This is a genomic window from Actinoplanes sp. ATCC 53533 (assembly GCF_003947245.1).
In genome coordinates this window covers 1-57,671 of record NZ_QHHV01000087.1, presented here as the reverse complement: position 1 = coordinate 57,671, position 57,671 = coordinate 1, and the positions used below count along the sequence as shown (strand labels likewise).

37 protein-coding genes (1 of these 37 running past the window's edge) are annotated in these 57,671 nt (G+C 71.7%); 13 read left to right on the top strand and 24 right to left on the bottom strand.

The annotated features are described in order from the left end of the window. A protein-coding gene (locus DMB66_RS27235; RefSeq protein WP_233624865.1) for a carbohydrate-binding protein crosses the window boundary here: on the bottom strand, positions 1–2,140 show its 5' portion. It extends 14 nt beyond the left edge of the window; 2,140 of the gene's 2,154 nt are visible here — the first part of the coding sequence; its start codon is at positions 2,138–2,140; its stop codon lies off the left edge, out of view. A gap of 239 nt (positions 2,141–2,379) precedes the next feature. Between DMB66_RS27235 and DMB66_RS27230 the strand changes: the two genes are divergently transcribed. Beyond that, positions 2,380–3,195 (top strand): SAM-dependent methyltransferase, encoded by an 816-nt coding sequence (locus tag DMB66_RS27230; RefSeq protein WP_125806957.1) that lies wholly within the window; start codon positions 2,380–2,382, stop codon positions 3,193–3,195. A 262-nt stretch (positions 3,196–3,457) separates the two neighbouring features. Then, positions 3,458–5,179, top strand: coding sequence for a bifunctional diguanylate cyclase/phosphodiesterase (locus DMB66_RS27225; protein ID WP_158647379.1), 1,722 nt, complete (start codon positions 3,458–3,460; stop codon positions 5,177–5,179). 15 nt (positions 5,180–5,194) lie between these two features. Here the strand turns inward: DMB66_RS27225 and murQ are convergent, their stop codons facing one another. Then, positions 5,195–6,112 carry an N-acetylmuramic acid 6-phosphate etherase gene (murQ, locus tag DMB66_RS27220; RefSeq protein ID WP_125806955.1) on the bottom strand — a complete coding sequence of 306 codons (918 nt, stop codon included), beginning with the start codon at positions 6,110–6,112 and terminating at the stop codon, positions 5,195–5,197. Then, a complete protein-coding gene (locus DMB66_RS27215; protein ID WP_125806954.1) occupies positions 6,109–7,065 on the bottom strand; it encodes a MurR/RpiR family transcriptional regulator in 957 nt (318 codons plus the stop codon). The genes murQ and DMB66_RS27215 overlap by 4 nt, the downstream gene beginning before the upstream one ends. A gap of 50 nt (positions 7,066–7,115) precedes the next feature. Between DMB66_RS27215 and DMB66_RS27210 the strand changes: the two genes are divergently transcribed. Beyond that, positions 7,116–8,153 carry an N-acetylglucosamine kinase gene (locus DMB66_RS27210; protein ID WP_199752645.1) on the top strand — a complete coding sequence of 346 codons (1,038 nt, stop codon included), beginning with the start codon at positions 7,116–7,118 and terminating at the stop codon, positions 8,151–8,153. Between the two features lie 35 nt (positions 8,154–8,188). Here DMB66_RS27210 and DMB66_RS27205 read toward each other — a convergent pair whose 3' ends face one another. Continuing rightward, positions 8,189–9,997, bottom strand: a complete 1,809-nt coding sequence (locus tag DMB66_RS27205; RefSeq protein WP_125806953.1) for a glycoside hydrolase family 3 protein — start codon at positions 9,995–9,997, stop codon at positions 8,189–8,191. 107 nt (positions 9,998–10,104) lie between these two features. Here DMB66_RS27205 and ngcE point away from each other — a divergent pair, with 107 nt between their 5' ends. The 8 genes from ngcE to DMB66_RS27165 all read left to right on the top strand — a co-directional run bounded on the left by ngcE (position 10,105) and on the right by DMB66_RS27165 (position 28,820). Continuing rightward, complete coding sequence (ngcE, locus tag DMB66_RS27200) at positions 10,105–11,520, top strand: N-acetylglucosamine/diacetylchitobiose ABC transporter substrate-binding protein (protein ID WP_199752644.1); 1,416 nt, start codon at positions 10,105–10,107, stop codon at positions 11,518–11,520. Between the two features lie 2 nt (positions 11,521–11,522). Continuing rightward, positions 11,523–12,428, top strand: coding sequence for a carbohydrate ABC transporter permease (locus DMB66_RS27195; RefSeq protein ID WP_125806952.1), 906 nt, complete (start codon positions 11,523–11,525; stop codon positions 12,426–12,428). Further along, positions 12,429–13,280, top strand: a complete 852-nt coding sequence (locus tag DMB66_RS27190) for a carbohydrate ABC transporter permease (RefSeq protein WP_125806951.1) — start codon at positions 12,429–12,431, stop codon at positions 13,278–13,280. A 169-nt stretch (positions 13,281–13,449) separates the two neighbouring features. Beyond that, complete coding sequence (locus DMB66_RS27185) at positions 13,450–14,370, top strand: ABC transporter ATP-binding protein (protein WP_125806950.1); 921 nt, start codon at positions 13,450–13,452, stop codon at positions 14,368–14,370. Beyond that, positions 14,367–15,944, top strand: coding sequence for an ABC transporter permease (locus DMB66_RS27180; RefSeq protein ID WP_125806949.1), 1,578 nt, complete (start codon positions 14,367–14,369; stop codon positions 15,942–15,944). The genes DMB66_RS27185 and DMB66_RS27180 overlap by 4 nt, the downstream gene beginning before the upstream one ends. Positions 15,945–15,991: 47 nt before the next feature. Further along, a complete protein-coding gene (locus tag DMB66_RS27175) occupies positions 15,992–26,962 on the top strand; it encodes a non-ribosomal peptide synthetase/type I polyketide synthase (protein ID WP_125806948.1) in 10,971 nt (3,656 codons plus the stop codon). A gap of 297 nt (positions 26,963–27,259) precedes the next feature. Next, entirely contained in the window at positions 27,260–27,763 is a 504-nt protein-coding gene (locus DMB66_RS27170; protein ID WP_125806947.1) for a hypothetical protein, read from the top strand. Positions 27,764–27,899: 136 nt separating this feature from the next. Further along, entirely contained in the window at positions 27,900–28,820 is a 921-nt protein-coding gene (locus DMB66_RS27165) for a MerR family transcriptional regulator (protein ID WP_125806946.1), read from the top strand. 175 nt (positions 28,821–28,995) lie between these two features. Here DMB66_RS27165 and DMB66_RS27160 read toward each other — a convergent pair whose 3' ends face one another. From DMB66_RS27160 to DMB66_RS27100, 13 genes are all read right to left on the bottom strand, one after another. Next, positions 28,996–30,747 (bottom strand): RICIN domain-containing protein, encoded by a 1,752-nt coding sequence (locus DMB66_RS27160; RefSeq protein WP_233624868.1) that lies wholly within the window; start codon positions 30,745–30,747, stop codon positions 28,996–28,998. Between the two features lie 251 nt (positions 30,748–30,998). After that, positions 30,999–31,481, bottom strand: coding sequence for a MarR family winged helix-turn-helix transcriptional regulator (locus tag DMB66_RS27155; RefSeq protein ID WP_125806944.1), 483 nt, complete (start codon positions 31,479–31,481; stop codon positions 30,999–31,001). Positions 31,482–31,498: 17 nt separating this feature from the next. Further along, positions 31,499–32,362: an MBL fold metallo-hydrolase gene (locus DMB66_RS27150; RefSeq protein WP_125806943.1), complete on the bottom strand. Its 864-nt coding sequence runs from the start codon at positions 32,360–32,362 to the stop codon at positions 31,499–31,501. Positions 32,363–32,422: 60 nt separating this feature from the next. Then, positions 32,423–33,223 carry an enoyl-CoA-hydratase DpgD gene (gene dpgD / locus DMB66_RS27145; RefSeq protein WP_125806942.1) on the bottom strand — a complete coding sequence of 267 codons (801 nt, stop codon included), beginning with the start codon at positions 33,221–33,223 and terminating at the stop codon, positions 32,423–32,425. After that, the gene (dpgC, locus tag DMB66_RS27140) at positions 33,220–34,521 is read right to left on the bottom strand and encodes a (3,5-dihydroxyphenyl)acetyl-CoA 1,2-dioxygenase DpgC (RefSeq protein ID WP_125806941.1); all 1,302 of its coding nucleotides are present in this window, start codon (positions 34,519–34,521) and stop codon (positions 33,220–33,222) included. The genes dpgD and dpgC overlap by 4 nt, the downstream gene beginning before the upstream one ends. After that, positions 34,518–35,186 (bottom strand): enoyl-CoA-hydratase DpgB, encoded by a 669-nt coding sequence (gene dpgB, locus DMB66_RS27135; protein ID WP_125806940.1) that lies wholly within the window; start codon positions 35,184–35,186, stop codon positions 34,518–34,520. Before dpgB ends, dpgC begins: the two co-directional genes overlap by 4 nt. Further along, positions 35,180–36,286 carry a 3,5-dihydroxyphenylacetyl-CoA synthase DpgA gene (dpgA, locus tag DMB66_RS27130; RefSeq protein ID WP_125806939.1) on the bottom strand — a complete coding sequence of 369 codons (1,107 nt, stop codon included), beginning with the start codon at positions 36,284–36,286 and terminating at the stop codon, positions 35,180–35,182. Before dpgA ends, dpgB begins: the two co-directional genes overlap by 7 nt. A gap of 174 nt (positions 36,287–36,460) precedes the next feature. Continuing rightward, the gene (locus DMB66_RS27125) at positions 36,461–37,870 is read right to left on the bottom strand and encodes a prephenate dehydrogenase (protein WP_158647377.1); all 1,410 of its coding nucleotides are present in this window, start codon (positions 37,868–37,870) and stop codon (positions 36,461–36,463) included. A 2-nt stretch (positions 37,871–37,872) separates the two neighbouring features. Continuing rightward, on the bottom strand, positions 37,873–38,934 hold the full coding sequence (gene hppD / locus DMB66_RS27120; protein ID WP_125806938.1) for a 4-hydroxyphenylpyruvate dioxygenase: 1,062 nt from the start codon (positions 38,932–38,934) through the stop codon (positions 37,873–37,875). A 39-nt stretch (positions 38,935–38,973) separates the two neighbouring features. Beyond that, on the bottom strand, positions 38,974–39,336 hold the full coding sequence (gene aroH / locus DMB66_RS27115) for a chorismate mutase (RefSeq protein WP_125806937.1): 363 nt from the start codon (positions 39,334–39,336) through the stop codon (positions 38,974–38,976). Beyond that, positions 39,336–40,655 carry a PLP-dependent aminotransferase family protein gene (locus DMB66_RS27110; protein ID WP_233624864.1) on the bottom strand — a complete coding sequence of 440 codons (1,320 nt, stop codon included), beginning with the start codon at positions 40,653–40,655 and terminating at the stop codon, positions 39,336–39,338. The genes aroH and DMB66_RS27110 overlap by 1 nt, the downstream gene beginning before the upstream one ends. A 112-nt stretch (positions 40,656–40,767) precedes the next feature. Beyond that, positions 40,768–42,129: a cation:proton antiporter gene (locus DMB66_RS27105; RefSeq protein ID WP_125806936.1), complete on the bottom strand. Its 1,362-nt coding sequence runs from the start codon at positions 42,127–42,129 to the stop codon at positions 40,768–40,770. Positions 42,130–42,384: 255 nt separating this feature from the next. Then, positions 42,385–44,781 carry a helix-turn-helix transcriptional regulator gene (locus DMB66_RS27100; RefSeq protein ID WP_158647376.1) on the bottom strand — a complete coding sequence of 799 codons (2,397 nt, stop codon included), beginning with the start codon at positions 44,779–44,781 and terminating at the stop codon, positions 42,385–42,387. Positions 44,782–45,499: 718 nt separating this feature from the next. Between DMB66_RS27100 and DMB66_RS27095 the strand changes: the two genes are divergently transcribed. Continuing rightward, on the top strand, positions 45,500–46,645 hold the full coding sequence (locus DMB66_RS27095) for an alpha-hydroxy acid oxidase (protein WP_233624863.1): 1,146 nt from the start codon (positions 45,500–45,502) through the stop codon (positions 46,643–46,645). A 20-nt stretch (positions 46,646–46,665) separates the two neighbouring features. Here the strand turns inward: DMB66_RS27095 and DMB66_RS27090 are convergent, their stop codons facing one another. Further along, positions 46,666–47,469 carry a siderophore-interacting protein gene (locus tag DMB66_RS27090; RefSeq protein ID WP_125806933.1) on the bottom strand — a complete coding sequence of 268 codons (804 nt, stop codon included), beginning with the start codon at positions 47,467–47,469 and terminating at the stop codon, positions 46,666–46,668. Between the two features lie 181 nt (positions 47,470–47,650). Between DMB66_RS27090 and DMB66_RS27085 the strand changes: the two genes are divergently transcribed. Beyond that, complete coding sequence (locus DMB66_RS27085) at positions 47,651–49,234, top strand: MBL fold metallo-hydrolase (protein WP_125806932.1); 1,584 nt, start codon at positions 47,651–47,653, stop codon at positions 49,232–49,234. A gap of 75 nt (positions 49,235–49,309) precedes the next feature. Here DMB66_RS27085 and DMB66_RS27080 read toward each other — a convergent pair whose 3' ends face one another. From DMB66_RS27080 to DMB66_RS27055, 6 genes are all read right to left on the bottom strand, one after another. Beyond that, entirely contained in the window at positions 49,310–50,254 is a 945-nt protein-coding gene (locus DMB66_RS27080; protein WP_125806931.1) for a ParB/RepB/Spo0J family partition protein, read from the bottom strand. Between the two features lie 682 nt (positions 50,255–50,936). After that, entirely contained in the window at positions 50,937–51,980 is a 1,044-nt protein-coding gene (gene aroF, locus DMB66_RS27075) for a 3-deoxy-7-phosphoheptulonate synthase (RefSeq protein ID WP_199752643.1), read from the bottom strand. Positions 51,981–52,308: 328 nt separating this feature from the next. Continuing rightward, positions 52,309–53,901, bottom strand: a complete 1,593-nt coding sequence (locus tag DMB66_RS27070) for an MBL fold metallo-hydrolase (protein WP_125806929.1) — start codon at positions 53,899–53,901, stop codon at positions 52,309–52,311. 9 nt (positions 53,902–53,910) lie between these two features. Next, positions 53,911–55,245, bottom strand: coding sequence for a tryptophan 7-halogenase (locus tag DMB66_RS27065; protein ID WP_125806928.1), 1,335 nt, complete (start codon positions 55,243–55,245; stop codon positions 53,911–53,913). Between the two features lie 67 nt (positions 55,246–55,312). Then, the gene (locus DMB66_RS27060; protein WP_125806927.1) at positions 55,313–56,545 is read right to left on the bottom strand and encodes a cytochrome P450; all 1,233 of its coding nucleotides are present in this window, start codon (positions 56,543–56,545) and stop codon (positions 55,313–55,315) included. A 93-nt stretch (positions 56,546–56,638) separates the two neighbouring features. Further along, a partial coding sequence (locus DMB66_RS27055; protein ID WP_125806926.1) for a tryptophan 7-halogenase occupies positions 56,639–57,671 on the bottom strand: 1,033 nt, incomplete at its 5' end.

The window sequence follows — 57,671 nt, the reverse complement described above, 5'->3', positions numbered from 1 at the left end:
CGGCTATCCGGATGAGGTCGATGTCCGGTGCGTAGGCGGTGGAGTTGCCGAAGGTGATGGCGTTGGCTCCCGCCACGAGGTCCACGTCGACCACAGTGGTGCGGAAGGTCGTCCAGCTCAGCGTGTTGCGGAAGTAGGTTCGCCGCGCGGTGCCGCCGTTGACGCTGATGTCGGCGCCCCGGTCGACGATGTTGTTGTTGTACTGGTGCTCGCCGACCACCTCGGCGTTGGCGTAGGCGACCACCATCCGGTAGCGGCCCGCGGTGGGCACGGTGACGTTGTTGAACCGCAGGGTGTTGCCGGCGCCGGCGCCGATGAACCCGACCTGCTGGCCGCCGGAGGCACCGGAGTTGCTGCCCCGCACGGCCGTTCCGGACAGGGTGTTCCCGCTCGCCTCGGCCTCGTACGCGGTGATCGTGCCGCTGGTGGCCGCGACGTCGACGTAGTCCAGGTTGACCGCGTCGCGATCGTCACCGGCATATGCGTTGGCCTCCAGCCGGCTGACGCCGGCCGGCAGGAACACCCTGGTGGTCGCGGTGTTCCAGGTGTTCCAGTCCGCGGTGCCGGGCAGCGCCAGGTCGGTCAGGTCGGAGCCGTTGAGCCGCAGCCTGATCGACCGGTTGGCCGGTGCGCCGGAGTACGGGCCGGCCGAGTAGCGCAGGCCGACGTTGTAGTAGCCGTCCGCCGGAACCGTCACCACGAACTTCGTGCTCGCGGTGCTGCTGGCGCCGTATCCCTCGGTGAAGTACGTGCCGGAGTAGCCGGTGTTGCTGCCATAGGTGACCCGGGCCCCGCCGTCGAGGCGCGCGTATTCGGCCTGGTAGCGGGACGCGCCGCCGGCGGCGGACAGATCCTTGTTCGGTGTGATGATCACGTGGTAGGCGGCCGAGCCGCGCAGCCCGGTGAGCGGGAGGGTGAACTGCCCGCCGCTGGCGGCGTAGTCCCCCTCGGTCACCAGGAACGGCCCGGTCGACGGGTTCTGGCCCGAGCTGTCCACACCCCACACGGTGGCGTGCACGGTGCTGCCGAGGAACGGCGCCGACCCCAGGCCGCGCACGACGACGTTGGTGTCGTACGTGCCGGTGACCGGGTTGTTGCCGCCGAAGACGACGCGCGCCTGTTGTTTGCCCGAGTCCACAGCGGCCAGGCCCTGCAGCGAGCCGCCGACCGCCGGGGGTGTGACGGCGACCGTGTTGCCGGTCAGCTCGCCGTACCACTTGTACAGCCACCAGCCGCCGGTGGCCTGGTTGTTGCGGGTCACCAGGTCGTTGAGCCCGCCCGCGGTGGTCCAGTAGGCCAGGCACGCGTCGACCTTGCTGGCCTCGAACTTGGCCACGTACTGCACCAGGTTGCCCGGCACGCCGAGATCGCCGCTCTGCCGGGCGTACTCGTCGATGGTGATCGGGCGGGCGCCGATGGCGAGATCCCGCTCGATCTGGCGGTAGTTGTTGTAGTGGCTGTCCCAGTTGGCGAAGAAGTCGTCGCCCAGCTCGTGCCAGGTGACCGTGTCGGGCAGCACGTTGTTGTTCTTCGCGAACGTCATGAACGCGCGCATCTCGGTCGGCATGTAGTGGGTGAAGCCCGGCCCGGCGATGCGCGCGCTCGGGTCGATCGACTTGATCCGCTGGACCACGGTGCGCCAGTCGTTCAGGAACCGGCCGGTGATCTGGCCGCTGTACCAGATCCAGTCCGGCTCGTTGAACGGCACGTACACGAAGAAGGCGCGGTTGGGGTCGGCGACCACCTTGCGGGCGATCGTGTCCACCTTGCCCAGATAGTCGGTGAGCCCCAGGTTGTCATACGGCCAGCTCGGATAGACGTCCTGCAGATAGATCTCGATGTGCCGGCCGCCGGCCCGCTTGAACATCGGCGCCACCCGCAGCGCGTCCCCGTTCGGGTGCTGCAGGCCGTCCGGCGCCTTCTGGGCGGCGACCTGCGGCCGGAGCGCGCTCAGCATGGTCTCGTTCGGAATTCCCTCGTCGCCGAGGCCGTACAGGAATCCGGTCGCGCCGTACCGCAGCGCGCCCGTGTTCGCCGACAGATCCACCGTGAGCTGCGACGGCGCGGCGCTGGCCGGTCCGGCCGGCAGCGCCGTCGCCAGCGCGGCGACCAGCAACGCGACGCCGCACATCGCTGTCATTCTCGATCTTGATCTCATACCGTCGCTTCCTTCTCGGGAAAGTCGCTGCTGACGCACGGAGCGGCAGGAAAGCTGCGGACCTCATGCAGAGCAGGCAAAGACGATCTTCAATGTGATCGGTCACATGGAGTGTGACCGATCACATCTCCGCAAGTGAAGGCTTCGTTACCGGTTCGTTACCAACGTGTATCGGTTGTCATTCGTTACGGTGGACAGGGCCGGTGGTAGGAGGTTGCGCGATGACGGATTCCCCTGACTGGGTGCCGGAGGGTGTCGACGTCACCGTGCCGGACGCGTCCCGGGTGTACGACTACGCGCTGGGCGGGGTGCACAACTTCGCGGTGGACCGGGCGTTCTGGGACCAGACGGCGAAGGCGATGCCGAACGCGGCGGCGATGGCCCGCGCGAACCGCGCGTTCCTCGGGCGCGCGGTCCGGGAGCTGGTCGCCGCCGGCGTCACCCAGTTCCTGGACGTCGGTTCCGGGATTCCGACGCTGGGCAATGTGCACGAGGTCGCGCAGGACGCGAATCCGCGGGCGCGGGTGGTGTATGTCGACAAGGATCCGATCGCCGTGCAGCAGAGCCGCGCCCTGCTGTCCGGCAACCGGCTCGCCCGCGCCATCGAGGCGGATCTTCGAGACCTGGACGCGATCCTCTATCACCGGCAGGTCCAGGAGTTGCTTGACTTCTCCCAGCCGATCGCCGTCCTGCTGGTGGCCGTCTTGCATTTCATCCCCGACAGCGACCAGCCGGCCACCATCATCTCGCGGATCACCGACGTGCTCGCGCCGGGCAGCTATCTGGTCGTCTCGCACGCGGTGCCGGCGAACACCGAACAAGGACGCGCGGCACAGGAGGCCGCCCGCAAACTGTACGAGCGCACCCCGACGCCGGGCACGATCCGCAGTCGTGACGAGGTGGCGGCGCTGATCGACGAACGGTTCGACCTGCTGGAGCCGGGCCTGGTCGCCGCGCCGAGTTGGCGGCCCGAACCGGACGAAACCGACGACCCGGAACAGCACGCCGGGTTGGTCGCTGTCGCCCGCAGGCGGTAGTCGCCTCGGCCGGCGAAGCGACCCGGGCGGGTGATCTGAGCCTGTCCGTTTGTGCGGTTGGGGCACCCGCCCGGGCCGCCCGGCTGCCCGGGCCAACCGCCGTCTCCTGGGCTGCGACCAGGACATCCCGGCAGGTGATCTCGGCTGCCGCGGGCTGGAAATCCCGCCTTGGTGTGAGTGGCCGACGACCGGAGATGACGGCAATAATCCTGCGGCCGACACGAGGATGCCCGGCGTTACGTCCATGAGGGGAACGACGCACATGGGGGACCCTGACGCCTGCGGCGGCCCCGACGGTGATGCGGTGGCCACGCTGGCCCGGCTCTGGCTACAGGGCGTCACGAGCGGCGCCTTCGTGCCCGGCCCGCGGGCGCGGGCGCGCCTCGCCCTGCAGGACCTGCTGTCGCAGATCATCATCGCCGTCACGGCGGAGCCGTTCGATCCGGGCATCGGTGACCGGTTCGGCGCCCAGCTGGTGCAGTGGCGGATGACGGCACCGGAGGTCCTCGGCACCACCCTCACCCTGCTGGGCGAGCATCTGCCACACGTGCTGGGCGATTCCGGCCGGGACCTCGAAGCGCGGGTCCGGGACCTGCTCGCCCACCTCGCGACCGGGTTCACCGGTGCGCAACGGCACGCCGCCGTCGCGGCCGCGGAGCAGATCAACGCCGCGTACCGCACCCATTGGCACGCCGAGCTGGCCAGCCTGCAGGAACAGCTGAGCCACTCGCTGCTGCACGACCCGCGGACCGGGCTGCGGAACCGCGCCGGGCTGCGCAAGGACCTCGCCGCCCTCGCCGTGCGACAACATTCCGACCGGATCGGGGTGTGCCTGCTCGCCATCGACCGGTTCACCGAGATCAACGACGCCCTCAGCCACGAACACGGCGACCGGCTGCTCCGAGCCGTGGCCGCCCGCCTGCACAGCCTCGCCGCCGAGAGCCGCCACGTGGTCGCGCACCCGGCCGACGACCAGTTCGCGTTCGTGCTGGCCGGCACGACCAGCGTCGACGAGGTCGTCAAGATCGCCGACCAGGCCAGGCAGCTGCTGCGGATACCGATCAAGGTCGACGACCACGACCTTCACCTCACCTGCACCGCCGGCGTCCTGGAGGGCCCGGCGGCCCGAACCCAACCCGATGGCTGGCTGCGCGACGCTCACCTGGCCCTGCACAACGCCCGCCAGGACCACCGCGACCTGGCCGTGTTCGACCCCGGCCGGGCCGCGAGCGACCTCTACCGGCACCGGCTGGCCGCGGCGATGCCCGCCGCCCTGGAACGCGGCGAGTTCGTGACGCACTTCCAGCCCCTGCACCGCCTCCACGACCGGCGCATCGTCGGCGTGGAAGCTCTCGCCCGCTGGCACCGCCCCGACGGTCTGCTCAGCCCACGGCACTTCATCGGCCTGGCCGAACAGACCGGGCTCATCCACCCCCTGGGCCATCACCTGCTCGCGCAGGCCTGCGCCCACGGCGCCCGCTGGCAGACCCGCCGCCCCGGCCTGATCGTGAGCGTGAACCTGTCCCCACGGCAACTCGCCGACCCCGGCCTGGTCGCCGACATCGACGCCACCCTGCGCGCCAGCCGGCTACCCGCCGAAAACCTGCAACTCGAGATCACCGAGTCCGCTGCCGTCGGCGCCCACCACGACGTGCTGCACCGCCTCGCCGGGCTCGGTGTCCGACTGGCCATCGACGATTTCGGCACCGGCTACTCCACCTTCGCCAGCCTGCCCGACCTGCCCATCACCACCGTCAAACTCGCCGCCGAACTGCTGCCACGCCACCCCGACGACCACACCCGCCGCGCCGTGCTGCACACCCTCATCTGGCTGTGCCACCACCTCGACATCAGCGTCACCAGCGAGGGCATCGAAACAGCCGCGCACGAGCAGCTCCTGCACGAGCTCGGCTGCGACCACGGCCAGGGATTCCACTACACCCGGCCGGCGGACGCCGACACCATCACCACACTGCTCAGCTGATCCGGCGGACACCCCCTACGTGCCGCAGGCGTCGAGCATGCGCAGGGCCACGTGGACGTGGCCGCGAGCCTCGGCCAGCACCTGCCGGGCGCGCTCGACGCTCGTTCCCGCGATCAGCGTCACCAGCGCCACCTTCGCGTCGCCGCCGGCCACGCCGAAGGCCTGCCGACAGCGGTCGACGCCGGCGCCCGTGGCCTCGGCCAGGATCCGCAGCTGGCGGTCGCGCAGCTTGTCGTTGCTGGCGAGCATGTCGGTCATGAGGTTGGAGTAGGTGCGGCCGAGCCGCACCATCGCCGCCGTGGAGAACGCGTTCAACACGAGCTTCTGCGCGGTGCCGGCCTTCATCCGGGTGGACCCGGTGAGGACCTCCGGCCCGGTGTCCGGTGCCACGTGCACGTCCACGGCGGCGCCGATCGGCGAGGCCGGGTTCGCCGACACCAGCACGGTGCGGGCCCCCTTCGCGCGGGCCACGGCCAGCGCGGCCCTGACGTACGGGGTGCGCCCGCTGGCCGTCACTCCGACCACGACGTCGCCCGCGACGACGCCGCTGACCGCCGCCACGCCCGCCTCCTCGTCGTCCTCCGCGTCCTCCGAGGGGTTGGTCAGCGCGTGCGTTCCGCCGGCGATGTGCGCCACCACCCGGCCCGGTTCCAGGCCGAACGTGGGTATCAGCTCCGCCGCGTCCAGCACGGCGATCCGCCCCGAGGTGCCCGCGCCGACATAGTGGATCCGGTGGCCGCCGGAAAGCGCCTCGACCGCGAGGTCGACCGCGATCGCGAGGACCGGCAGGACCTCGGCCACCGCGACCGGCACACCGTGATCCTCGGTGTTGATGACCCTGAGCAGGTCGATGGTCGACATCCGGTCGATCGACGTGCTGCGTGGGTTGCGTTCCTCCGTCCGCGCCAGCCGCCGGCCGTCCACGGCCGTCATCCGCGCCACCGGTCGGGCACGACCCGCCGGCCGCTCACCGCCTCGTAGGTGGCGTCGAGCGCCGCCCTCGTCTCCCGGTAGGTCCGCTGGGCCACGCCGACGAACACGCAGTCGATGACGGTCAGCTGGGCGAGCCGGCTGGCCATCGCGCCGGACCGGAACGTCGTCTCCCGAGCCGCCGTCGTGAGCACCAGGTCGGCGACCCGGGTGATCGGCGACTTGGGAAAGTTCGTCAGGGCGACCGTCCGCGCACCGCGCCGGCCAGCGTGGGTGAACGCCTCGATGGTGTCCATCGTCGTCCCGGTGTGCGAGATGCCGAACGCCACGTCCCGCTCGTCGAGCAGGGCGGCGCTGGTGAGTGCCATGTGCATGTCGCTCCACGCGTACGCGATGAGGCCGATGCGATGCAGCTTCTGCTGGAAGTCGGCGGCGACGAAGGCGCTCGCGCCGACGCCGTAGATGGTCACCCGCCGCGCGCCCACCACGATGTCGACCACCTGCGCCAGCACCGCGATGTCGATCTGCCTGGCGGTTTCCTCGACCGCGCGCGCGTCGGCGAAGGCGATCTTCTTGACCACCTCGGCGAGCCCGTCGGTCTCGCTGATGTCGCTGCCGACCGATTCGCCGGCGGCCGTGGCCTCGTACGCCCGGCCGGCCTCGGCGGCGAGCGTGAGCCGCAGCTCGGAGTAGCCGCCGAAGCCCAGCGTCCGGCAGAACCGGATCACCGTGGCCTCGGAGGCCCCGGCTCGGTCGGCGAGCTCGGTGATAGTGAGCTGGGCCGCGGTGGCCGCCTCGTCGATGACGACCCTGGCCACTCGTCGCTCGGCCGGCGACAACGAGGGTAGGAGGCCGCGGGCGCGTACGGTCGTGGGTGAGCGGTCGGCGACCGTGGGATCCGTGGCCGGCTCGGCCGACGCGGGGATACTCGGCGCGCTGCGCCTCCTGCCTGTCATGGACGAGAGTTTCCTTCGGTTGGACCGGTGCCCGGTACGGTGACCCGACTATGAGCCGAATGTTGGTGGTGGGAGTCGACGCGGGCGCGACGACCACCCGGTGCGTGCTGGCGACGCTCGACGGCGTCGTGGTGGGCCGGGGCGCGGCCGGCGGCGCGAACCAGAACAGCAGCGGCGGGGAGCTGGCCGACACGATCGGCGCCGCGCTCGAGGGCGCTCTGGCGACGACGGACGCGGCGACCGTGCGGCTCGGCGTGCTCGGTGCCGCCGGGTCGGCCGGCGCCGGTCAGGCTGTGTTCCGGGCCGCCGCGACGCGGGCCTGGACCCGTGCCGGGCTGACCGGCGAGATCATCGCGGTGACCGACCTGGAGGTGGCCTTCGCCGCGGGCACGGCCGACCCCGGCGGCGTGCTCCTGCTCTCCGGCACCGGCGCGCTGGCCGCGCGGTTCGCCGGCGGCGTGCTCGAGCGCCGCTGCGACGGCTACGGGTGGCTGCTCGGCGACGAGGGCTCGGCGGTCTGGATCGGCATCCGGGCGCTGCGCGCGGCGCTCGCGGCGCTGGACGGCCGGGGCGAGCCGACCGCGCTGGTGGGTAAGGCGTGCGAGTGGCTGACGGCCGGACGTCCCGCCGGCGAACCAGACGCGCTCTCCCGCGCCGAGCGCGAGGAACTCGCCCAGGCCCTGCTCGCGGCCGGCTTCGCCAGACCACCGGCGGCGCTGGGTCAGCTGGCGCCGGCGGTGAGCGCCATCGCCGACGCGGGTGACCCCGTCGCGCGGCGGATCACCGATGCCGCCGTCGCGAAGCTGCTGCGCACCTTCGACACCGTCGAGCCGCCGGCCGGCGGCGCCGTGGTGCTGGCCGGGTCGGTGCTGCTGTCGCCCGGGCCGGTGGCCCGGGCCGTGCGGGCCGGCGTCGTGGCACGGACCGGCGCCGAGCCACGCGAGGCGGTCGACGGCGCCAGCGGCGCGGCCGCGATGGCCGTCGCCCGGCTGACCGGCGGCCCGGTGCCGGATGCCGTGCACGCGCGATTGACCGGCGGCGCGCGTGCCGAGCGCGATCACGAGCCCGGCCTGGATGAGAGCAGGTAGCGGCGCCGCCTGCCGGCGGCGCCTGCCCGGTTCGCTCATCCCACGGCCCAGCGCAGGCCGTGGCCGAGCGGGTACAGGTCGGTGGACAGGTCTGCCGTGGGGATCGCGACCGGTAGCTTTCCGCGCGGCGCGGTGACGCCGAACAGCACCCGCGCCAGCGACTCCATCGCGACCGCGGTGTAGCTGTAGGTCGCCAGGTAGGTGGTGACGCCCGGCAGGTGGGCGATGTCGTACGGATCGCGCACCGCGACCACCACGACCGGGCGTCCCGTCGCCACCAGTGCCCGAACCAGCGCCTGCTGGCGGCCGCCCGGATCGCTGACCGCCGCGTCCCACGCCTTCGACGTGAGCACCACGGTGAGGTCATGCGTGCCGGCCGCGGCGACCGCCTCGGCGATCTTCGCATCGGTGGGCAGATTGGTGGCGAGTGCCGTCGCGCTGGCCCCCCGAATGGTCAGCGAGGCGGCGAGGGCCGGCACGTTGTTGTAGGTGCTGGAATTCCATCCGGCGACGAGCACCGACCTACCGGCGCCGGCGTAGGGCAGCAGACCCGCGTCGTTGCGGATCGCCGTGACCGTGCGGTCGGTGACGTCCTGCGCCACCCGCCGGTGCGACGCCCGGCCGACCACGCGCTCGGCGGCGGCCGGGTCGAGCGGCGTCCAGGACAGCAGGCCGCGCCGCTGCTTGAGCCGCAGGATCCGGCGCACCGACTCGTCGATGCGGGCCTCGCTGAGCTCGCCGGAGGCGACGGCGCCGAGCACCGCGTCGAACGCCACGTCGAGCCTCGGCGGCATCAGCAGCATGTCGACGCCGGCCTTGAGCGCCAGCACCGGCACCCGGTCGTCGCCGTACTTCTGTCGCACGCCGGCCATCGCCAGCGAGTCGGTGACCACCACGCCCTGGTAGCCGAGTTCACCGCGCAGCAGGCCGGTGATGATGGGCCGCGACAGCGTGGCGGGGTCGCCGGAGGGGTCGAGCGCCGGCACCACGATGTGCGCGCTCATGACGGCGTCCACCCCGGCCGCGACCGCGGCGCGGAACGGCGGCGCGTCGATGCGGGACCATTCGTCGCGGGTGTGGCTGATGACCGGAAGTCCGGTGTGGCTGTCGGTGCTCGTGTCGCCGTGACCGGGGAAGTGCTTCGCGGCCGCCGACGTGTTCGCGCCGCGTTGCAGCCCCAGCACCTGGCCGGCGGTGAGGCGGGCGGCCAGTGCCGGGTCGCTGCCGAACGAGCGTACGCCGATGACCGGGTTGGCCGCGTTGACGTTGACGTCGGCCACCGGCGCCCACGCCTGGCCGATGCCCACCGCGTGCAACTCGCGGCCGGTGACCTGACCCGTGCTGAACGCGTCGAGCACGCTGCGGCCGGCGCCCAGCGCCATGCCGCCCGAGAACTGGGTGGCCGGCGCCGGCAGCCGGGACACCACGCCGTGCTCCTGGTCGGTCGAGATCATCAACGGGACGCCCGCGCCGCTGGCGGTGGCGGCGGCCTGGAGCCCGTTGCCGAGCCCGGCGAGCTGGCGCGGTGACTGGAGGCTGTTCGTCCAGGCGAAGTAGATGACGCCGCCGAGGTGGTATTTCGCGACGACCTGCGCCGGGGTGTCCACCCCGTAGAGGCCGCGGTTCGCGGCGGCGTCCGCGGCGGTCGGCGCCTCAGCGTCGTTGCCGTAGGCGTAGGTGGTGAAGAGCTGGCCGACCTTCTGCGGCAGCGTCATCCGGGCCAGCAGCCGGTCGACCGCTGACGATGCGAAACGCGCGGCGCCGGCCGGGGCGGCCGGGAGCGTGACACCCAGGGCGACGAGAACCGTGAGGGCCACGGTCGAAGCGAGCGGACGCGTTCGCATGGCTCCCGAAGGTACCCGGGTCGCCGAATTCTGGCAATAAGTTTCCGCTCTCTTGAAAGTAGCGAAGGAAACATTCATCCTACGGGTTGGCCCATAGAGAGGTGTTGATGTTGGAGGCACAGACGATCACCCGGCGCGGGCTGCTGCACGGCGCGGCGGCGGTGGGTGCCCTCGCCGGCACGGGCGCGCTCACCGGTTGCGCGATGGGCGGCGACAGCGACAAGGAGGGCGCGAAGGGCGAGGCGAACGCCGCCAACCCGCTGGGGGTCAAGCAGGACGCGCCGCTCGAGGTGGTCATCTTCAACGGCGGCCTCGGCGAGGAGTACGCCAAGGCGCACGAGGCGATGTACAAGGAGCGGTTTCCCCAGGCGTCGGTCAAGCACTCGGCCACCCAGCAGATCGCCGAGACGTTGCAGCCGCGGTTCGTGGCCGGCGACCCGCCGGACGTGGTGAACAACTCCGGCGGCAGCCAGATCGACTTCAACGCGCTGGTGTCCCAGGGCGCGCTCGCCGACCTCGGCGAGGTGCTCGCCGCGCCCAGCCTCGACGATCCCAAGGTGCCGGTCAAGGACACGCTGCGGCCCGGAACCATCGAGGCCGGCTCCTACGACGGCAAGTTCCTGTCCCTCAACTACGCGTACTCCGCCTACGGCATCTGGTATTCGGAGAAGCTGTTCACCGAGCGCGGCTGGCAGTACCCGAAGACTTGGGACGAGATGATCGCGCTGTGCCGGCGGATCAAGGCGGCCGGCATCTCCCCGTGGACGTACCAGGGCAAGCACTCCCGCTACATGAGCTGGCCGATCCTCTCGGCGGCCGCCAAGCTCGGCGGTGTCGACGTGCTCAAGGCGATCGACAACCTGGAGCCCGGCGCCTGGCGGCACGAGGCGGTCCGGGCCGCCGCCGACGCGTACTACCAGTTGGCCGTCGACGGGTTTCTCCAGCCCGGCGCCTCGGGAATGGACCACATCCAGTCGCAGACCGAGTGGTCCCGGGGCAAGGCCGCGTTCATCTCCTGCGGTTCGTGGCTGGAGAACGAGCAGAAGGCGGTCACCCCGCCCGGCTTCCGGATCGCCGTGGCGCCCACGCCCAGCCTCACCGCCGGCGACAAGCTGCCGTTCGAGGCGTTCCGGGGCAGCGGCAGCGAGGCGTTCGTGGTGCCGGCCAAGGCGGGAAACCTGCGGGGCGGGCTGGAATACCTCCGGGTCATGCTGTCGCGGCAGGGCGCCTCGGACTTCACCCGCAAGACCAGCAGCCTCCCGTGCGTCGCCGGGTCCACCGCCGGCCTCGACCTGTCGCCGGGTCTCGCCTCGGTCACCAAGCTGATCGACGCGGCCGGTCCCAACACCTTCACCTGGTTGTACAACTCCTACTACCGCAAGCTGGAGCGCACCCTGGTCGACGCGGCCTGCGCCGACCTGTTCAGCAAGCGCATCAACTCCGCCCAGTGGGTCGACAGGTGCCAGCAGGCGGCCGACGGGATAGCGAAAGACGCATCGATCAAGAAGTACAAGCGGACCTGACAGTGCGTGGCAAGCGACTGTTCATCGCCACGTTTCTGGTGCCGCCGCTGCTGCTGTACGGCGTCTTCGTGGTGTCGCCGTACGCGCAGGCGTTCCAGATCTCGGCGACGGACTGGGGCGGGCTGTCGCCGGAGTACGAGTTCATCGGCCTGGACAACTTCCGGCGGCTGTTCGGCGACGGCACGTTCTGGAACGCGTTGCGGCACAACGCTTTGCTGCTGGCGCTGCTGCCGGTGGCGACGATCCTGCTCGGGCTGTTCCTCGCCTCGATGATCAGCGTCGGCGGCCGGCGGGACCGGGCGGGCGTGCAGGGGGTACGCGGCGCGGCCGTCTATCGCGTCGTCTACTTCTTCCCGCAGGTGCTGTCGGTGGCGATCGTCGGCGTGCTGTGGAAGGAGATGTACGCGCCGAACAGCGGGCTGATCAACGGAGCCCTGCGCGCGGTGGGGCTGGACGCGCTGGCCCGGCCATGGCTGGGTGACCCGCGGTTCGCGTTCTGGTGCCTCGCGCTGGTCCTGCTCTGGAGCAACGTGGGGTTCTACGTGGTGCTGTTCAGCGCCGCGATGCAGTCCATACCCCGCGACATCTACGAGGCGGCCCTGCTCGACGGCGCGACCCGCGCCACCACCCTCTTCCGGGTCACCGTCCCGCTGCTGTGGGACACCATCCAGGTGGCCTGGGTATACCTGGCGATCCTCGCGATCGACGGCTTCGCCGTGGCGCAGATCGTCACCGACGGCGGCCCCGGCTACTCGTCCGACGTCGTGGGCCTGCGGCTCTACAAGACGGCGTTCACCGACTCGCAGTTCGGCTACGCCTCGGCCATCGGCGTGGCCCTGTTCTTCCTGACGCTGTCGGTCGCGGCGATGTTCTTGCGGGTGACCCGGCGCGACCGGGTGGAAATGTAGATGCGTCGGACCTCCGGCGGCGACCGGGCCTTCCCGGTCCTCGCCCACGGCTTCCTGATCGGCTGGGCGCTGCTGACCACGCTGCCGCTGCTCTGGGCGGTGCTCAGCTCGTTCAAGAGCGACACCGAGATCCTCACCGAACCGTGGGGGCTGCCGGCGCGGATCCGGTGGGAGAACTGGGCCCGCGCCTGGAACGAGGCGCACATCGGCCGGTACTTCCTCAACAGCGCGATCGTGGTGACCGGCGCGCTGGTGCTCACCATGCTGCTCGGCGCGATGGCCGCGTACGTGCTGGCCCGCTACCGGTTCCGCGGCGCCCGGATCGTGTATTTCGCCTTCGTGAGCGGCATGATGTTCCCGGTCTTCCTGGCGCTCGTGCCGCTCTTCTTCGTGGTGCGCAACCTCGGCCTGCTGGGCACGCTGCCGGGCCTCACCCTGGTGTACGCGGCCTACTCGCTGCCGTTCACGGTCTTCTTCCTGACCGCGTTCTTCCGCACCCTGCCCAGCTCCGTCGCCGAGGCCGCGATGGTCGACGGGTGTGGGCACTTCCGGCTCTTCTTCCAGGTGATGCTGCCGATGGCCCGCCCCGGACTGGTCAGCGTGGGCATCTTCAACTTCCTCTTCCAGTGGAACCAGTACGTGCTGCCGATCGTGCTCATGCAGGGCGAGGGCGCCGAGCGGCGGTGGGTGCTGGCGCAGGGGCTGACCGCGCTCGCGGTGCACGAGGGCTACCGCGGCGACTACAGCGGGCTCTTCGCCGGCATGACGATCGCGATGCTCCCGGTGCTCATCGGCTACCTGGCGCTCCACCGCCGGGTGCAGAGCGGGCTGGCGGCCGGCCAACTCCGGTGATGGCCAATTCGCATGTCCAGGTCACTCGCCGTCGACGGCAAGGTGGGCAAGAATACCTGGGAGGCCCTGTTGCACCGCTGGGTCGCGTTCCAGCAGCCCGGCTGAGCAGACGTGTTGGTGGTTACTCGCTTTGCTCTGCTTCCCTGGAGGAAACAGCAGAGGAGGTGGCATGACCACGGCGACCGAAGCGATCTCCATCACCGCGCTGAGCAAGTCGTTCGGCGGCGCCAAGGCGCTGGACGGACTCGATCTGTCCGTGCGGGCCGGTGAGGTGCACGGCTTCCTGGGGCCCAACGGAAGCGGGAAGACCACCACCATCCGGGTGCTGCTCGGACTGCTCCACCCCGACGCCGGCCAGGTGCGGATGCTCGGCGGCGACCCGTGGCGCGACGCGGTCGCCCTGCACCGCCGGCTGGCGTACGTGCCCGGTGATGTCACGCTCTGGCCGGGCATCACCGGCGGCGAGATCATCGACCTGCTCGGCCGGCTGCGCGGCGGGCTCGACCGGCGCAGACGCGACGAGCTGCTGGAGCGCTTCGATCTGGACCCGCGCAAGAAGGCCCGCACCTACTCCAAGGGCAACCGGCAGAAGGTCGCCCTGATCGCCGGGCTTGCCTCGAGCGCCGAACTGCTGCTGCTCGACGAGCCCACCTCGGGCCTGGACCCGCTGATGGAGTCGGTGTTCCAGCAGTGCATCCAGGAGGTGCGGCTGCAGGGCCGCACGGTGCTGCTGTCCAGCCACATCCTCGCCGAGGTCGAAGCGCTGTGCGACCGGGTCAGCATCATCCGGCTGGGCCGGACCGTCGAGTCCGGCACCCTGGCCGAGCTGCGGCACCTGACCCGCACCTCGATCGCGGTGGAGACGGTCCAGCCGCTGACCGGCATCGAGGCCCTGCCGGGAGTGCACGACGTGCTGGTCGAGGACCACCACGCCCGCTTCGACGTCGACACCGCCCAGCTCGACACCATCGTGCGCCGGCTCGCGCCGCTCGGGGTGCGCAGCCTGACCAGCACCCCTCCCACGCTGGAAGAGCTGTTCCTGCGCCACTACGACGACGAGCAGACGGCCGGGGGAAAGGTGGCGCCATGACCGGCACCCAAGGCCTGCTGCGGTTCATGCTCCGCCGGGAGCGCGTCGGTCTGCCGTGGTGGCTGCTGGGAGCCACGCTGCTCGTGCTGGTGCAATCGGCACAGAGCCAGAACCTGTACGGCAGCCCCGAGGCTCTGGAGCGGCTGCGCCGGACGATCGGCTCGAACACCGCGGTGATCGCGATGAGCGGGCCGACCCGGCTGCTGGAGTCGATCGGCGGGGAGGTCGTGTTCGAGATCTTCGCGTTCGTGGCGATCGTGGTCGCGTTGATGAGCATGTTTCTGGTCGGCCGGCATACCCGTGCCGAGGAGGAGACCGGGCGCGCCGAACTGATCCGCTCGGCCCGGGTGGGCCGGCAGGCCCCGCTCACGGCGGCTCTCGCCCTGGCCGGCCTGGCCAACCTCGCCGTGGGGGTCCTGGTGTTCGCCGCGGCGGCCGGCACCGGCCTGCCGGTCGGCGGCTCGGCGCTGTTCGGCGCCGCGACCGCCGCTGTCGGCATCACCTTCGCCGCGTGCACCGCGGTCGCGGCGCAGATCTTCGCCAACGCCCGGGCGGTGTACGGGGCCGTCGGCGTCGTCCTCGGCGCCTCGTATGTCCTGCGGGCCGCCGGGGATGTCGGCAGCGGCGCACTGTCCTGGGCATCGCCCATCGGATGGGGCCAGCGCACGTTCCCCTACACCGGCGACCGGTGGTGGTCGCTGCTGCTCCCGCTGGGCGCCACCGCGCTGCTGGTGACGGCCGCGGTGGCCATGCAGCGACGCCGCGACTTCGGCGCCGGGCTGGTGCCGGCCCGGCCCGGCCGGGCCCGGGCCACCGGGTCGCTGCGGAACGCGTACGCGCTGGCCTGGCGCCTGCAGCGGGGCAGCCTGGCCGGGTGGGCCGCGGGGCTCGGCCTGCTCGGTGTCGCCTACGGGTCGATCGCGGACAGCATCGAGCAGTACATCCAGGACAACCCGGAGGTCGCCGAGTTCCTGCCGGGAGGCGCCGCGGACATCGTCGACGCGTATCTGGCGCTGACCGTGGGCATGTCGGCCCTGATCGCGACGGCGTACGGCGTGACCAGCGCCCTGCGGATCCGCGCCGAGGAGGTCTCCGGGCGCGCGGAGCCGGTCCTGGCCACCGCCACCAGCCGGCTGACCTGGCTGGCCAGTCACCTCAGCGTGGCCCTGACCGGCAGCGCCCTGGCGCTGCTCGCCTTCGGCCTGGGCGAAGGCACGGCGTACGGTTTGACGGTTTCCGACGCCGGTCAAGTGCCCAGGCTGACCGGCGTCGCGCTCACCTACCTGCCCGCGGTGTGGCTGATCGTCGCCCTGGTGGTGCTGGCCCTCGGGTGGGCGCCGCGACCGTCCGCCGCACTGGGGTGGGTGGCCGTCGGATACTGCGCGGTCGTCACCCTCTTCGCCGACTCGTTCAACCTGCCGGGCTGGGTCCAGCGCGCGTCACCGTTCGCCCATACTCCGCGGGTGCCGCTGGCGGACCTGGCGCTCACGCCGCTGATGGTGATCATCGTGCTCGCCGTGGTGGCCCTGGGCGCCGGCTACGCCGGCCTGCGCCGCCGCGATGTCGGCTACTGAGCCCCGATCCCGCCGGTTCTGTTGAGATCATCTAATAGCGTCGGGCCATGACGCTGACCGAAGTGCTGATCCGGGCCGCCGCGCACGCACCGGATCAGGTCGTCGTCCACGTCGACGGCGCCGGCGGCGAACGGGTCACCACCTACGGCGGGTTGGCCGCCGACGCGCTGCGGATCGCGGGCGGCCTGCGGGCGGCGGGGCTGACCGCCGGCGACCCCCTGATCGTGGTCGCCGACGACAGCGCCGAGTTCCTCCCGCTGTTCTGGGGCGCGGTCCTGGCCGGCGTCGTCCCGGTGCCGCTGCCCCCGGAGCCGGGCCGGCTGGCCGCCGTCTGGCGTCACCTCGGCCGGCCGGCGCTGGCCGGCGACACCGCTCTCGACGGTGCCCGCCTGCTCTCCCCCACCGTGCTGCGGGCGGCGACCGCGCTCGCCGCACCGGTCCCGGCCGGCCCCGGCGATCTGGCGTTCCTGCAGTTCTCCTCCGGCAGCACCGGCACGCCGAAGGGCGTCGAGCTGACCCACGGCAACGTGGCGGCCAACCTCGACCAGGCGGCCCGCGCCGGCGCGGCGACCGCCGCCGACGTCGTGGTCACCTGGATGCCCTACTTCCACGACATGGGGCTGATCGGAACCCACCTCGTCCCCCTGCACGTCCGCTGCCGGCAGGTCCGGCTCAGCCCGCTGACCTTCGCGAAACGGCCCGAGCTGTGGCTGCGCACCGCCGCGAAACACCGCGCCACGATCCTGTCCGCCGCCAACTTCGCCCTGGCCCTGACCGCGCGGCGGGTGCCCGACGCGGTGCTCGACGAGCTGGACCTGAGCAGCGTCCGGCTGGTCATGGTCGGCGCCGAGCCGATCTCCCCGGCCGTGTGGCGGGCCTTCGCCGGCAAGCTGAGCCGGGCCCGGCTCGACCCCCGCGCCCTGCAACCGGTGTACGGGCTGGCGGAGGCGACCGTGGCCGTCGCCTCCCCGCCGCTGGGCGAGCTGGCCCGCCCGCTGCGGCTGAGCCGGGCGGCGCTGGCGCGCGGTGTCGCGGTGGACGCCGGGGCGGCGGCGCCGGCGGTGGAGCTGATGGACGTCGGCTTCCCGGTGCCCGGCTGCGCGATCCGGGTGGTCGACGACTCCGGCGAAGCCGTCGAGGACGGCCTCGTGGGGCACGTCCAGGTCCGCGGTCCCAACGTCACCCGCGGCTACCACCGCGACCCGGCCGCCACCGCCGCCGCGCTGGTCGACGGCTGGCTGCGCACGGGCGACACCGGGTTCGTGCGCACCGGCCGGCTCTGCGTCACCGGCCGGTCGAAGGACGTGCTGTTCGTCCACGGGCGCACGTTCCACGCCGTGGACCTGGAGGAGGTGGCGGCCGGAACCCCCGAGCTCGGCGTGGGGCCGGTCGCGGTGGTCGGCTCGACCGATCCGGCGAACGGCCGGGAACGGGTCGTGGTGTTTCTGGCCGCCCCGGCCGTGCGGGCCGACCCGGAGGTCGCCGGGCGGGTCCGGTCCCGGGTGGCCGAGGCGCTCGCGTACGACGAGGTGCGGGTGCGCGTGGTGCCCGCCGGGGCGTTCGCCCGCACCACCAGCGGCAAGCTGCGCCGGCAGGTCCTGCGCGACCTCGTCGAGGCCGACGCCGACCAGCGGGCCGACGCCGACCAGCCACCGGCCCTGGTCGCGATGCCCGCCGCTCCGGCACCCGTCCCGGCCGACCCGCCCCGCACCCGAGCCGAGGCGGAGACAACCGCCCACGCGCCACGCACCCGGGCCGAGGCGGAGCGGACCGTCCGCGAGGTGTGGGCCAGGGTGCTGCGCCGGCCGGCGGAGCGGATCGGCCCGGACGACCGGTTCCTCGCGATCGGCGGCTCCTCGCTGGCGGCGATGGAGGTGCTCGCCGCGCTGGAGGACGCGTTCGGTCGTACCCTCGATCCCGCCGAGCTGCGTGATTACGCCACCGTCCCCGCCCTCGCCGACCGGCTGCTGGCCGGCGACGCCGCCGCGACCCCCCATCCGACCACCCCGCCGCCGCCCTTGACCGGGCTGAGGAATCCCCGCCCGGTGCCCGCTCCCGCCGCGCGGCCGTCCGCCGTGGACCTCGCCGTCATCGGGATGGCCTGCCGGTTTCCCGACGCCGACACCCCCGAGCAGTTCTGGGCCAACCTGGTCGCCGGCCGCGACAGCGTCACGCCGGTGACCCGCTGGCCCGGCGGCGGCCACGGGGCGTTCCTGGCCGACCCGGCGCTGTTCGACGCCCAGTTCTTCGGCATCGACGACGCCGAGGCGCGCTATCTCGACCCGCACGCGCGGATCTTCCTGGAGCTGGCGCACGAGGCCCTGGAACGCGCCGGATACGCCGGACCCCGCCGCCACGGCCGCCGGGTCGGCGTCTTCGCGGCGGTCGGCGAGAGCGGCTATCCGGAGCTGCTGCGAGACGCCGACCACGGCACGCCGTACGCGTTGACCGGCGCCCTGCGCAACCTCACCGCCGCCCGGGTGGCGCACCTGCTCGATCTGCGTGGCCCGGCCCTGGCCGTGGACACCGCGTGCTCGTCGGCGCTGGTGGCGCTGCACCTGGCCCGGCTGAGCCTGGCCGCCGGGGACTGCGACCTGGCGGTGGTCGGCGGGGTGAGCCTCAGCCTGACCGCCACCGGGCACCGGCTGCTCGCCGGCGCGCAGGCGCTGTCGCCGACCGGCCGGTGCCGCGCCTTCGCGGCGGACGCCGACGGTTTCGTCCCCGGTGAGGGCGGCGCGGCGCTGGTGCTGACCCGGCTGGACGACGCCGGCGGCGACCGGGTGCTGGCGGTGGTGCGCGGCACGGCCGTCAACAACGACGGCCGGTCGCTGAGCCTGATGGCACCCAACCCGCTGCTCCAGCGGGAGGTGATCGCGCAGGCGTACCGGGACTCCCGCGTGGACCCGGCCGACGTGACCTACGTGGAGGCGCACGGCACGGGCACCGCCGTGGGCGACCCCATCGAGGCGCGGTCGCTGGCGTACGCGTTCCCGCCGCTGCCCGGCGGCCGGCCGCGGCTGCTCGGTTCGGTCAAGACCAACATCGGTCACCTGCTCAACGTCGCCGGCCTGCCGAGCCTGGTGAAGGTGATCCTGGCCCTGCAGCACCGGGAGCTTCCGCCGTCGCTGCACCACGACCGGCCGTCGCCCCGGTTCGACCTGGCCGGTGCCGGGTTCGAGGTGGTCACCGCGCGCCGGCCGTGGACCGGTCCCCCGGTGGCGGGAATCAACAGCTTCGGCTTCGGGGGCACCAACGCCCACGCGATCCTGTCCGCGCCGCCGGCCCCGGACCCCGTGGTGCGGGGCCGGGCCGACGGTCCGCACCTGCTCACACTGTCGGCACGGACGGCGGCGGCGCTGCGGGAGGCGGCCGGTGCCCTCGCGGGCCACCTGCGGGCCCACCCCGAGCTGAGCGAGGCGGACGTGTGCGCCACCGCCGCCGCGGCCCGCGACGACGGGCCGTACCGGATCTCGGTGGTGACCGACGGCGACCTCGCCGAGAAGCTGGCGGCGGCGGTCCCCGGCCGGCAGGCGGCCCGGCAGCCCCGGGTGGCATATCTGTTCGGCGGGCCGGGCCCCCAGCGCCCGGGCCGGGGTGCGGCGTTGTATGCGACGGCGCCCGAGTTCCGGGCGGTGCTCGACGACGTGTCCGCCGCGGTCGGGCCGGTCGCCGGCCGCACCCTGGTCGAGTGGTGCACCGACCCCGGGATCCCCGCGGCCGACCTGGCCCGCGCCGAGGTGGCCGGGCCGCTCGGGGTCGCGTTCGGGGTCGCGCAGGCCGCGCAGCTCCGGGCCTTCGGGGTGCGGCCGGACGCCGTCGCCGGGCACGGCCTCGGTGAGCTGGCCGCCGCGGTGACCGCGGGCATGCTCACCGCGGCGGCGGCGGTGCGCCTGGCGGTCGAGCCGCGAACCGTACCGTCCCCGGCGCCGGCGCGGATCCCGCTGCTCAGCACGGTCACCGGCGAGTGGGGTGCCGCGTTCGACGCGGCGTACCTGGCCGCGCGGCCGGTGCGCTTCGGCGCAGCGATCGACCGGCTGCGGGCGGACGGATACGACACATTCCTCGCGGTAGGCGCCGGGACGGTCCGGGGAGCAGCGGTACGGCCGGCCGGCGACGATGCCGGGGCCCTGCTGACGACCGCCGGGGACGTGTGGCGCCGTGGCGCTCCGCTGGACCGTGCCCGCCTCGACGCCGGTGCTCGCCGGGTGGTGCTGCCGACGTACCCGTTCCAGCGGCGGCGGCACTGGGTGACCGACCCGCCGGCGCCCGAACTCTCGACGCCCCGCTGGGTCGACGCACCTTCCGGCACGCCCGCCGGCGGGCCGGTGACCGTGCTGCGGGCCGGGACCGACGCGATCTCCGCCGTCACCGCGCTGGCCGCGGCGCCGGCGGAGGGGCACCTGCTGGTCGTCACCGAGGACCTGTACGCCACCGGGACCGGCGCCGAGCAGCCGAGCCCCGCCCACGCCGTGTGGACCGGCCTGGCGATGGCCCTCGCGGACGAGAACCCCCGGCTCGGGGTGCGCGTCGTCGACCTCTGCTCGGCCGACCCGGAAGCCGCCCGGCACGACGCCGTCGAGCGGGAGTCGGCCGATCCGCCGGCGCCGGGGCCCGCGCGGATCGTCGCCTGGCGCGGCGGCCGGCGGCTGGCGCGCACGTTCGCCCCGGCGCGTACGACGGATCCCGTGGTCCCGCCGCCGGACGGGCGCTACCTCATCGTCGGGGGCGCCGGCGCGGCGGGCGCCGCGATCGCCCGCGACCTGGCCCGCCGGGGCCGGCCGCACCTGCTGCTCGCCGGGCGTTCGGCGGAGCCGGCCGCGCTGCTGGACGAACTGCGCGGGCTGGGCGCGACGGTGACGTACCGGACGGCCGACCTGGCGGTGGAGGCCGACGTGGCCGCCCTGGTCGCCGACGGCGAGTTCGACGTCGTGGTGCACGCGGCCGGCGTGGTGCGGCCGGGCAGCCTGCGGGCGAAGACCCCGGCGGAGGTGGCGGGCGCGCTGGCCGCCAAGGTCGAGGGCACCCGCCTGCTGGCGCTGGCGCTCCGGGACCAGAAGCCGCTGGTCGTGGCGCTGTCGTCGATCTCGTCCGTGCTGCCCGGCCTGGCCGGCGCGCTCGGCGACTACGTCGCCGGCAACGCCTTCCTCGACGCGTTCGCCGCGGCCGAGCGGGCGGCCGGGCGCCGGTTCGTGGCGGTGAACCTGCCGGCGCTGACCGGCGGCGGCCTCGCCGCGGCCCACGCCGTCGCGGCCGGTGCCGACGCGCTGCCGGTCGACCGGGTGCCGGAGGTGCTCTGGGCGGCCGCCGCACTCGACGCCGCCCAGGTCCTGGTCCGGCCCTCCCGGTCCGCCGCGGGCCCGCCTGCGGAACCGCCGCGGGCAGCGCCACCGGCGCCGACGACGATCGGGGCCGGCCACGATGACCTGATCGCCGTCGTCCGGGACCTGCTCGCCGGGCCGCTGGACCGGGATCCGGACACGATCGGCACCGACGAGCCGTTCCTCGCCCTCGGTCTCGACTCGCTGACCGCCATCGACCTGGTCAAGGAGCTGGAGACCAGGCTCGGCCGGACGCTGTCGACGACGTTGTTCTTCGAGCACCGCACCCTCGGCGAGCTGGCCCGGCACCTCGTCGGCCCGGCCGACTTCCCATCCGACCACCCCACCACCACCCCTGACCGGACTGAAGACTTCCCGCTGAGCCCCGTGCAGCTCGCCTTCGACACCAACGCCCGGTTGTACCCGGCGGTGCCCGCCTACGCGTACGTGCGGCAGACCATCGCGGGGCCGGTCGATCCGGAACGGCTGGGCCGGGCCTTCGCCGCCCTGGAACGGCACCACCCGATGCTGCGGGTGCGGTTCGGCCCGAACGGCCAGCGCTTCGCGGCGCCGGGCAGCGGCCGGCCCACCTGGTTCACGGTGACCGAGCTCGCCGGGCCGGTGGCGGCGCTCGACGCCGAACTGCGCAACCGGCCCTTCGACCTGACCCGCGAGCCACCGGTACGCGCCGTGCTCGCCGTCGCCGGCCCCGGCCTGGCGCACCTGGTGCTCGTGGTGCACCACGCCGCGGCCGACGGGTTCAGCATCGCGATCCTCGGCGACGAACTGTGGGCCCGCTACGCCGGGGACGAACCGCCGGCGCCACCCCGAGCCACCTTCGGCGAGCATGAGGCGCTGCGCTCCGGCCCGACCGCGACGGACCTGGCGTACTGGCGGGACGCCCTGGCCCGGTATCCCGGCCTCGCGCTGCCGTTCGACGGCGACCCCGACGCCGACCCGCGACCGCCGTTCGCCGTGCACCAGGTGGCGACCGACCCGGCGCTGACGGCGCAGCTGAGCGAGCGGGCCCACGCCGCCGGGGTGTCGCTGTTCCATCTGCTGCTGGCCGGCTACGTGCGCTGCCTGTCGCGGTGGACCGGCCAGTCCGCCGTGCCGGTCGCCGTGGCCCGGGCCGGGCGCACCGCCCGGCTGCCCGGGGTGGAGCGGATGGTCGGCCCGTTCGCCGACACGCTTCCGGTGCTCGCGCGGGTCGACGCCGGCGAACCGGCCGCCGCGCTCGCCGACCGGCTCCGGGAGGCATGGCTCGCCAGCGAGCGGCACGGCTCGGTCTCCACCGTGGACCTCGCCCGGATGCTGGGCGCGAGCGGCGCCGGGCCGCGCACCGCCAGCCCGGCGAGCTTCAGCTTCGCCCGGTTCCCCGGAACCGGCGCCGCCGGTGAGCACGTCGTGGCGACCGTCGCCGGCACCGCCTCGGCCGCGACCAGGCTGGGCCTGGTCTGTTTCGAGGCGCACGGCGCCCTGCACTTCTCCTGGAACTACCCGGCGGCGCTGTTCCACCCGGCGACCGTGCGACGGTTCGCCGACGAGCACCTCGCGGAGATCGCCGCGCTGGCCGACGCCGAGCGGCCGGCCCCGGTCGCTTCGCCAGCCGACGCCGAGCGGCCAGCCCCCGTCGCTTCGCCAGCCGACGCCGAGCGGCCGGCCCCCGTCGCTTCGCCGGCCGGCGCCGAGCGGGCGGCTTCGGTTGTCGAGCGGATCCGGGCCCAGTGCCATCGTTCTCCCGCGGCGATCGCGGTGCTCACCGACGGTGTCCCGCTCAGCTACCTCGACCTGGACCTCGCCTCCGACCGGCTCGCCGCCCGGCTGGCCGCGACCGGCGCCCGCCGGATCGGCCTGCTCACCGGGCCGGGCGCCGAGACGGTCGTGGGGGTCGTCGGCATCCTCAAGGCCGGCGCAGCGTGGGTGCCGCTGGACGCCGCCCACCCGCCGGCCCGGCTGGCCGACCAGCTCACCCGGGCCGGGGCGGACGTGGTCGTCTGCGACGCCACCACCCGGCCGGCGACGCGGGCGCTCGGCCGCGGTTTGACGCTGATCGAGTCGCAGACCTCGGCGCACGCCCTCCCGCCCCCGGTCAGCACCCGGCCGGACGATCCCGCCTACGTGATCTTCACCTCGGGCTCCAGCGGGCGGCCCAAGGGCGTCGCGGTCACCCACCGGGCGATGGCGGGCTACCTCGACTGGGCGGTGACGACGTTCGGCTACCGGGCCGGTGACCGGCTGGCGCAGACCGCGTCGATCTGTTTCGACGCCTCGGTCCGGCAGGTGCTCGCGCCGCTGCTCGCCGGTGCGACCGTCGTCGCCTGGGACCGGGACACCGTACGGGATCCCGGCGAACTGCTGCACCGGGTCGAGCGGGACCGGATCACGGTCTGGAGCTCGGTCCCGACCCTGTGGGAGCGGCTGCTCGGTGCCGCCGAGAAACGCGCCCACGCGCCCGACCTGTCGGCGCTGCGCTGGGTGCACGTCGGCGGCGAGGAGCTGTCGCCCGCGCACGTACGCCGCTGGTACGACCTGTTCGGGCCCGGTCAGCGGATCTCCAACCTGTACGGCCCCACCGAGACGACGATCAACGCGACCTACCACGTGATCAGCGAACGGCCCGCCGACGACGTCACGCGGCTGCCGATCGGGCGGCCGATCGGCGGCGCGCTGGTCGAGGTGCTCGGGCCGGACGGGCGGTGCTGCGCCCCCGGCGAGGTCGGCGAGCTGTACATCGGCGGGGCCGGGGTGGCCGGCGGCTACCTCGACGACCCCGACCTGACCGCGGCAGCGTTCGTGGCGCGCGACGGACGGCGGTGGTACCGCAGCGGGGACCGCGCCGAACGCGACGCCGACGGGCTGCTGTGGTTCCGTGGCCGCGTCGACGACCAGGTGAAGCTGCACGGGTACCGGGTGGAGCCGGGCGAGGTGGAGGCGGTGCTGCACCGGCATCCGGCCGTCGACCGGTCCGCCGTCCGGGTCGAGGGCGAACGGCTGATCGCGTGGGTGCGACCGCGCGGCGACGCCGAGCCGACCGGTGCCGAGCTCCGCGCCTACCTGGCCGGGCTGCTGCCCGACTATCTGGTGCCGGCCCGGGTCGAGGTGGTGCCGGCGCTGCCGCTCACCGCTACGGGGAAGATCGACCGGGCCGTGCTGTCGCCCGCCGTCCTCCCGCCCGGCCCCGCCGAACCGCCGGTCACCGCGACCGAACGGCTGCTGGCCGAGGTGTGGTCACGCCAGCTCGGCGTGCCCCGGGTCGGGCGCGCCGACGACTTCTTCGCCCTCGGCGGCGACTCGATCGGCGTACTGGATCTGTTCGCCACGCTGGCGGAGCACCTGCCGGCGCTGCCCCGCCCCACCGTGATCTACCGGCACCGCACGGTCGCCGAACTCGCGGCCGCGATCGACGCGGCGCGGGCCGACCCACCGGCCCGGGCCACGCCGCCGGACGGCGCCGAGTTTCCGCTCAGCCTGACCCAGCGTGGCTTCCTGCTGGCCGACGCGGTCGGCACCGCGGCGACGTGGCTGGCGGCGCCGCGCCTGCGCGGGCCGCTCGATCGCGACCGGTTCCAGCGGGCCGTCGACGTGCTGGTGGCCCGGCATCCGATGCTGCGCACGGTCTTCCGCGGCGACGCCCGGCCACTGGCGCAGCGGGAGTTGCCGCCGACCGCCCGGCTGGTGGTCGGCTACGACGCCGATCCGGGCGAACTCGCCGACGAGCTGGCCGCCGAGCGGGCGCACCGGCTCGATCCGGCGCGCTGGCCCCTCGTGCGGATGCGGCTGCTGCGGCTCGGGCCCGAGGAGCACGTCCTGCTGCTGCACGCGCACCACCTCGTCGGCGACGGATACAGCGTGGCTCTGCTGGCCCGGGAGCTGCTGGCGGTGTACGACCACGGCGAGGCAGCCCTGCCGCCGGTGCGGTCGACGTTCCGCGAGTACGTGGCGTTGCTCGACGGGCTGACCCCGACGCCCGCCGCCCGGGACGGTGGCCTGCTCGACCGGGGTACGACCACCGCCACCGCCGGCTGCACACTCGACCCGGCGACGGTGGCGGGGCTGCGAACCCTGGCCGCCGCCGCGGGCGCGACGCCGTTCGTTCCGGTGCTCACCGCGTACCTGCGCGGCCTCCGCCGGTTGACCGCCCGGCCCGACCCGATGGTGGGGGTGGCGGTGACCGGCCGCGACCACGCCCTGCCCGACCTGGCCCGGATCTTCGGGCCGTGCGCGACCGCGGTCGCCGTGCGGCCCGGCCCGGCCGGCGGGTTCGCCGGCGACCTGGACCGGACGGCCGCAGCCGTGACCGCGGCCCGGAACCGCACCTTCACCGCGCCGCAGGGCTGGCAGTTCTTCTTCACCTACCTGGACTTCGACGCGCTCGGCCCGCTCGCGGGCAAGACCCTGCGGCTGTGCTGGGACGACACCGACGCCGAACTGTCCGTGCCGCCCGGCACGGACGTGCTGCTGGCGGTGCGGCCGGTCGACGGCGGCCTGCGGCTGACGCTGCGCGGCCGGGTGCCGGCGGAAGCCCTGGACCGGCTCGCCGCCGACCTGCGCGCCGATCTGGAGACCGCCGGGTCCCGCGCCACGCGGCCCCCGAGCGATCGGCTGGATGCCGCCCTGGTCGGCTACCTCCCGGCCCCGGCGCAACTCGCGGCCCTGGCGGGAGACCTTCCGGCAGGGGTACGCGACGCGCTGCCCGCACTGGACCGGGAGACGCTCCGCGCGGCCCTGTTCCCGGACGGCGCCCCGCGGCTGCTGGAGACCGTGGTGACCCCGCTCGGCCGGTCCGGGTTCGTGTGCCTGCCCCGATTCGCCGACGAACTCACCCACGGTGATCTCGCCGCGGACAGCGCCGCCGCCGTCGACCTCGCCGCCGCGCATGGCGCACGCACCGTGTCGCTGGCCGGGATGATCCCGGCCCACACCGGCTTCGGGACGGCCGTGGCCCGGCACGTGCGCTCCGCCGCCCGGGTCACCACCGGCCATGCGGTGACCGCCGCCTCGGTGGTGCGCACCGTGCTCGCCGCGGTCGCGGCGAACGGCCGGCCGCTGTCCCGCGGCGTGCTGGCCGTCGTGGGCGTCGGCTCGATCGGGCGCTCATCGCTGGAGTTGTTGCTCGCCCGCGCCACCCAGGTGCCGGCCGGGCTGCTGCTGTGCGACCTGCCGGCCACCGCCGGCCGGCTGGCGGACCTGGCCGCCGAGCTCAGGGCCGGCGGCTACCCCGGCCCGATCGAGATCGCCACCGCCGGCCGGTCCGCGCCGGACGCGGTGTACCGGGCCGATCTGGTCGTGGCGGCGACCAGCGGGGGCCCCGGCACGCTGGACATCGACCGGCTGCGGCCGGGCACCGTCGTGGTGGACGACTCGTTCCCGCACTGCTTCGATCCCGCGCGGGCGCTGGCCCGGATGCGCGACCGGGGCGACGTGCTGGTGGTGGGCGGCGGACTGCTCGACGTCGGGCCGACGGAGCGCATCGTGGCGGCCGGCCTGCCGGCGACTGTCCGATTCGGACTGCCCGGCGCGGTGGCGTCGTGCCAGCTGGAGTCGCTGCTGCACGCTGCCATGCCGGGGCTGCCGCTGATCCGCGGGCCGGTCGATGCGGACCGGGCCGCCGGATACTGGGATGCCTTGGACGCGGCGGGCGTCCGCGCCGCGCCGCTGCACCTGCTGGATCAGGTGGTGTGGACGGAGGCTCGCTGACGCTGGGGATGCTCAGGGACGGTCGTGCGGGAACCACGCGTCGCCCCTGAGTTGGCACTGTTCGCATCGCGGGCTGCCACCAACGGCCATCGGTTCCGGCGAGGTGTTCGGATCCGCGGAAGGCCCGAGAGGCGAGCTCCGGCTCGGCGAGCAGGGTGTCATCGGTTCATATGGAATCGACAGCGTCCCGAGCCTCGGCGCACAGGCTCGGCCCGGATGCTGCTCTGAACAGGGCGGGCCGCTGACCGCTTCGTGACGGCCGTGGCACGATGCCACGGCCCGAGCACAGGAGGATTCGTGTCCCTTTCCGTCGTACTGTTTCGCAACCGGCGCCTCGCCGCGGGCCTGCTCGCCGGGGTCACCGTGGCGACGCTGGCCGCGTGCGGCTCCAAGGACGACAGCTCGGGCGCTTCGACCACCCCAGCCAACGGGAGCACCGAAAGCACCGGACGCAACGGCGGCCCGGGCGGCGGTGGCGGCGCCATGGCGGCGTACTTCCAGTGTCTCCAGCAGAATGGCGTGACCATGGGCGGCCCCGGCGGCGGCACCCCGCCGTCCGGCGCACCCGGCGGGACGATGCCTTCCGGTGCCCCCGGTGGCGGCGATGGCGGCCCGGGCGGCAACGGGACGCCACCGTCCGGCGCACCCGGCGGCGGCAACGGTGGACCCGGCGGCGGCCCCGGCGGCGCGCGGACCATCACGAAGCCGGACGGGGTCACCGACGAGGTCTGGGCCAAGGCGCAGTCGGCCTGTGCGAGCCTGGCTCCGTCGGCGGCGCCAGCCGCGACCGCCTCCTCGTGACCCGGCGGCTGGTCCGGCCGCGTGCCACGGCCGGACCAGCCGCCCGAGCGAGACGGTGGAGACTCTGTGCCCCGCCTTCGATCCGGAAACGGTGAGCACTTGACTTTGCAGCGGCTGCAACGTTGAGGATTCACCCATGGACGAACACTCCGGCCTGCTGACCATCGGCCAGCTCGCGCACCGCACCGGCCTGGCCGCACGCACGCTGCGCTTCTGGTCGAACGAGGGAGCGGTGCCGCCGGCGGCCCGCTCGGCGAGCGGCTACCGGCTCTACGACGCCGCCTCGGTGGCCCGCGTCGAGCTCGTTCGCACCCTGCGGGAGCTGGGCCTCGGCCTCGACGACGTGCGCCGGGTGCTCGACGGCGGGGCCACGGTCGCCGAGGTCGCCGAGACGCACGTGGCCGCGCTCGACGCGCGGATCCGTTCCCTGAAGGTCAGCCGGGCCGTGTTGTCCACCGTATCGAAACGTGGTTCCACCGCCGAGGAGACAGCACTGATGAACCGGTTGGCACGGCTTTCAGCTACCGAACGCATGCAGATCATCGACGATTTCAAGGAGGACGTGTTCGGCGGCCTCGACCTCGAACCGGGTCAGCGTGACCAGATCCGCGACCTCCGCATCGACCTGCCCGACGATCCCACTCCCGAGCAGGTGGACGCCTGGATCGAGCTGGCGGAACTGGTGCAGGATCCGGATTTCCGGGCTCGGATGCGGGTCTTCCTGGAGCTGAGCACCCCCGGGCCCGGACAGCGCAAACCGCCCGGGGCGAGCATCTGGTGGGCCCGGCAGATCGTCAACACCGTCGCGGAGGCCCGGGCCGGCGGCATCCACCCCACCGGGCCCGCCGCGGCCGACCTGGTCTCCGAGATGGTCGGCGACGCCGATCCGGCCGCCGTGCTGGCCTGCCTGGAGGCGGGGATCGAGGCGGGCGCGGAGCAGTACCGCAGGCTTGCGTCCCGGGTACGCGGACAGCGCAGCGCGCCGGACGCCACCGAGGAGCTGCGCTGGCTGGCGACAGCTCTCCGGACCGCTGTTAAGGTTCGGGCCAGGTCATGAGCGCCAGCGCGAAGCCATGTTTTCGATCATCGATGCGGAGTGGCCGGCTTGTCGCACCTCGCTGGAGGCGCGGCTCGCGAGAACCGGGAACCGCTGAGGCGGGCACCCGTCAGACTCGCGTTGCCTCCCGGCCGGACGGCCGGGAGGCAACAGCGGGGTGCGGCCTCCTGGGTTCTCAGCCGGCGAGCGGCATCACGCGGGCGATCTTGATGCTGGTGCTGGTGCTGCCGGCCGCCGGGTAGGCGGCGCTGCCGTCGGCGTACGCCTTGAACGCCTGGTAGCTGTGGTCGCGCACGGCGATGGTGAACGGGGAGCCGACGGTCTGGGCGGTGCCGGCGTCGTACACCTGCGCCAGCATCGACGACCCCGACTCCCAGGCCAGCAGCATCCGCCCGGCGCCGTAGCTGACCAGGTGCGGATGAGCGGTTGCCGCCGCCGTGGTGATCGTGGTGTCCGAGGCGCCGGTGGTGAAGTGGTCCAGCCGGGCCTTGCCGCCCTGGCTCCACGCCGTCCAGTAGCCCGTGGTCTTGGCCAGCACCAGATCGCCGCCGAACAGGGTGCCGTCACACGTACCCGCCGCGACCGTCCGGTACGGATCCGGCTGAGCGATCCGGCAGTTGTTGTCGGTCGCGCAGACCATCACGAACTTGTTCGCTCGCGGGTCCCAGACGATCCGCGACGTCCACGCGTGACTACAGCCGAAGTTGAAGCTGCCACGCCCGTCGAGCAGCGCCCCGGTCGGCCCGACAACCTGCATCCGGTCACCCTGGTGGATGTCCACGCAGGCGCCGTTCTGGACGGTGATCGCCACGCCGAAGTAGGCGGCGTAGTTGGCGCCGTCCGAGGCCAGCCGGCCGTGGTGCTGATACCACCACACGAACCGGGCGCCGTCGTCGTATCCGCCCCGGGTGGCGGTCAGGTTGGTGACCTGCTGCTCCCACACCTGCTGACCCGCGGTGTCGAACCGGATCATGTGCATCGTGTTACACGGACTCGACGACCCACCGCACAACGGCCCGGTGCGGCAGTCACCCCGGCGGGTCAGCAGCAGCACCCCGCCGGTCGCGTCGGCCTGCACATCCTGCAGGTCGATCCCGGTGAAGCTGGTAGGCGTACCGACCAGCTTGTCGTCGCAATCCAGCCGGCCCAGGTAGACCTTGCTGTCCGTGCCCTGCCACGCCAGCCACGACCCGCCGTCGGGGGAAGCGGCGACCGCCATCGGCAACGTCTCCGTGTCACCCTCCTGGCCGTAACCGGTGACCGCCGTGCCGACGTTGACCTCGGACACCTTCACCTGCGGCGTCGCGCCGGCCACCCGCCCGCAGCCCTCGGCCGACGGTGCCGACGAGCCGGGCGTCGCCGACGGGCTCGAGGACGGGGAGGCACCGCCGGTGGGCGTGGCACTGGTGGCGCTCGGCGTCGCGGACGGTGGCACCGACGACGGCGTCACCGACGGCGACGCGCTGGGCGACGCCGGCAGGGTCAGTCGCCACTGCTGGTTGGTCCCGCTGTGGCACGCCCAGCTGATGATCGACGCGCCGTTCGCCTTGGATCTGCCGGACACGTCGACGCACTTGCCGGTCCGCACGTTCTTGATGGCGTAACCGCTGCCGGACCGGGTCACCGCGAACGTCTGCTCGGCGCCGCCGGTGCAGGTCGCGACCAGCCGCACCGGAGTTTCGCCGGTCACGCCCAGACATCCGCCACCGGTCAGTGGCGCGATCGTGTATCCACCCGCGGCCGGCGTCACCCGCAACGCCTGCCGGGCGGCCGCACCGGTCGCACACGCCTGCTGCGTCACCGGCCCGGCAGCACCGGACGTCGTGATGCACTTGCCGCTGTGCACGGCCTCGATCGTGTTGGGCAGTGCCGCGGTGACCTCGGCCGCGGCGGCCGTCACGACGGCGATCCCGCCACCGGACGCCATCACCACAGCCGCCGTTGATACGAACAACCAGCGCCGCGAAAGCGCGAACTTCTTCACAGGAGCACATCTCCAAGGACTCGTCAGCGGTTGCAGGACGACGTTCGTCCGCTGCGGAGAGTGACCCTCCCCGATCGCCGGACACGCATTAGTGGCCGCCGATGCGCAAAAGGTTGCCCGCGTTCGCCACATCGGGATCTCCGCGGTCCGCGTTCAGTCGTCCCGCGGCCCTCCGGCGACGATCCGAAAGCGAGTCACAAGCAGGATCCCCGGTCCTCGGCGTCGCCGATGATCGTGAAGAGCATCCGGCGCAGGGCCTGGACCTGGTCCTGACCGAAGCTGTTCAGGACCGACTCCTCGACGGCGGCGCAGGCGCCGGCCACCGTCGCGCGCAGGGCCTCGCCGTCCTCGGTGATCACGGGGAGGCGCAGCCGGCGGTCGCGCGGGTCGTGGTGGCGCTCGACGAGGCCCCGGTGCTCAAGCCGGTCCAGCTGGCTCATCAGGGTGGTCTTGTCCAGCCCGAGGGATCGGCCGAGCTCGCCCTGGGTGAGGCCGGGGGTCTTGGCGAGGGCGCTCAGCACGATGTAGTCGCGCAGCGCGAGGCCGTGCTGCTCGGCCACGTCGCCGGTCACGCCGCGCATGCGCTGCGCCGCCCGGTGCAGCAGCCAGGTGATCTCGGACTCGGCGGAGGGGCGGGGGCCGACGATCTCGGGCACCGGCGATGGCAGGCTTCGCATCCGAGAACCGTACGTCTTCAGCGGGACGGCGCCGCGGCCTCGGTCGTCAGCCGGGGGATGCCGGCGTAGGAGCCGAGGTCGTGCGCGGGGACGATCCGGATCAGGCCCGCCAGGGCGATCATGCGGAGCAGGTCCCGGCGCAGCTGGACGGGGTCGCTGTCGGCGAGCCTGCTCAGCAGCCACGGCCGTTCCACCCGCCGGCGGATGCCGTCGAGCTGCCAGGTCAGGTCGCCGATGAAGGCGTACCGCTCGCCGGAGGGCACGGTCACGAAGACGATCACGGAGCCGGTCGTGTGGCCTCCCGCGAGGACGATGACCACCGAGCCGTCGCCGTGGACGTCATAGCTCGACGGAAAGCCGAGGTACGGCCGGCTGTCGAACCCGTATTCGTGGATCTCGTGCCCCGGGGAAACGTGACGGAAGACCTTCCCGTCCGGATCATCGGCGGCATACTCCCGTTCGTTCGCGTTGATCCAGACCGGCGTGTCCCGGAGGCTGTCGAGGCCGCTCGCGTGGTCCCAGTGCGAGTGGGTCAGCAGCACACCCAGCAGCCTGCCGCGGTCGTAGCCGGCGGCGTCGAGCTGCTCGCTGACCGTCCGGCCCACCCGATAGGGGGCGCGCATGAACCGGGGAAGCATCGCGACGTGCGCCGCGACGCCGGCGCCGAAGCCCGCGTCGATCAGCAGGTCCCCCTTGGGGTGCCGCACCAGAACCGCGGACGCGGCGAAGTCGCGCTTGTCGCGAAACGATCCGCCGCGGAAGGCGAGGGCCGCCCGGGTCTCGTAGGTGCCGGTGGGCAGGTGGTAGAGGGCCATGCCGGCGGGTGGGTGGGCTTCGGGCAGGGGTCGCGTCCAGGAGGAGGGCTTCGCGAGAGGAGACATGCCGATATCGTATGAGCCGAGAAAGTCTGAGACAAGAGGATCTCGCCTCGGGCGGCACCGTCATTGCCCGGTCCATATCGGCGCCCGCTTCTCCGCGAAGGCCCGCGGGCCTTCGACGGCGTCGGCGCTGCGCCGACGCCGTTCCTCCCACCCGTACGTGGCAGCGAAGGCGTCAGGCAGCGGCAGGTCGACCGAACGCAGCGCGGCTTCCTTGATCGCCCGCACCGACAGCGGCGCGCTCGCGACCAGCTCCGCGACCCAACCGTCGACGCACCCGTCCAACCGATCAGCCGGAACCACCTCATTGACCAACCCGTAGGCATAGGCGGTGGCCGCGTCCAGCCGGCGGCCGGTGAGCAGCAGGCCCATGGCCACCTTCTGCGGCAGCTGCCGGATCAGCCGGAACACACCGCCGGCGCCCGGCACGAGCCCCAGCCGCACCTCCGGCAACCCGAACACCGACTGGTCGGACGCGACGACCACGTCGCAGGCGAGGACCAGTTCGAAGCCGCCGCCGAGGGCGTACCCATCGACCCGCGCGACCACCGGCTTGCTGAAGCCGAACCGCTCGGTGAGCCGCGGCCAGCCGGGTTGTCCCCGGCTGCCGAATGACGACGCCGGGGTGCCCGCCGCATCGCGGCGGGCCCGCTCCTTCAGGTCCTGACCCACGGAGAAGGCCCGGCCACCCGCCCCGGTGAGCACCACCACCCTGACCTCGTCGTCGGCCTCGACGTCGTCCCAGATCTCCGCCAGTTCCTCGTGCATGCGCAGGTCCATGGCGTTGAGCACGCCGGGACGGTCGAGCGTGACCTGGGCGACGTGCTCCTTCTTCTCGTAGCGCACCCGGGCCGGCCCGGTCATGCCGCACGGCCGGCGAACCGGCCCACCTTGTCGACCACATCATCAGCGTGGATACGCAGCGCCTGTTCCAGCGCGAACTCCGCCAGATACTCACGCAGGTCGTCCAACCGCTCCTCAGCCACATTGATCATCCGCCGGTTCGCCGCGACGGCCGCGCCGGAGAACCGGGTCAGGGCCCGCTCGACCGCCTCGTCCAGGTCCTCCGGTGGCACGACCTCGTCCACCAGCAGGCGTGCCTCCGGCTCGGTGGCCTTGATCCGGCGGCCGTCGAGGATGACCTGCCGGGCCAGCCGGGCCCCGGCGATCCGGCCCAGGCGCAGGTTGGCAGCACCCGGCACGATCCCCTCCCGAGCGGCCGGCAGACTGAGATACGCATCCGAGGCCGCCAGCACGTGGTCGAAGACCAACAGCAGCTGGCAGCCCCCGCCGATCGCGAACGTGTCGACCGCCGCCACCCACGGCTTCTGCACCGGCGGCATCCAGCTGTCCGACTGCTCGTCGGCGAGGCCCCGCACCAGCTTGTGCAGATAGCCCAGCTCGCGCCGAAGAAGGAAGCCGGTCAGCGAGATCCGGCCGGCGCTGATGCTCTTGAGGTTGATCCCGGCACTGAACACCCGACGACCCCGATAACGCGGATGGCTCATCACACCACCGCGGACCAAGCCCACCCGCACCGAAGGATCAAGCAGGACCAGATCGACAGCGGTCTCCATATCGTCGACCTGCTGCTCATCCTCGGCATTGAGACACTCGTCCCGGCACAGGGTCAGCCGGGCCACCCCATCCCGCCGCTCCACCCGCACCGCCTCGGTCTCCAGCACCCCGGTGCGCAGGAACTCCGGAAGCAGCTCCAAGGCGCGAGGCGTGGGCCGCAACATCGCCGCCATCAAGTGCCGGCCGGAGCGTTCGGAGCGCAGCACCGCCCGCAGGAAGATGCCCTGGTCGATCTCACGCCCCTCCTGGTCCGCCTGCGGGCGGGACCGTTCCTCCGCCAACTGCTCAGCGGTGGGAACCAGACCGGGGAACGCGTACGCGGCGGCCTCCGCGAGCTCCCGCACCCGTCGGTGCCGGGTGCGGCTCTCGGTGAGCTCGTCGTAGACCTGATCGGCGTACGCGTTCAGGAAACCGGCCCGCCGGCGGCGGATCGCGTCGTGCGCGGCCGCCGCCTCGGCTCGCTGTTCGGCCGTCCGGCCGCGCGGCGATGGCAGCGCCGCGAGCACCCGTTCGGTATCCGCTGCGGCGTCGGCCAGGCGCGCCCGGTCGGTGCTGAGGTTTCGCGGCGGAGCCGCCGTGGTCATGAGGCGGCGGCCCGGCGCAGGGCGCGGTCGCAGGCGGCCAGGTGAGAGCCGAGAGCCTCCTCGAAGCTGTGCTCGGGGGCGTCGAGCATCAGCTGCCGCCGGATCGCCAGTTCCTTGCCGGTGATGGTGCCCGCCACGGCGGCGATCTCGGCGAGGACCTCGTCCGCGTGGTCGACGACGACGTCGATCAGCCCGGCCGCCGCGGCCTCCTCGGCACCGATCGGCGTGCCCAGCAGCCCCGCCTTCCGGAGGCGCCACCTGGCCCCCTGCCGGGCGAGCCGGTACAGCGCCATGCCGGGCCAGGTGGCATCGCCGCTCGAACTCACGACGAAGCCCGCACCCGCGACGGCGATCCGGACGTCCGTGGCCAGCAGCACGTCGAGTGCCGTGCCACCGCATTGGCCCGCCGTGACGGCGACGGTGACCAGGCCGAGGCGTTCCAGCCGGCGCACCGCGCGTTCCCACTTGGTCAGCAGCCCGACGCTGAGATCCTTCGTCCACCCGGGCCGCGGAGCGCCCGATGCGTACACGATCAGCAGGCCGGAGCCGTATTCGTCCTCGGCCCGATCGCAGATTCTCAGCAGCGCCTCGACGGCCGCCGGTGAGACCGGCTCGCTTCCGTCGACGCGCAGGACCAGGTCGCCGATGCCCGCCGCGGTCACCACTGGACCAACGCTGTCTCGATCGTCGAGCCGGGGCCCATGGTCATCAGGACTCCGTAGTCTCCGGGCATGGTGACGCCTTCCTCGGCCAGTCGCTCGTAGGAGAACAGGAACGAACCGCTGGAGACGTTGCCGTGGTCGCGCAGGACCCCGATGGTGTGCCGGACGTCGTGACGGCTCAGGCCCAGGTTGACCACGACCGCGTCGATGACCTTCTTGCCGCCGGAGTGCACCAGCCAGTGCCCGATGTCGCTGCGGCGCAGCCCGGTGCCGGCGAGCAGGCGGTCGACCACCTTCTCGGCGTTGGCGCCGACGACGTACGGGATCTGCGGGTCGAGGAAGAAGCTGAAGCGATCGAGGTCGCTGTCCCAGTCGTAGCGCATCGCGTCGACCGCGTCGGTGATCAGGAAGCTGGCGAACTTGAGGATCCGCGGTCCCGGCCGGGCTTCGCCCGGTCCGTCGCTGACCAGCGCCAGGGCGGCCGCGCCGTCACCGAAGAGGCTGTTGACCACGGCGGTGCGCATGGTGCCGTCGAGGGCGTACGCGGCCGAGCAGGCCTCGGCGCAGAGGACGACGCCGAGCTCGCCCGGGTGGGCCGCGGACCAGCCGGCGACGACGTTGAGCGCGTTCAGGCCCGCGTTGCAGCCCATGCCCACGATGTCGGAACGGCTGCAGTGCGGGTCGATGCCGAGGTCCTTGATGATCAGCGCGCTCAGCCCGGGGGTGAGGAAGCCGGTCGACGTCACGCAACACAGGTGGCGCAGATCCTCCAGCGAGGCGCCGATGCTCGTGAGGCAGTTCCGCAGGGCCTGGCCGCCCATCTCGATGGCGAGGCGCTTGTGCTTGGCCAGCAGCTCGCCCTGCGGCTCGGGCCGGCGCAGGCCGTCGGCGCCGGGCGCCGGCAAGGTGAGGCGGCGATTGGCGATGGCGCTGTTCAGATAGACGGACCGGACCTTCGAGTCCTCGATTCCGAGAAGCTCCAGCAATTCGGGCTGGGAGACCGATGTCCCGGTCACCGCGGTGCCCACCCCGACCATTCTCGAAATGGTCGGCACGGCGATCGGGACGCGGGACTCCGCGGGACGCTCAAGGGTGGCAGTCATCGGTACATCCACCCCCACATACGGCGTTTACTGCGCAACATTGTCTTGACTGACTCGGCAGTCATCACGGACCTCCTGGGATGTGGCGAATAGCCTGACGCGACGGTATGGGCGAGCATTCATCGACGTCAAATGCCTGTCCAACCGCCGGTTCGCGCGCTCAATGCCGGCCGGTCATCGCTCCACCAGCCGGATCGCCGTGCCCGGGCACACCGCGGCGGCCTGCCGCACCATCTCGTGCCGGTCGGCGCCGGGCGTGGGGTCCAGGACGACCGCCACGCCGTCCTCGTCGCGCTGGTCGAAGACCTCTGGCGCGGCCATGACGCACTGGCCGGCGGCGATGCATTTCGGCTCGTCGAACTCCACTCGCATGGACGGCTCCTCACCAGGTAGTTGACCGGCAGCGACGGGCGACCGGCCCCGGGCCGGCTCAGCGACGGGCGACCGGCCCCGGGCCGGCTCAGCACCGGGCGGCCGGCCCCGGGCCGACTCAGCGACGGGCGGGGCCTGCTCGGGACGGCTGACATTCCAGCCGGCCGCGGCGAGCTCCGCCATCGCGGCATCGGCCGCGGCGGCCGGGACCTCGAGGTGAACCACCAGGTCTTCGTCGCCGGGGCGGACCGCATCGGCCCGGTCCGCGATGACGCCGTGCGGCGCCGCCGCGTGCAGCAGACGGCCCAGGGCGCCCGGATCTCGGTCGAGCACCGCCCGGAGCCGGGCGGTTGCGCCGGATGGCCTGGTCCGGACCGCCCCGGCCACGCCACGCGCCAGCACGTCGGTGACCGTGCGCACGGCTCGGTCGTGGCCGTCCGGCCCGGACCCGGCCAGGGCGTCGACCGCGGCCGACAGCCGGGTGAGGTCGCCGCGGACCTCGCGGAGCACCGCGGCCACCGCCGGGGCATTCGACCGGACGATGTCGGCCCACAGCGCCGGGTCGCCGGCCGCGATCCGGGTGACGTCGCGCACGCCCTGGCCGACCAGCGCCTCCGTGCCGGCCGGCGCGTCGCGCAGCCGGGCCGCGGTGAGGCTCGCCATCAGGTGGGGGACGTGCGAGGTCACCGCCACCATGGCGTCGTGCGCCCGGCTGTTCAGCCGCACCGGCACCGCGCCGCAGATCTCGGCCAGGGTGGTGGCGTTCCTCAGCGCCACGTCCCCGGTCCGCTCGGACGGGGTCAGCACCCAGGTCTTGCCGGTGAACAGGTCGGCGGTGGCCGCCAGCGGGCCGGATCGCTCCCGGCCGGCCATCGGGTGGCCGCCGACGTACGCCACCGGGTCGGGCGCCAGCCGCAGCGCGTCGCGCTCCGGCTCGCCCTTGACCCCGGCCACATCGGTGTAACTCCGCGCCGACCGCCGTTCCTGCGCGTCCCGCAGCACCGGGCCGACCTGGGCGGGCGGCACCGCGATCAGCGCGAGGTCCACCGGGAGGCGGGGCGTCTCGGCCAGTCCCGCCCCGAGCGACTCGGCCACCCGGGCGGCCGTGACGTCGCGATCGGCGAGGAAGACGGTGACCCCGGCGCGCCGCGCGGCCAGGGCCACCGAGGTGCCCACCAGCCCCGTTCCGATCACCAGCAGGCTGCGAACCATCGTCAGGCCTGCGCCGCGGCCTGCTCGCGCTCGACCGCCTCGTACAAGGCCTTGATGTTGTTGGTGCCGAAGGTGCGCGCGCCGTGCCGCTCGATCAGCTCGTAGAACAGCGTGTGCCGCGGGTGGGTGGACGCCGTGAAGATCTGGAGCATGACGCCGGCGTAGTCCCGGTCGGCGAGGATGCTGAGCTCGCGCAGTTGCTCCACCGGCACGCCGACCGGGCCGAGCCGCCCCGGCAGCGCCTCGTAGTACTCCCCCGGCGTGGACAGGAAGGACACGCCCTGGGCGGCGCAGCTGCGGACACCGGTCACGATGTCCTCGGTGCGGAAGGCGACGTGCTGCACGCCGGCGCCACCGTGGGACTCGATGAAGGAGTCGATCTGCCCCGGGTCGCGGGTGGTGTCCGGCTCGATGATGGTGAAGGTGACGCCGCCGGATCGGCTCTGCACCACCTTGGAACGCATCGCCTGCTTGCCGACGATGATCTGCTCCTCGAAGGTCTGGTCGAGGCCGAACATCTGCTGGTACCGGCGGATGGCGCCGTCCAGTTCGCCGGGCGGCAGGCACACCGCCACGTGATCCACCTCCCGCAGCAACCCGGCGGCGGGTGCCGGGCGCTCGGCGACGCGGCCCGGGGCGAACGGTCCGGACGGGTGCCGCCGCGAGGTGAAGCGGTGCTCGACGTCGCCGAACCCGTCCACCGCGGCGAAGGTGACCGGGCTGCCCTCGGGGTCGAGGGTGCTGGGCGGCTCGAGCGGCATCGCGCCGCCCTCGACCGCCTCGGTGAAGGCCGCGGCGGCGTCATCGACGGCGAGCCCGATCACGGCGATGCCCTCGCCGTGCCGGGCCAGATACTCATGTGCCCGGTGCCCGGTGGTGAGCGGCTCGGTGACCAGCAGGGTGATGTCGTGCTGGCGGAGCAGGATGGAGACGCGGTCGGTCAGCCCGGTGTCCGGGCCGCCGCGGCCGTGGACGGTGAAGCCGAACCCGGTGCGGAGCCGGTCGGCGGCCTCCTGCGCGTCCTCGGTGAAGATCTCCAGATGGTCGATCGTGCGAATGTCCATGTCACAGCTCTCCATCGTCAGGCCGGAATGGTCGCGGTGTCATTGCTCGAGGTCGGGGCGCAGCGCCTCGGCACCGCCCAGGTAGACGTGCCGGATCCTGGTCCGGCTGCGGTCCACATCGACGTGCGCGAGCAGGCGCACCACGCGGGGCATGGCGCCCGGTACGGCGATCTCGCTAGCACACAACAGCGGCACGTCGTCGAGCCCGGCCTTGCGGGCGGCCAGGGCCGGGAACTCGGCGGTCAGGTCCGGCGTCGTGGTGAACAGCACGCTGACCACGTCACCGCTGGCCAGGTCGTTACGGGTCATGACCTCGGTGACCAGTTCGGTGGTGGCCTCCACGATCTGCGACCGCTCGTCGGCGGCCACCTGGACGGCCCCGCGGATGGCATGCACCGTCATCAGTGCCGTCCGATCGCGAGGCGGCCGGTCTCGGCCTCGATGAACGCGACCAGGCGGGTGACGCCCTCGTCGATCTCCTCGGGCGACAGGTAACTGACGGAGAGCCGGATGGCGTCGCGGCCACCGTCGTCCGGGTGGAAGTAACGCATCGGGGTCCAGATCACGCCGTACTGCTCGGCGGAACGGGTGAGCGCCGCGTCGTCGACCTCGAATCCCACGGTCAGGCTGAGGAAGAAGCCGCCGCTGGGCTCGTTCCAGCGCACGCCCAGCTCGGCGCGGCGCGATGCGGGCAGCCGGTCGGCGAGCCGGTCGAGCACCCGCCGCATGGCGTCGCCGTAGTGGCCGGCCGCCTTGGCGTTCAGTTCCGAGACCCGGCCGCCGGCCGCCAGCAGCGCGCCGGCCACCACGGCCTGGCTCAGCGACGAGGTGTTGACCGTCACCATGCTCTTGATCTTCGAGAGTTCGTCGGCCAGCAGGCCGGTCCGGCCGTCGTCACCCACCACCGTCTGGTCGGCCACGGCGAAGCCCACCCGCGCACCGGGGAAGATCGTTTTTGAGTACGACCCGAGGTGCACCACCGAGCGGTGCCGGTCCATCGCCTTCAGCGTCGGGGCCGGCTGACCCGGACTGACCAGCCGGTACGGGGTGTCCTCCAGGATCAGCAGATCCTCCCGTACGGCGAGGTCCAGCAACTCGGCCCGGCCGGTCACCGACAGCGTGGAGCCGGACGGGTTGGCGTGGTCGGGCACCAGGTAGAACGCCCGCGGCCGGCGCCCGGCGGCCCGCTCGGCCCGGATCGCCGCCGCCAGGTTGGCCAGGGAGAACCCCTCGGCCGGCTCGGCCACCGGGCTGAGCGTCACGTCGAGCAGCCGGGCCACCCCGGTGATGCCCACGTAGCACGGGCTGGAGACCAGCAGCACGTCCTCCGGGTCACGGATCAGCGCGCGGACGACCAGCATCATCGCCTCCTGCGCGCCGACGGTGACCACGATCGACTCGGCCGGCACGTCGATCTGCTCGTCCCGGCGCAGCGAGTCCGCGATGATCTCGCGGATCTGGCCGGCGGTCGGGCCGTACTGGTAGACCGCCGTGCGGACCTGCGCGGGCGAGGCGCCCTGATCGGCGAGATGGTCGAGATAGCGGCGGAGGTGAGCGAGGACCTCTTCGGTCTCGAAGAAGCCGTCGTACGGCCGGCCCGGAGCGAATGAGATCGCCTCGGGATAGCGCAGGGTCACCTCGTTGAGGAAATTCATCGTGTCCAGGACCGGATCGGAAACGCTCGCATGCAATTCCGACTTACGCAGCACGGATGATTCCACGACAGTTTCTCCGGTCAACGTATCTCCCGGTGCTCAGACGTATCGACGGGATCCAAGAATCACACGCGCGACACCGATGAACAATGCGTCCGACCAACTGTCGAAGCCGCGGTCATGCGGATTTTTCTCCGGCGTTTGACGAGGGCTGCCGGGCGGTGGGGACACCGTTCCAGGTGTCGTGGTCGATCTTGCGGAGCCGCTCGTCCTCGTTCTCGGTGATACGGGCGCAGGCATAGCGCAGCATCGGCGGAGCCATGACCGAGGTGACGACGGCGACCAGCACGATGATCGTGTAGCTCGCGGTGTTCAGGATGCCCAGCCGCAGACCGGTGAGCGCCACCACCACCTCGACCACACCGCGGGAGTTCATGCCCGCGCCGATGGCGAGACCCTCCCATCGGCTCAGCCGGCTGAGGCGGGCACCGGCGTACGCCCCGGCGAACTTGCCGAGGATCGCGACGGCCAGGACGACCAGCGCGGCGAGCGCGACCTTGGGATCGGCCAGCGCGGTCAGGTCCATCCGGAAGCCGGCCGTAGCCAGGAAGATCGGCGCCAGCACGCTGAGCACGACCGTACGCAGGGCCGCCAGCTTCGCCTGGTTCGCCGCCCGGGGCAGCCCCACCAGGATGCCCGCGACGAAGGCGCCGAAGACCGGTTCCATGCCCAGGGCCTGCGTGATCACCGCGCCGGTCAGGACGATGACGACAGCGGCCACGATGCTGGGGCCGGGTGCCTCGCTGCGGTCGGCCAGCCGCATGGCCCGGCGCACCAGCGGCCGGCCGAGGAGCACGGCGAGGACGACGAAGCCGAGCAGGTAGCCGGCCGCCAGCACGACGTGCCCCGTGGCCAGCCCGACCGTCGCGGCCATCGACACCACCGACAGCAGGAACCAGCCGACCGCGTCGTCGATCGTTCCCGCCGCCATGATCATCTGGCCGGTGTCGCGGTGCAGCAGCCGCATGTCGGAGAGGGTCTTGGCGATCACCGGGATGGCCGTCACGCACATCGCCACGCCGATCAAGCCGGCGAACAGGAGCCGGTCCCCGACCGGGGTGCCGCTGATCCAGTCCGCCAGCTGATAGCCGACGATGAGGCCGAGAGCCAGCGGCAGGAGCATGCCGCCCAGGCTGATCCGGGCGGCGGTGGCCTTACGCCGCCGGATCATGGCGACGTCCAGGTGGGTTCCGGTGAGCCCGACCAGCAGCAGGATGCCGATCTGGCCGACCGCGTCCAGCAGGTGCATCTGCTCGGCGGCGCGCGGAAAGATCCAGTCGGTCAGGCCGGGCAGGAGGTGGCCCAGCAGCGACGGCCCCAGGATGACACCGGTGGCCAGCTCGCCCACGATGGCCGGCATGCCCACCCGTTCCGCGAGGGCGGCGAGGAGACGGGCGACCAGCAGCAGCGTCACCACCGCGATCAGGAATACGAGCAGCGCGTGCCCGCCGAGCGACGGCGGCGGCGTGGTGAACCCCATCTGACGATTCCCCCCAGATCGAAACAGCAGCCTTGATCGAACAGAAGCCATGTGAGAGTCGTTCCCCGGACAGGCCGGTGCCCGTTTCGCCGCTGCCTTGATCGGCCGGGCCGACAGGGACACGTGCGACCCCATCATCGAGCCCGCTCCGCACACAAGCGTCCAACCGATCAGCCGGTGCCCGACGTCGCCGCGGTGGCACCGATCGGCGTCAGACCCGTCCAGCCGCCCGGCGACTTCTCCGGGAATCCGCGGTCACTGCCGGCAACGTCGCAATCCGGAGCGGCTGCGCACGTTGAGTTTGCGGTAGATCTTGGTGAGGTGCTGCTCGACCGTGCTGACGGTGATGCAGAGATGCGCGGCGATCTGCCGGTTGGTGTTTCCGGCGGCGGCGAGCGCGGCGACCCGTTGCTCGGCGTCCGTGAGCTTGGTGCTGTCCACCGCGGCGGCGGCCCCGGGCGGCCGATCGGCCCGGCTCACGCCGAAGGCGCATCCCGGGTCGGCAGCGGGCTCCACCCGGGCAGGCCCGTCGGCTGTGGCAAGGGTGGCGTCCGGGCTGTGCCACTCCATCCTCGACGCGACCTCGGTGGCGTCGACACCCCACCTGGCCATCAGCTCGGCGCACGACCGGAAATGCGTCAGCGCACTCTGCCGATGCCCCATGGCTTGGTGATACCGCCCCAGCGCCTGCAGATAGGGCAGCACGAACGGGGTGTCGAACATGGCCGCCCGCACCGGCACGGCGAGATACATCCGGGCGGACTGGGTGTCGCCGAGATCGGTGGCGGCCCGGACCGCGACCGACAAGGGCAGGCCGGCCACCACACCCCAGGCCGGCGGCGGGACCGCGTCGAACACCTCCCGGATCTCGTACAGCGCCGTCCCGCTGTCTCCGCCGCGCAGCGCCGTGACCGCCTTGATCGTGCCGATCAGCACCCGCCGCATGGGCACCCGCGCGATCCAGTCCTCCTTCAGCAGCGAGTCGCACCAGGCGGCCACCTCGTCCAGCCGGCCGGTCTGCACCAGGACGACCAGGGCGTAGAGCGCGGGCGTGAGCAGGTTTCCCGCGCGGATTCCCATCAGCATCTGGTCGACCTGCTCGGTCGCCGTGTCGTCGTACGCCGACGTGGCCGCCGAACTGAGGTAGGTGACCGAGGCCATCGGGCCCGACCCGGCCATCGACGGCTCGGCGGGCCGGCCGGATTCCGCGTACCGCTCCGAACCCACTCCGGTCTGGCAGTACAGCCTCCACAGCTGGGCGAGACTCGGCACCTCGTCCTGCACACCTGTGAGCCGCATCAGCTCGTCGGCGTCGGTGAACTCGCCCCACCAGAGCAACTGGTTCATCACGATCAGCGCATCCGGCTGGGTCAGCAGCCCGGCACGCGCATCGCGCATGAGTCCGTACAGCTGGCGCGCGGCGCGGCTGGGATCGGCATGCCACTGCGCCGCGGCGGCCAGCACGGCGGCCTGGGCTCGCTGGGTCTCGTCCGGGCTGGCGCCGACCGCGTACCGGAGGCTGTTCACCGCGCTGTCGACGTCACCCTCCGTCATCGCCTCCCGGGCCGCCTCGCAGAGGATGGCGACCCGCCACGTGCCCTTGCCGCCGTCCTGCGCGGTGACCAGATGTTCGGCCACGGCGATCGCCGGCGCCCCGCTGGCGTGCAGCAACTCCGCCGCACGGCTGTGCAGCGCGGGCAGGCTTCCCAGCGGGATGCTCGCGAGCACCGCCGAGCGGATGTGGCCGTGCCGGAAACCCTCGGCGCCCTCGGCGTCCAGCAACCCGACTTCGTGCAGGTCCCGCATGCACTCGCGAACCAGGACGGTGTCCGCGCCGCCGAGATCGGCGACCAGCTCCGGGGTGGCGTAGTCGCCGAGGACCGCCATGACCCGGGCGACCGCGGCGGTCGCGGGCGCGGACCGGTGCAGGATGCGCAGCACGGCCTGCCGGAAACTGACGCCTGGTTCGCCGGACGTCTGCGCCGGCGCCGCGATCCGATCATCGATGAGAGCGTGCATCAGCAGCGGGTTTCCGCCGCTGACCTCGGTGCAGAGCCGGGCGAACTCATCGTCGACCGCGCCACCGAGCCGCTCGGTCAACTGCCCGGCGACATCCGCCGGGGTGAGCGGCGCCAGCTGGATCCGATGGCAGTAGGGCAGATGCAGCATCTCGGCACGCAGGTCCGCCGTGTCCCGCTCGTAGGAGGTGCTCTCGTTCAGGATGATGATCAGCTTGGACTGTTCCATCCGCCGGATCAGATAGCTCAGGCAGCGCAGGGACTGCTCGTCGGCGAAGTGGACGTCGTCGATGCCGATGAGAACCGGCCGCCCTCCGGCGAACTGCTGAATCGCGGCGCCGGTCTGATCCATCAGGACGTGCGGGTCGCGGCTGCGATGCGGCGTGCCGTCCGGGAGGAGCCGCGGCAAGCCGGCCACGTGCATCGAGTCGATAAGCCTGTCCAGCACCCCGAACGGGTGCTCCCGCTCCCCCGCCGAGGCGGTGACCAGGAAGCGAAGGGCGCCCTGGCGCCCGGCATGCGCGGCCAACTCCTGCGCGAGAGCTGTCTTCCCGGTGCCCACCGGCCCACTGATCAGCAGAACCGCACCTCTGCCCTGGGTCGTCGCCGCGTAAACCTGCTCGAACAGGAGCAATCTTGAATTCTGCTTACGTAGCGTCACAGGTCCCCCGAACTAGGCAATTTGCATTGCCACCCGGAGTTGCACCTTACCGGCACGAAGCGGGCTGAGGAACCTGCGATCCACTTTGGAGCTCCTACCCCGCCGCAGGTTAGAAGGGAGGCTGTCGCACAGCTGTCACACAGCTTTCGACCTCGTTCTGTCAGGGCTTTTCGATGGCCGGCCGGCACTGCTACAGGTGGTCGACTATGGAGTCGGCGTCAACGGGCAAGGCCAGGCGGCGTATCCGCCGGATACGATGCCGCCGGCGGTGCCGCACTGCTACAGCACTGACATCACGCCGCGAGACAACCCCGGCCCTCCTCGGCATCATCTGAAAACCTCGCCGGCTGCCCGAGCCCGGCTCCCGGTGACGAATCCCACACTCGCCGTCCGGCCACCTCCGGACGCGTCGGCCTGACCGGCCCCGGCGACGATCACCGCACGAATCACCGCGCCTCACCCTATTGCGAATGAACGCCGAAATGCACGGCACCATGTCCAGGCGCGATTTAGCCAGATGCGCGATGCGCGCCATAAGGTTTCTGGGACTTCTCGGCCGTACCGATACGGGGGCAGCAAATGCCGGAAACACAGCCAGCTGATCCACATGAGTCGATACCCGTCGAATACTTCGGCAGCGCCACCATCAAGGCGCCGCACGAGGCGGTGGAACGGGAAAGGACGGGCCAGCGTGGACCACAACGCTGAACCGCTCACCGCGAGCGACTTCGAGCGCGCCGCCGCCGGGATTCTGCCCGCCGAGATCTGGGACTTCGTCGCCGGCGGAAGCGGCGCCGAAACCACCGTCACGGCGAACCGCACCGCCCTGGACAACGTCTTCCTGCTCCCCCGGGTATTGCGTGACGTCTCCGCCTGCACCACCCGCTCGACGTTGCTGGGCCGCCCGGTCGAGCTGCCCGTCGCCACCGCGCCCGTGGCCTACCAGCGGCTGGTCCACCCCGACGGGGAGGCGGCCACCGCGCGGGCGGCGGCCGCGGCGGGAGTCCCGTTCATCGCCAGCACGCTCAGCAGCGTGCCCCTCGAACAGGTCATCGAGGCCGGCGGCCGGGTCTGGTTCCAGCTCTACTGGCTGCGCGACGACGCCGCCACGCTCGGCCTGGTCCGGCGGGCCGAGCAGACCGGCTGCGACGCCATCGTGCTCACCGTCGACGTGCCCTGGATGGGCCGGCGGCTGCGGGACATCCGTAACCGATTCGCGCTGCCCGCCCACGTCCGCGCCGCCAACATCACCACCACCGGCGTCGCACACGAACGCCACTGCGACGGTTCCGCCGTCGCCGCCCACACCAGCCAGGAGTTCTCACACAGCCTGACCTGGTCGGCGGTCGAGCGGATCCGCCAGGCGACCCGGCTGCCGCTGGTGCTGAAGGGCCTGCTGGCTCCGGAGGACGCCGTGCAGGCGGTCGAGTGCGGCGTGGACGCGATCGTGGTCTCCAACCACGGCGGCCGTCAACTCGACGGCGCTGTCACCAGCATCGACGCGCTTCCCGAGATCGTCGACGTGGTGCGCGGCAGCTGCGAGATCCTGCTCGACAGCGGCATCCGCACCGGTACGGACGTCCTGCGGGCGCTGGCTCTCGGCGCCTCCGGTGTCCTGATCGGCCGGCCGCTGATCTGGGGGCTGGCCGTCGGCGGCGAGCGCGGGGCGGCACGCGTCCTGGAGCTGCTGGCGACCGAGCTGCGGGACGCCATGGGCCTCGCGGGGTGTGCGGACGTCGACGGCGCACGACGGCTGCGGACGACGCGTGGACCGCGCGTCGCCGGCACACCACCCGCCGTCCAAACGTCGGATACGGCCAGTTGGACAGATGCCTGACAAGAGGGTCGCGCCTCCGGTCACCGTCCCGCTGCCGCGGCCTTGACCTGACGCCACTGCTCGTCGGTGAGACCCCGGCGCCAGTATCCGGAAATCGACAGCAGTTCCTTCGCCAGCCCACGCTCGCGCAGCAGGAAGCGGCGCAACTCCTGGATGGCGCCGCCCTCACCGTGCACGAAGGCCTGCACCACGCCGGGATCGAAGGCGAGCGACCGGACGGCCTCGACCAGGGTCTCGCCGCGGGCCCGGTGCACCCACCGGACCTCGCAGTCGGCGGCGGTCGGCAGCGGCTGCTCGTCCGAGGCGTCGGCGACCTCGACGATCACCTTCGCCCGGGCTCCCGGCGCCATCGCCGCGAGCGTCACGGCTATCGCCGGCAGCGCGACGGCATCGCCCACGAGCAGGTGCCAGTCGGCCTCGGTGCCGGGGTGGTACCGGCCACGCAGATCGCACATCAGCACCGGATCGCCGACGCGGAGCCCGGTCAGCCAGGAGCGGGTCAGCCCGGGACAGCCGTGGTCGTAGATGTCGATGGCCAGCTCGGCGGCGACCGGGTCGAGGGAGCGCACCGTGTAGGTCCGGGTGCGCGGCCACGCCGCGCGAGGCAGCTCGGCATGGATACGACGCAGGTCGAGGTCGTCCGGATAGGTCACTCCGGGCCGCGGGAAGACCAGCCGTACGTATGTGTCCGTGAACGGGCCGGTGCCGGTTTGCGCTAGAGCCGGCCCGGTGACCACCATTCTTGTCATTCGCGGAGCAATTCGCTCCAACCGCCGGAGAGCGAGCCGGAGGAGGGGACGCTCGGGCGCGGATATACCGATCATGTCCCTCCTTGATCCGAATGACATCTGGCAAGGATAGGCTAACCAACGCGATTCCGGAAACGCGGTCGGACAGCGCATAGGAGCACCGTTTTCGCCAGGTTGACAACCGCCCTGACGGCGCTGCGATAGTGGCCCGAGAAACGGAATGCCTGTCCGCCACCATTCCCGGTTTGGAGGCTTCATGAGTGTCAGTGCTGAACCGGTGTTTCTGAGGTCCAACGCGATCATCGAACCGCTGGTCGACCGGTTCTATGCCTGGATGCACACCGTGTCGCCCGCCGCGGCCTCGTTGAATCTGGCGAGGATCCAGATTCCCCTGCTCGAATCGCGCCTGCGAGATCCGCAGCCGCACGTGGCCGCCGGCACCGACTCCCCCGCGCCCGGCCACTTCGCCGACGTCGGGGAGCCGCGCGGCATGGAGGTCGCGGCACTGCTCGACTCGATCAAGAAGGACCGCGCGGACATGCTGGCGTTCGCCGACGCCGTCGCCGAGGCCGGCGCCCTGCTCCGGCAGCACGTCACGGGCTCCGATCTCACGCGTCTCCACCCGAAGCTTCCGGCCGCGCTGAACGGGCTGGTGGAGCTGGCCTGCGACCCCGGCAACCAGGCGTCCCTGCGCCTGCTCGAGCCACTCCTGTACGCGAGCCCGTACTACGACGTCAGCCGTCAGTCGATCCAGCTGTCGCTGGACACCGGCGCCGAACGGCCGTCCATCCTCGACACCCCCCGGCTGCCCCATCCGGACGTGCTGGATCTGAAGATCCCGTTCACCCATCCCGGCATCGACGAACTGTTCGCCGCGCGGATCGCGCCCACCACGCTGGGCCGCCTGCGCGAGGCACTGGAACTCGACGACGCGCGGACGGAGCAGCTGCGTCGGCTGCTCACCGACAAGCCGAACCTATCGCCCGACCGGCACATCGAGAAGGGCGGCCGGATCCGCTACTTCGGCCACGCCTGCCTGGTGATCCAGTCGGCCGGGACGACCATCGTCACCGATCCGTTCATCAGCGCCGACAACCGCCACGGTGACCGATACACCCTCGACGACCTGCCGGACCGCATCGATCTGGCGCTCATCACGCACGCCCGTCCGGATCACCTCGTGCTGGAGACGCTGCTCCAGCTCCGCACGCGGATCGGCGCGATCGTGGTGCCGCGCTCCTCGCGCGGCAACCTGTGCGACCCGTCGATCGGGCTGTGCCTCAAGGAGCTCGGCTTCACCGTCATCGAGGTCGACGACTTCGACGCGGTCCCGATCCCCGGTGGCCGGGTGGTGGCCACCCCGTTCCTGGGTGGGCACAGCGCACTGGACATCCGCGCCAAGTCGACGTTCTTCGTGCGCATCGCGGGCGCCACCATCTACATAGGCGCCGATACCTCGGGCATCGACCCGGTGGTGTATCGCTACGTCCGCAACCGCCTCGGCCACGTCGACATGGCGTTCCTCGGCATGGAGCGCGCCAGCGCGCCGCTGGCCCGGCGCTATCAGGGCCTGTCGACCCGCCCGGCGACCACCGTCAGCGACTCGCGCGAGCCGTCGCGCTCCGACGCCGCGCGGGCCGCGGCGATCATGACCGAGCTCGGCGCGGATGAGGGCTACCTCTACGCCATGGGCGAGGAGAGCTGGCTCGGCCACGTCGTGGCGACGGTTCACGCCGAGGACACTGACCAGATCAAGCAGATCGAGGAATTCCTCGGCTGGTGCTCCGGCAACGGCATCACCGCCGGGCGCCTCTTCAACAAGCGCGAGTGGCGTTGGTAGACGCGCCGGAGCCGGACCACCGACAGCGTGGTCCGGCTCCGTCGGCACACCGTCTCCACGCCAGCAGCCCCACCGTCAGCTGGCCATCCGCTGTCCCGGAACCCGGGTGGCGAAGTCGGCCCACAGGTCGGCGAACTGGCGGGCCAGGTCGGCCACCACATCGGTGCAGTGCGGCGGGACGTTGTCGACGATCGTCTCCCACTCCTTCGCCCAGTGGGCGTGCAGCGACAGCAACCGAAGCAGGTTGCGACCGTTGTCGGTGTATCTGAGCGCCGGATCGCCCATCAGCCGCTTGACGACGACGGCCTGGTCGAGCACCGGTTCCACCCGGTCTCCGGGGCGGACGAGGTTCAGCGGGCGGCGGTCCCTGGCCGTGCTCATCGCCGTCGCCGGTGCGGCGTCCCGCGGCCGCCGGGTCGGCACCAGCTCCGCGCCGCTGAGGAGCCGGTTACGGACGTCGCGAGCCGTCTCCGGGGAGATCGCCGCCGCTCGGGCGACCTGCCGGAGTGACAGGCTGGGGTTCTCGGTCATCAGCCGGCCGGCGAGCAGCCGACCCGCGCTGCAGTCCAGCGGGCGCACCCGGCCGTCCTGGCCGACGCGGCTGGAGTCGGGAGCCGACGCCCCGGCCACCCGGCGGCGGATGTCGGCCACCGTGCCCGGGGAGATGCCGGTCACCGCGGCGACCCGGCGATCCGACCACTGCGGGTGCGAGACGGCGATGCGCTCCGCCGCACGCTTGCGATCCGCCAGGGCGAGCGGCAGGCCGTGTGAGACGTTGAGCCACACCGACAGCACGAACGCCTCGTCCTCGGAACCGTCGAAGAAACGTCCGGCGATCGTCGTCTCGGCACGCCGGAGGGCCGCCTGGATCCGGTGGGCGCCGTCGATGACCCGCATGGTCGGCCGGTGCACCACGATCGGTGGCAGCTCCCCCTGCGCCGCGACCATGGCCTCCAGGTGCGCCGGATCGCCGCCGGCGAGTCGAGGCGATCCGCTCAGGCTGAGTGAACTGATCTCCATCGCTATGATGGGCTGCCGGTTGAGGTCCTCTTCATCAGGTGTCAATGCAGCTCCTAAGCTCGTGACGCGCGTTCCGGGCACAGCTGGCACGCACGTGAGTCAAGGCGGCCCTCGATGAGGCGGGGCACGACAGGGCCGACCGGCCCCTGTGGCCGTACGCCTTCGGGCTCGACGCCGGGCCGCATGCCGCTCCGGAGCAGGGGTGTTCCGGGCAGCACGGGGCACGGAGTCAGCGACCGGCCTCGGCGAATCCGCGCAGGGCGGTTCGCGGCGCGGCTGGACCATTTGGTCGCAGCCCGCCGATACCGAGGACAGCGGCGCGCGAGAGCCTCGCGGGGCCAATGGAAATGAACGCCGGGCTGTTATGGCGTTCCGTATGCGGACGCGAACCGGCGACCGGTCCACAGCGACCACTGTGGTCATCAAGGTCGCATCGTCGTCAGGCAGACAGCCCGTCCGGTATCAGCCAGTAACCATGACTCTTCTCCCCGTGCTCGCAACCAATATGCCGCGCCATTTCGAAGCCGGGCATTGTGGTTAGATCTTCTTCCAGCGGCACGAATTTAACATCGATTGACAGCTATCTGTAACCCCTGACTCACGGACCGACACCCAACCCCTAACCCCTAGCCCGGGATGCTCGTTTCACCACCTTGATGCCCTATTGACCCCCGGACGGCGCTCACACCCCGGCCGGAATATGTCCGAATTCGCCGGAGGAAAAGGTCAACTCGCGCCCCATGAAAGGCGACATAGTGGTAACAATGTCGGCAATTTCCTTAATATCGGATTCGGGCAGCGCCTGGTCACCGTCGCAGAGGGCCGTCTTCGGTTCCGGGTGAACGTCGATGAGGAGCCCGTCCGCGCCGACGGCGATCGCCGCGCGAGTCAGCGGCACCACCAGATCGCGACGTCCGCCGGAGTGCGAGGGATCCACGATCACCGGCAGATGGGAAAGCCGCTGGGCCACCGGCACCGCGCTGATGTCCAGGGTGTTACGAGTGGCGGTCTCGAACGTCCGAATACCTCTTTCACACAGCACGATGTTCAGGTTTCCGCGCTGCGCGATGTACTCGGCGGCACTCAGCCATTCCTCGATCGTCGCGCTGAAGCCGCGTTTGAGCAGAACCGGCTTGCCGGCCGAACCGACAGCCTGCAGCAGTGCGAAGTTCTGCATGTTGCGGGCACCGACCTGCAGCATGTCGGCGTACGCCGCGACCATGTCCACGCTACCCGGATCGATGACCTCGGTGACGACGGCGAGACCCGTCTCGGCCCGCACCTCGGCCAGGATGCGCAGGCCGTCCTCCCCCAGCCCCTGGTAGGAGTACGGCGAGGTCCGCGGCTTGAACGCACCACCGCGCAGCATCGAGGCCCCGGCGGCTTTCGCCATCCGGGCCGCCTCCAGCGTCTGTTCCGGAGACTCCACCGCGCACGGCCCCGCGATCACGGTCAGCGTGCCCGGGCCGATCGGCACCCCGCCGACCCGGATCACCGAGCGGGCCGGGTGATGCTCCCGGCTGACGAGCTTGTACGGCACCGACACCCGGATCACCTGGAGCACGCCCGTCAGGCTGCCCAGGTTGAGGGCCTCGAAGTCGGCCACGTCGCCGACCAGGCCGACGATGGTCCGGGACAGCCCGCGGCTGACGAACGCCTGCCCACCCACCGACCTGACCAGGTAGACGACCGCTTCCACATCCGCCGGAGTGGCCTCCGGCGCCATCACAACGACCATGACAGTCCTCCTCTTCTAGCGTCGTGTGTGCTCCGGCGCGGCTCGGAACCGGCCGAGCCGGCCGCGATCGGACGTGCTCTCAAGACAGATCACTCGGGTGCGGATCCGCCGCTGTCCCTCCGCCGGCCGGAGTGGTGACGCCCGAACAGCGAGACGCCGCGGCGTCACCGCCGCGGCGAGTCGGTCCTTTCCATCCGCTGCTCGATTTCCTCGGCGCTCTGAAAGCCATTCGTCGGCGCTGTTCTCAGACATGCTCCGGGCCGGCGAGCAGCGGCGCGAATGCGCGCCGCTGCTCGCCGGCCGGGTCGTAGCCGCCTCAGGGTTGCGACCAGTTCCATTCATGCCGATCAAGCAGATGGCCGGATTTCACGCCGTTGTTCGAGCACCATGTCTCGAACTCGGCGATCTGCTGGAGCTGGTAGGAGTCCTCGTTGTAGCTGGTGGCCATGACGTGGCCGAGCCAGCTCTCCTCGCCCATGGCATAGACGTACACCTCGTCGACGCCGAGCTCGGTGACGATCGCACTCGCCTGCTGCGCGTTGGAGCCGGACATCTTGCGGCTGTCACTCATCTTGTTGGAGATCGGCTTGGTCATGAACGCCTGATACTGCCAGTTCAGCGGGGCCCCGTCGCACTCCATGCCGAGGAAGGCGATGTCGACCGGTCCGAGATGCCCGCGGACATAGCGGTAGAGAACCGGGTCGAGGCCGGAGGAGTCCGCACCCACATAGATCGACTTTCCACCGAGACTGATCCAGTACGTCGCCTTGGCACGAATGTCGAGATCGGCGTGCTCCCCGAAGAACGGAGTGGCGGCGATCTTGCCGCCCGGGAACTCGATCTCGTCGAAGTCATCCACCTCGACGGCGGAGAACCCGAAGCTCCTGAGGTAGAGCGCCAGCGAAGGATCGAGCAGATTACCGCGCGAGGTCCTCGGCACCACAAAGGTGCCCACCCGGCCGCGCAGCTGAAGCAGCGTCTCCGGCACGAGATGGTCGGAATGCCCGTGGGTGATGACCACATAGTCGATGTGGTCGGGCAGGTCGTTGTAGGTGTACCGGCCGGTCGCGTCGGTATCCGCGCTGATGAACGGGTCCGTCATGATGGCCACGTCGGGTGTCTGCAGGAGCAGGCAGGCGTGCCCCCAGTAGCGGATCCGGGCGCCGGCCGTGATGTGGCGGTCGGCGGCGAGCGCGGACTCCGGGACCAGCAGCCCGGAGAGCTGGGCCGCTTCCGCGTCGCCGAGCTCCAGCGCCTCACGGAGGGCGGCCAGGGTGGTGGGCCGGACCCTGGACCGGAAGAGCTGCTCCAGACCCGGGTGCCGGAACGGGATCCGCAACTCGAGCACGTCGGGCGAGGGCAGCCGCGGGGTGCTCATCACGAACGGCCGTTCGATGCCCGTCTCCACGGAGAGCTGAACCGACTGGCGGTCCTCCGTGTAGGCCTTGCTCTTGTAGACGAGCGGCTCCTGGAAGTGCAGCGAGGCAGCGTTGCTGGTGTCATAGGAGATTTCCACCAGACCCGCCAGCTCGGGGGGCAGCTTCGGGTAGAGCGGCTTCAGGTCGTAACCGGTCGCCTCCTCGCGGACGATCTTCTCGGCCGCGGCGATCGCCTCGGCGAAGCGGATCATGTCCGCGCGGTCGTGCCGGATGGCGGTGAGCAGCGCCTGGACCTCATCCTTCCGCTTGTCCTCGATGCCGACGAAGAATCCGCCGCGGAACTTCGGGTCCCGGCTGCCCTTGTAATGCCATTCCGGGGCCTGCAGGTAGGACTCCAGCATCGGTATCAGCCGGTTGGCGAGGGTCATGGTCCCCGTGACGGGGGCCACCGCGTACATCGACGCGTAAAATCGATCAACCAAAGGCTCAATAATGGTATTTGGCCGCAAAAAAAGGCGCTCGTCACTCATTTATCCTCCTCATGATCGAATAGCTTCCGGATAAGGCAGCCATTTCATTCCGTCGGGCGAGGCGACCATTCCGCCTGGGAACAGCGGCACCTCAGGCGCGTCGTCTTCGCCGCCCGGCGCTGTCGGCGCCGGCTCACCGGATGACAGCCCGACGGCCAGGTCCACGAACGACTCCAGCTCGGTGCGCTCGCTGTTCGTGACCTTCTTGGCCTGCCGAAAATACGACTCCTCGCTCACGTCCATGTCGTAGAACGACATGAGGAAGTCGTGGAACACCCCGTACTCGCGGCGGTACCGCGCCTCGAACTCGGTCAGCGCGGTCTTCTCATCCAGGTCGTCCGCCAGGACGCTGTTGATCGAGCGCGCCGCGAGCAACGCGCCGTAGGTCGCCAGATGCACGCCGGACGAGAGCACCGGATCCATGACACACGCGGCGTCCCCGACCAGAATCATCCCGGGCCGCCACAAAGCAGTCTGGTGATAGGAGTAGTTCTCACTGACCCGCAACTTCCCGTACTTACCGGCCTTCACCCGCGACGCCTCCGAGAGCAACTCGGAGATCAGCGGGCATTCGGCGATCAGGGCCGCGAAGGCCTTCTCCCGGTCGCCCTGGATCTTCTCCGCCATCTCCGGGCGCACCACCGCGCCGACGCTGCTCAGCCCGCCGGTGATATTGGTGTACCAGAACCAGCCACTTTCGAAGGCCACGATCAGAGTGTTGCCCGAGTATGGCGCCGGCTCCCTGCAGCGACCGAAGTAGCCGGAGAGCGCCAGGCCGCCGGGGAGGTCCGAGTGGTTCCGGGCGCCGCCGACACTGGAATACAGCCGGCTCTTGTTGCCCGACGCATCGACCACGAAGCGCGCACGCACCTCGTGCTCACCGCCGTCGGAGTCGGTGTAGCGCAGGCCGGCGACCCGCTCGTCCCCTTCGATCACACCGGCGACCGAGCAGCCCTCACGCACCTCGACACCCTTGCGCTGCGCGTTACGCAGCAGGATCTCATCGAAACGCGCCCGCTCGACCTGGTACGCGAACGACGTCGGCCCGGTCAGCTGAGGAGAGTCGGCGAAGGAGAACGTCCACGGCTCCGAGCGCGCACCCCAGCGGAAGGTGCCACCATGCTTGACCCGGAAATTCGTTCCTGCCAGCTCGTTCATGACGCCGAGCATCCGGCAGACCCCCTGAACGGTGGAGGGCAGCAACGACTCGCCGATCTGGTACCGGGGAAAGACCTCCTTCTCCAGCAGCAACACCCGATGACCCTGCATGGCCACCAGCGAAGCCACCGTCGAACCGGCCGGCCCGCCACCGGCCACCACCACATCGAACTCCTCAACCGGCATGTCCACCATCCCTGCGCCGAATGCTGATCTGTTGGACTGACTCGAGACTTCGCGGCGCTGTCGTCCGCTACCAGGCGACCGGCAACCGATCCGGGCTGTCGATGAACGCCCTTCTGAGCTTCACCGAATCGGCGGGTACGGCCAGGCGCAGCTCGGGGAATCGCCGCCACAGGGTTTGATAGGCCATGCGCAGCACCGCTCTCGCCACCGCCGCACCTATGCAGTGGTGGATGCCGTGCCCGAACGCCAGGTGCGGGGCCTGGTCACGGCTCGCGTCGAGCGTGTTGGGATTCGGCGTCAGCGCCTCATCCCGGTTGGCCATGAGAATCGAGCACAGAACCATCTCCCCCGCCTTGATCAGCTGTCCGTCGATGACCACGTCCTTGATGGCCATTCGCGGAGTCGGCTGCTGGATGGCAGACAGGAACCGCAACAGTTCATTGACCACGCGGTCGGCCTCCTCGCGCCCGGCGAAGAGCAGCTGTCTCTGGTCGGGATGGTCCAGCAGCGCGAGAATCCCGAAACCGATCATCCCCGCGACGCTCTCGACACCACCGAGGATGAGCGCCGTGCAGACGCCCTTCAACTCCTCATCCGTGACGTCCGCGCCGTGTTCTCGTACAAGCATGCCGATGAATCCCTCGTCGGGGTCCTTCCGCTGCCTGGTGATGAGGCTGTTCAGGTACCGGTTGAACGCCGCGCTGTCGGCCGCCCGGGCCTTGTACCCGCGGCTCAGATCGACGTTCTGCCGGACGCGTCGCATGAACTCGTTCCGATCATCACGCGGGATGCCGAGCAGCTCACACAGGGCGCCCCCGCCGACCGGATCCGCGAACAGCACCTGCGCGTCCGCGGGCGGGCCCGCAGCCTCCATCGCATCGAGGCGCTCATCGATGATGGCCTGGATCGCGGGCTCCAGTCGACGGATCCGCCGCACCGTGAACTCCGGCGTCAGCATCCGTCGCAGGCGGGTGTGCTCGGGCGGATCATAGGTTGATATCTGTCCGACGATCTCCGGCGGGATCGGAACCCCTTCTCCGCTGATCGGTTGCGCCTCGGTCAACCGCAGCCGCGTCGAGAAATTCTCGTGGTCGCCGATGATCCTTCGCACGACGTCGTGGCCAAGGGCCTGCCAGACATAATCCTTGCCCGTCTGAGTGGCCGCGTTCCCGGCGATCCGGATCAGCGGGCCGTGCGCCCGGAGAGCGAACATGTCCTCGTGCGGATCGCAGTGCGTTCTCAACATGTAGTTCGCCGTCGGCCGCACGACCGGCGCGACCTCATCGATACCGTGATCCATACCGGGTGAAGCTCCTTCCCGCCCGCGCGATTCGCCACCGCTGTCTGCCGGCCCGGATACATCCGGCGGGCCCGGCGCTCCGGCTGGAGAGGCTCACGCGGGATGGTAGGGCAGCCATTTCATCCCGTCGGGTGAGGCCACCAGGCCGCCGGGGAAGAGCGGCAGTTCGGGCTCGGCGTCCTCGCCGAGCACGGCCTTCATCTGCACCTGACCGCCCTCCTGCATGACCTGCTTGACCACCTGCGACTTGAACATCGGCACCATGTTGCCGTCGTCGCTGGAAGCCATCTGATCCACGGCCGCGGCGAACTCGGCGCTGCGCTCGGTGATCCTGCCGGACGTGGTCAGCGCCGCCTCGCCGGACGACACTCCGCCGATCAGTTCCACGAACGACTCCAGCTCCGTGCGCTTGTTCTTGGTGACCTTCTTCGCCTGCCAGAAGTACGACTCCTCGTTCACGTTCATCTCGTAGAACGAGACGAGGAACTCGTAGAACACCCCGTACTCGCGGCGGTACCGCGCCTCGAACTCGGTCAGCGCGGTCTTCTCATCCAGGTCGTCCGCGAGGACGCTGTTGATCGAACGCGCGGCGAGCAACGCACTGTAGGTCGCCAGATGCACGCCCGAGGAGAAGACCGGATCCACGAAGCACGCGGCATCGCCGACCAGAATCATCCCGGGCCGCCAGAAGCTCGTCTGGAGATAGGAGTAGTCCTTGCGGACCCGCAGCTCCCCGTACCTGCCGGTGGTGATCCGGCGGGCATCCTGCAGATACTCGGAGATCAGCGGGCATTCGGCGATCAGAGCCTGGAGCGCCTTCTCCCGGTCGCCCTGGATCTTCTCCGCCATCTCCCGGCGCACCACCGCGCCGACGCTGGTCATCGTGTCGCTCAGCGGGATGTACCAGAACCAGCCACTGTCGAAGGCCACGCTGAGGATGTTGCCCGAGTTCGGCGCCGGCAGCCGCTTGCCGTTCTCGAAGTAGCCGAAAAGCGCCAGGCTGCGGAAGAACTCCGAGTAGTTCCGGGTCCCGCCGACACTGGAATACAGCCGGCTCTTGTTGCCCGACGCATCGACCACGAAGCGCGCACGCACCTCGTGCTCACCGCCGTCGGAGTCGGTGTAG

Excerpts from the sequence above, each read along its gene's own strand:
- DMB66_RS27210 (WP_199752645.1), top strand. The coding sequence starts at position 7,116 with ATGAGCCGAATGTTGGTGGTGGGAGTCGACGCGGGCGCGACGACCACC.
- DMB66_RS27090 (WP_125806933.1), bottom strand. The coding sequence starts at position 47,469 with ATGATCGGTATATCCGCGCCCGAGCGTCCCCTCCTCCGGCTCGCTCTC.
- dpgC (WP_125806941.1), bottom strand. The coding sequence starts at position 34,521 with ATGACCACGGCGGCTCCGCCGCGAAACCTCAGCACCGACCGGGCGCGC.
- DMB66_RS27180 (WP_125806949.1), top strand. The coding sequence starts at position 14,367 with ATGACCGGCACCCAAGGCCTGCTGCGGTTCATGCTCCGCCGGGAGCGC.
- aroF (WP_199752643.1), bottom strand. The coding sequence starts at position 51,980 with ATGGCGCCGGAGGCCACTCCGGCGGATGTGGAAGCGGTCGTCTACCTG.
- DMB66_RS27230 (WP_125806957.1), top strand. The coding sequence starts at position 2,380 with ATGACGGATTCCCCTGACTGGGTGCCGGAGGGTGTCGACGTCACCGTG.
- DMB66_RS27125 (WP_158647377.1), bottom strand. The coding sequence starts at position 37,870 with ATGGTTCGCAGCCTGCTGGTGATCGGAACGGGGCTGGTGGGCACCTCG.
- DMB66_RS27155 (WP_125806944.1), bottom strand. The coding sequence starts at position 31,481 with ATGCGAAGCCTGCCATCGCCGGTGCCCGAGATCGTCGGCCCCCGCCCC.
- DMB66_RS27080 (WP_125806931.1), bottom strand. The coding sequence starts at position 50,254 with ATGGAGATCAGTTCACTCAGCCTGAGCGGATCGCCTCGACTCGCCGGC.
- DMB66_RS27085 (WP_125806932.1), top strand. The coding sequence starts at position 47,651 with ATGAGTGTCAGTGCTGAACCGGTGTTTCTGAGGTCCAACGCGATCATC.
- DMB66_RS27165 (WP_125806946.1), top strand. The coding sequence starts at position 27,900 with ATGGACGAACACTCCGGCCTGCTGACCATCGGCCAGCTCGCGCACCGC.
- DMB66_RS27060 (WP_125806927.1), bottom strand. The coding sequence starts at position 56,545 with ATGGATCACGGTATCGATGAGGTCGCGCCGGTCGTGCGGCCGACGGCG.
- DMB66_RS27150 (WP_125806943.1), bottom strand. The coding sequence starts at position 32,362 with ATGTCTCCTCTCGCGAAGCCCTCCTCCTGGACGCGACCCCTGCCCGAA.
- DMB66_RS27205 (WP_125806953.1), bottom strand. The coding sequence starts at position 9,997 with ATGCGAACGCGTCCGCTCGCTTCGACCGTGGCCCTCACGGTTCTCGTC.
- DMB66_RS27175 (WP_125806948.1), top strand. The coding sequence starts at position 15,992 with ATGACGCTGACCGAAGTGCTGATCCGGGCCGCCGCGCACGCACCGGAT.
- DMB66_RS27065 (WP_125806928.1), bottom strand. The coding sequence starts at position 55,245 with ATGCCGGTTGAGGAGTTCGATGTGGTGGTGGCCGGTGGCGGGCCGGCC.
- DMB66_RS27105 (WP_125806936.1), bottom strand. The coding sequence starts at position 42,129 with ATGGGGTTCACCACGCCGCCGCCGTCGCTCGGCGGGCACGCGCTGCTC.
- DMB66_RS27215 (WP_125806954.1), bottom strand. The coding sequence starts at position 7,065 with ATGACAGGCAGGAGGCGCAGCGCGCCGAGTATCCCCGCGTCGGCCGAG.
- DMB66_RS27225 (WP_158647379.1), top strand. The coding sequence starts at position 3,458 with ATGGGGGACCCTGACGCCTGCGGCGGCCCCGACGGTGATGCGGTGGCC.
- dpgD (WP_125806942.1), bottom strand. The coding sequence starts at position 33,223 with ATGACCGGGCCGGCCCGGGTGCGCTACGAGAAGAAGGAGCACGTCGCC.
- DMB66_RS27190 (WP_125806951.1), top strand. The coding sequence starts at position 12,429 with ATGCGTCGGACCTCCGGCGGCGACCGGGCCTTCCCGGTCCTCGCCCAC.
- ngcE (WP_199752644.1), top strand. The coding sequence starts at position 10,105 with ATGTTGGAGGCACAGACGATCACCCGGCGCGGGCTGCTGCACGGCGCG.
- DMB66_RS27160 (WP_233624868.1), bottom strand. The coding sequence starts at position 30,747 with ATGGCGTCCGGTGGCGGGATCGCCGTCGTGACGGCCGCCGCGGCCGAG.
- dpgA (WP_125806939.1), bottom strand. The coding sequence starts at position 36,286 with ATGACTGCCACCCTTGAGCGTCCCGCGGAGTCCCGCGTCCCGATCGCC.
- murQ (WP_125806955.1), bottom strand. The coding sequence starts at position 6,112 with ATGACGGCCGTGGACGGCCGGCGGCTGGCGCGGACGGAGGAACGCAAC.
- hppD (WP_125806938.1), bottom strand. The coding sequence starts at position 38,934 with ATGGACATTCGCACGATCGACCATCTGGAGATCTTCACCGAGGACGCG.
- aroH (WP_125806937.1), bottom strand. The coding sequence starts at position 39,336 with ATGACGGTGCATGCCATCCGCGGGGCCGTCCAGGTGGCCGCCGACGAG.
- DMB66_RS27185 (WP_125806950.1), top strand. The coding sequence starts at position 13,450 with ATGACCACGGCGACCGAAGCGATCTCCATCACCGCGCTGAGCAAGTCG.
- DMB66_RS27070 (WP_125806929.1), bottom strand. The coding sequence starts at position 53,901 with ATGAGTGACGAGCGCCTTTTTTTGCGGCCAAATACCATTATTGAGCCT.